46 protein-coding genes and 3 pseudogenes (1 of these 49 only partly in view) are annotated in these 57,671 nt (G+C 46.0%); 33 read left to right on the top strand and 16 right to left on the bottom strand.

Annotated features, from left to right (window positions below):
* Positions 1-15: 15 nt before the first annotated feature.
* The 6 genes and pseudogenes from RID09_RS05120 to psb34 all read left to right on the top strand — a co-directional run bounded on the left by RID09_RS05120 (position 16) and on the right by psb34 (position 5,697).
* The gene (locus RID09_RS05120; protein WP_446334869.1) at positions 16-405 is read left to right on the top strand and encodes a DUF1830 domain-containing protein; all 390 of its coding nucleotides are present in this window, start codon (positions 16-18) and stop codon (positions 403-405) included.
* 485 nt (positions 406-890) lie between these two features.
* Positions 891-2,061 (top strand): annotated as a pseudogene (locus tag RID09_RS05115) (RRXRR domain-containing protein).
* Between the two features lie 116 nt (positions 2,062-2,177).
* Positions 2,178-2,612, top strand: coding sequence for a DUF4079 domain-containing protein (locus RID09_RS05110; RefSeq protein ID WP_446334868.1), 435 nt, complete (start codon positions 2,178-2,180; stop codon positions 2,610-2,612).
* A gap of 301 nt (positions 2,613-2,913) precedes the next feature.
* Positions 2,914-3,261 (top strand): hypothetical protein, encoded by a 348-nt coding sequence (locus tag RID09_RS05105; protein ID WP_446334867.1) that lies wholly within the window; start codon positions 2,914-2,916, stop codon positions 3,259-3,261.
* 57 nt (positions 3,262-3,318) lie between these two features.
* Positions 3,319-5,262 (top strand): glycine oxidase ThiO, encoded by a 1,944-nt coding sequence (gene thiO / locus RID09_RS05100; protein WP_446334866.1) that lies wholly within the window; start codon positions 3,319-3,321, stop codon positions 5,260-5,262.
* Between the two features lie 255 nt (positions 5,263-5,517).
* Entirely contained in the window at positions 5,518-5,697 is a 180-nt protein-coding gene (psb34, locus tag RID09_RS05095) for a photosystem II assembly protein Psb34 (protein WP_446334865.1), read from the top strand.
* A gap of 138 nt (positions 5,698-5,835) precedes the next feature.
* On the opposite strand, the gene RID09_RS05090 is transcribed toward psb34, so the two are convergent.
* A complete protein-coding gene (locus tag RID09_RS05090; RefSeq protein ID WP_446334864.1) occupies positions 5,836-6,633 on the bottom strand; it encodes a tetratricopeptide repeat protein in 798 nt (265 codons plus the stop codon).
* Between the two features lie 196 nt (positions 6,634-6,829).
* Here RID09_RS05090 and psbP point away from each other — a divergent pair, with 196 nt between their 5' ends.
* The 7 genes from psbP to RID09_RS05055 all read left to right on the top strand — a co-directional run bounded on the left by psbP (position 6,830) and on the right by RID09_RS05055 (position 12,662).
* The gene (psbP, locus tag RID09_RS05085) at positions 6,830-7,369 is read left to right on the top strand and encodes a photosystem II reaction center PsbP (RefSeq protein WP_446334863.1); all 540 of its coding nucleotides are present in this window, start codon (positions 6,830-6,832) and stop codon (positions 7,367-7,369) included.
* A 61-nt stretch (positions 7,370-7,430) separates the two neighbouring features.
* Positions 7,431-8,015, top strand: coding sequence for a Maf family protein (locus tag RID09_RS05080; RefSeq protein WP_446334862.1), 585 nt, complete (start codon positions 7,431-7,433; stop codon positions 8,013-8,015).
* 259 nt (positions 8,016-8,274) lie between these two features.
* Entirely contained in the window at positions 8,275-8,700 is a 426-nt protein-coding gene (locus tag RID09_RS05075) for a hypothetical protein (protein WP_446334861.1), read from the top strand.
* A gap of 71 nt (positions 8,701-8,771) precedes the next feature.
* On the top strand, positions 8,772-10,256 hold the full coding sequence (locus RID09_RS05070; RefSeq protein WP_446334860.1) for a hypothetical protein: 1,485 nt from the start codon (positions 8,772-8,774) through the stop codon (positions 10,254-10,256).
* Positions 10,257-10,522: 266 nt separating this feature from the next.
* Entirely contained in the window at positions 10,523-11,323 is an 801-nt protein-coding gene (locus RID09_RS05065) for a hypothetical protein (RefSeq protein WP_446334859.1), read from the top strand.
* Between the two features lie 60 nt (positions 11,324-11,383).
* Positions 11,384-12,136, top strand: a complete 753-nt coding sequence (locus RID09_RS05060; RefSeq protein ID WP_446334858.1) for a hypothetical protein — start codon at positions 11,384-11,386, stop codon at positions 12,134-12,136.
* An 88-nt stretch (positions 12,137-12,224) separates the two neighbouring features.
* Positions 12,225-12,662, top strand: coding sequence for a hypothetical protein (locus RID09_RS05055; protein ID WP_446334857.1), 438 nt, complete (start codon positions 12,225-12,227; stop codon positions 12,660-12,662).
* Positions 12,663-12,965: 303 nt separating this feature from the next.
* Here the strand turns inward: RID09_RS05055 and RID09_RS05050 are convergent, their stop codons facing one another.
* The 5 genes and pseudogenes from RID09_RS05050 to RID09_RS05030 all read right to left on the bottom strand — a co-directional run bounded on the left by RID09_RS05050 (position 12,966) and on the right by RID09_RS05030 (position 20,095).
* Positions 12,966-13,163, bottom strand: a complete 198-nt coding sequence (locus tag RID09_RS05050; protein WP_446334856.1) for a hypothetical protein — start codon at positions 13,161-13,163, stop codon at positions 12,966-12,968.
* A 204-nt stretch (positions 13,164-13,367) separates the two neighbouring features.
* A pseudogene (locus tag RID09_RS05045) lies at positions 13,368-13,622 on the bottom strand (hypothetical protein); the annotation flags it as partial.
* Between the two features lie 320 nt (positions 13,623-13,942).
* A complete protein-coding gene (locus tag RID09_RS05040; RefSeq protein ID WP_446334855.1) occupies positions 13,943-17,695 on the bottom strand; it encodes a tetratricopeptide repeat protein in 3,753 nt (1,250 codons plus the stop codon).
* 94 nt (positions 17,696-17,789) lie between these two features.
* Positions 17,790-19,856, bottom strand: a complete 2,067-nt coding sequence (locus RID09_RS05035) for an AAA family ATPase (RefSeq protein ID WP_446334854.1) — start codon at positions 19,854-19,856, stop codon at positions 17,790-17,792.
* On the bottom strand, positions 19,853-20,095 hold the full coding sequence (locus tag RID09_RS05030) for a hypothetical protein (protein WP_446334853.1): 243 nt from the start codon (positions 20,093-20,095) through the stop codon (positions 19,853-19,855). Before RID09_RS05030 ends, RID09_RS05035 begins: the two co-directional genes overlap by 4 nt.
* A 353-nt stretch (positions 20,096-20,448) precedes the next feature.
* On the opposite strand from RID09_RS05030, the gene RID09_RS05025 reads away from it, so the two are divergent.
* Positions 20,449-21,630: an SGNH/GDSL hydrolase family protein gene (locus tag RID09_RS05025; protein ID WP_446334852.1), complete on the top strand. Its 1,182-nt coding sequence runs from the start codon at positions 20,449-20,451 to the stop codon at positions 21,628-21,630.
* Positions 21,631-21,807: 177 nt separating this feature from the next.
* Here RID09_RS05025 and RID09_RS05020 read toward each other — a convergent pair whose 3' ends face one another.
* Both RID09_RS05020 and RID09_RS05015 read right to left on the bottom strand, forming a co-directional pair.
* Complete coding sequence (locus RID09_RS05020) at positions 21,808-23,184, bottom strand: DNA phosphorothioation system restriction enzyme (RefSeq protein WP_446334927.1); 1,377 nt, start codon at positions 23,182-23,184, stop codon at positions 21,808-21,810.
* Positions 23,185-23,441: 257 nt separating this feature from the next.
* On the bottom strand, positions 23,442-24,389 hold the full coding sequence (locus RID09_RS05015) for a cobalamin-binding protein (protein ID WP_446334851.1): 948 nt from the start codon (positions 24,387-24,389) through the stop codon (positions 23,442-23,444).
* A gap of 255 nt (positions 24,390-24,644) precedes the next feature.
* Between RID09_RS05015 and RID09_RS05010 the strand changes: the two genes are divergently transcribed.
* From RID09_RS05010 to ygfZ, 4 genes are all read left to right on the top strand, one after another.
* Entirely contained in the window at positions 24,645-26,228 is a 1,584-nt protein-coding gene (locus RID09_RS05010; protein ID WP_446334850.1) for a B12-binding domain-containing radical SAM protein, read from the top strand.
* A gap of 353 nt (positions 26,229-26,581) precedes the next feature.
* Positions 26,582-27,877, top strand: coding sequence for an AAA family ATPase (locus RID09_RS05005; RefSeq protein WP_446334849.1), 1,296 nt, complete (start codon positions 26,582-26,584; stop codon positions 27,875-27,877).
* Positions 27,840-28,334 (top strand): RloB family protein, encoded by a 495-nt coding sequence (locus RID09_RS05000; protein ID WP_446334848.1) that lies wholly within the window; start codon positions 27,840-27,842, stop codon positions 28,332-28,334. The genes RID09_RS05005 and RID09_RS05000 overlap by 38 nt, the downstream gene beginning before the upstream one ends.
* A 75-nt stretch (positions 28,335-28,409) precedes the next feature.
* Positions 28,410-29,474, top strand: coding sequence for a CAF17-like 4Fe-4S cluster assembly/insertion protein YgfZ (gene ygfZ, locus RID09_RS04995; RefSeq protein ID WP_446334847.1), 1,065 nt, complete (start codon positions 28,410-28,412; stop codon positions 29,472-29,474).
* A 64-nt stretch (positions 29,475-29,538) separates the two neighbouring features.
* On the opposite strand, the gene RID09_RS04990 is transcribed toward ygfZ, so the two are convergent.
* Positions 29,539-29,838, bottom strand: coding sequence for a (2Fe-2S) ferredoxin domain-containing protein (locus tag RID09_RS04990; protein ID WP_446334846.1), 300 nt, complete (start codon positions 29,836-29,838; stop codon positions 29,539-29,541).
* A 220-nt stretch (positions 29,839-30,058) separates the two neighbouring features.
* Here RID09_RS04990 and chlP point away from each other — a divergent pair, with 220 nt between their 5' ends.
* Positions 30,059-31,282 carry a geranylgeranyl reductase gene (gene chlP / locus RID09_RS04985; protein WP_446334926.1) on the top strand — a complete coding sequence of 408 codons (1,224 nt, stop codon included), beginning with the start codon at positions 30,059-30,061 and terminating at the stop codon, positions 31,280-31,282.
* A 722-nt stretch (positions 31,283-32,004) separates the two neighbouring features.
* Here chlP and RID09_RS04980 read toward each other — a convergent pair.
* Positions 32,005-32,934: an Rpn family recombination-promoting nuclease/putative transposase gene (locus RID09_RS04980; RefSeq protein ID WP_446334845.1), complete on the bottom strand. Its 930-nt coding sequence runs from the start codon at positions 32,932-32,934 to the stop codon at positions 32,005-32,007.
* Between the two features lie 243 nt (positions 32,935-33,177).
* On the opposite strand from RID09_RS04980, the gene RID09_RS04975 reads away from it, so the two are divergent.
* From RID09_RS04975 to RID09_RS04965, 3 genes are all read left to right on the top strand, one after another.
* On the top strand, positions 33,178-33,369 hold the full coding sequence (locus tag RID09_RS04975) for a hypothetical protein (RefSeq protein ID WP_446334844.1): 192 nt from the start codon (positions 33,178-33,180) through the stop codon (positions 33,367-33,369).
* Positions 33,370-33,784: 415 nt separating this feature from the next.
* Positions 33,785-34,651: a ferredoxin:protochlorophyllide reductase (ATP-dependent) iron-sulfur ATP-binding protein gene (gene bchL, locus RID09_RS04970; RefSeq protein WP_446334843.1), complete on the top strand. Its 867-nt coding sequence runs from the start codon at positions 33,785-33,787 to the stop codon at positions 34,649-34,651.
* Positions 34,652-34,866: 215 nt separating this feature from the next.
* Entirely contained in the window at positions 34,867-36,270 is a 1,404-nt protein-coding gene (locus tag RID09_RS04965; RefSeq protein ID WP_446334842.1) for a ferredoxin:protochlorophyllide reductase (ATP-dependent) subunit N, read from the top strand.
* 576 nt (positions 36,271-36,846) lie between these two features.
* On the opposite strand, the pseudogene RID09_RS04960 reads toward RID09_RS04965, so the two are convergent.
* The 3 genes and pseudogenes from RID09_RS04960 to RID09_RS04950 form a co-directional block, all read right to left on the bottom strand.
* Positions 36,847-37,029: pseudogene (locus RID09_RS04960) on the bottom strand (DUF4926 domain-containing protein); the annotation flags it as partial.
* 79 nt (positions 37,030-37,108) lie between these two features.
* Entirely contained in the window at positions 37,109-37,441 is a 333-nt protein-coding gene (locus RID09_RS04955; RefSeq protein WP_446334925.1) for a helix-turn-helix transcriptional regulator, read from the bottom strand.
* 13 nt (positions 37,442-37,454) lie between these two features.
* Positions 37,455-37,811 carry a type II toxin-antitoxin system RelE/ParE family toxin gene (locus tag RID09_RS04950; RefSeq protein ID WP_446334841.1) on the bottom strand — a complete coding sequence of 119 codons (357 nt, stop codon included), beginning with the start codon at positions 37,809-37,811 and terminating at the stop codon, positions 37,455-37,457.
* Between the two features lie 448 nt (positions 37,812-38,259).
* Between RID09_RS04950 and RID09_RS04945 the strand changes: the two genes are divergently transcribed.
* Positions 38,260-40,140, top strand: a complete 1,881-nt coding sequence (locus RID09_RS04945) for a tetratricopeptide repeat protein (RefSeq protein ID WP_446334840.1) — start codon at positions 38,260-38,262, stop codon at positions 40,138-40,140.
* A gap of 224 nt (positions 40,141-40,364) precedes the next feature.
* Here RID09_RS04945 and RID09_RS04940 read toward each other — a convergent pair whose 3' ends face one another.
* The gene (locus RID09_RS04940; RefSeq protein WP_446334839.1) at positions 40,365-40,874 is read right to left on the bottom strand and encodes a DUF4149 domain-containing protein; all 510 of its coding nucleotides are present in this window, start codon (positions 40,872-40,874) and stop codon (positions 40,365-40,367) included.
* Between the two features lie 237 nt (positions 40,875-41,111).
* Between RID09_RS04940 and RID09_RS04935 the strand changes: the two genes are divergently transcribed.
* The 9 genes from RID09_RS04935 to RID09_RS04895 all read left to right on the top strand — a co-directional run bounded on the left by RID09_RS04935 (position 41,112) and on the right by RID09_RS04895 (position 54,551).
* Positions 41,112-44,534 (top strand): DUF4347 domain-containing protein, encoded by a 3,423-nt coding sequence (locus RID09_RS04935; protein WP_446334838.1) that lies wholly within the window; start codon positions 41,112-41,114, stop codon positions 44,532-44,534.
* A 35-nt stretch (positions 44,535-44,569) separates the two neighbouring features.
* Positions 44,570-45,457, top strand: a complete 888-nt coding sequence (gene crtA, locus RID09_RS04930) for a cyanoexosortase A (protein ID WP_446334837.1) — start codon at positions 44,570-44,572, stop codon at positions 45,455-45,457.
* Positions 45,457-45,681 carry a hypothetical protein gene (locus RID09_RS04925; RefSeq protein WP_446334836.1) on the top strand — a complete coding sequence of 75 codons (225 nt, stop codon included), beginning with the start codon at positions 45,457-45,459 and terminating at the stop codon, positions 45,679-45,681. Before crtA ends, RID09_RS04925 begins: the two co-directional genes overlap by 1 nt.
* A gap of 155 nt (positions 45,682-45,836) precedes the next feature.
* Positions 45,837-46,580 carry an HpsJ-like protein, cyanoexosortase A-associated gene (gene hpsJ-A, locus RID09_RS04920; RefSeq protein ID WP_446334835.1) on the top strand — a complete coding sequence of 248 codons (744 nt, stop codon included), beginning with the start codon at positions 45,837-45,839 and terminating at the stop codon, positions 46,578-46,580.
* A gap of 1,308 nt (positions 46,581-47,888) precedes the next feature.
* Complete coding sequence (locus RID09_RS04915) at positions 47,889-48,479, top strand: PEP-CTERM sorting domain-containing protein (RefSeq protein WP_446334834.1); 591 nt, start codon at positions 47,889-47,891, stop codon at positions 48,477-48,479.
* Between the two features lie 691 nt (positions 48,480-49,170).
* Positions 49,171-50,193 carry a sirohydrochlorin chelatase gene (locus tag RID09_RS04910; RefSeq protein WP_446334833.1) on the top strand — a complete coding sequence of 341 codons (1,023 nt, stop codon included), beginning with the start codon at positions 49,171-49,173 and terminating at the stop codon, positions 50,191-50,193.
* A gap of 264 nt (positions 50,194-50,457) precedes the next feature.
* Positions 50,458-50,721 carry a regulatory protein SipA gene (sipA, locus tag RID09_RS04905; RefSeq protein ID WP_446334832.1) on the top strand — a complete coding sequence of 88 codons (264 nt, stop codon included), beginning with the start codon at positions 50,458-50,460 and terminating at the stop codon, positions 50,719-50,721.
* A 598-nt stretch (positions 50,722-51,319) separates the two neighbouring features.
* Positions 51,320-52,399: an MraY family glycosyltransferase gene (locus RID09_RS04900; protein ID WP_446334924.1), complete on the top strand. Its 1,080-nt coding sequence runs from the start codon at positions 51,320-51,322 to the stop codon at positions 52,397-52,399.
* A gap of 634 nt (positions 52,400-53,033) precedes the next feature.
* Positions 53,034-54,551, top strand: coding sequence for a diguanylate cyclase domain-containing protein (locus RID09_RS04895; protein ID WP_446334831.1), 1,518 nt, complete (start codon positions 53,034-53,036; stop codon positions 54,549-54,551).
* A gap of 20 nt (positions 54,552-54,571) precedes the next feature.
* Here the strand turns inward: RID09_RS04895 and RID09_RS04890 are convergent, their stop codons facing one another.
* On the bottom strand, positions 54,572-54,979 hold the full coding sequence (locus RID09_RS04890; RefSeq protein WP_446334830.1) for a hypothetical protein: 408 nt from the start codon (positions 54,977-54,979) through the stop codon (positions 54,572-54,574).
* Positions 54,980-55,112: 133 nt separating this feature from the next.
* Positions 55,113-56,687, bottom strand: a complete 1,575-nt coding sequence (locus tag RID09_RS04885) for a hypothetical protein (protein WP_446334829.1) — start codon at positions 56,685-56,687, stop codon at positions 55,113-55,115.
* A 341-nt stretch (positions 56,688-57,028) separates the two neighbouring features.
* Here RID09_RS04885 and RID09_RS04880 point away from each other — a divergent pair, with 341 nt between their 5' ends.
* Positions 57,029-57,671, top strand: partial view of a glycosyl transferase gene (locus tag RID09_RS04880; RefSeq protein ID WP_446334828.1) — the 5' portion only. It continues 464 nt past the right edge of the window; 643 of the gene's 1,107 nt are visible here — the first part of the coding sequence; it begins with the start codon at positions 57,029-57,031; its stop codon lies beyond the right edge, outside the window.

The raw sequence follows: 57,671 nt of genomic DNA, 5'->3' as shown, positions 1-57,671 counted from the left end.
CCTCACTCAGCAGTTATGACTCAGATACTTGATCCCCTACCTTGTGATAATCAAACTCACATTCTCTGTTGCTACGTAAACGCCACGAGTCAGATTCAAATTGCTCGGATTACAAATATTCCCAATTGGTATTTTGAGCGCGTGGTTTTTCCGGGACAGCGCTTAGTCTTTGAAGCCCTACCGCAGGCGCTACTGGAGATTCACACAGGCATGATGGCAAGTGCGATTCTCTCGGATACCGTACCCTGCACTCGCTTACAGGTCGATCAAGAAGTTAATCCGGCGTCGTCCTCTGACGCTAAAGCCGTTGTACCACCTGCGGATGATAATAAGCTTAGTGAAGAAACAATTCGTCATAATAGCCCCGCAAGCGAAGCACGTTTGGCTGTGGCAACAGCTAGCTGATCCGGCGATAGATTCCCCACGTCTGACCCGACAGGCAGCGTGGGATGAATATTCCCGAGAAAACGCCGGAAGCGTCATCGTAGGATTACGACCCAGGAAGCCTACACCATACAGGACGCAGATAGTGTAAGAGGATGTCACCTAGATAAAAAAGCCATTTAAAAACATCAAAGAGGTTGTTCAGTTCAACAACCCTAAACTAGCTATCGCTTGAGTCTAGGGATTGTCGGACAAACGACAATTTAAACCGTTGAATACCGCATAGAGTTTCGGTTTGGCACAGACTCTCGGATACTTCCCTAGTCCGAGTTATCTCTAAGACTTTTTGTCGGGTCGCTATTTAGTTAGGACATCTTAACCGAGATGGCGGGAAGGGACATAGTGGTCAGTGAACAGTGAACAGTGAACAGTGAACAGTGATCGATGACTGATAACTGATAACTGATAACTGATAACTGATAACTTAACTCGTGAGGATTATCTCCATGTTACGAGTACCAGTTCTATCAAAATCAGGTAAACCTTTAATGCCAACTAAAGCTAGTCGTGCTAGACGTTGGTTAAAAGCAGGCAAAGCCAAGGTGGTGCATAACGATTTAGAATGTTTTGCTATTCAGTTAACTTTTGAAACAGGAGAGGACACTCAGCCGATAGCCATAGGTATAGATCCTGGGAAATTTTACTCAGGAATTGGAGTTCAATCAAGCTTGTCTACTCTGTGGATGGCTCACTTAGTTTTACCATTTAAAACGGTTAAAGAACGAATGCAATTGCGGCGCATTATGCGCCTTTGCAGACGGGGAAAGCGGATCAATCGAAAGTTACCATACTCTGAGCGTTGCCACCGTCAAGCAAGGTTCAATAATCGTAAGCAAGCCAAACTACCTCCCTCAATTCGAGCTAACAAGCAGCTAGAGTTACGGGTAGTTAAAGAGTTGTTTAAGCTGTTTCCCGTTAGCGCCATTCACTATGAGTTGGTTATGGCTGATGTGGATAAAACCAGTGGTCGCAAGTCTGCCCGATCTGGTGTTGGTTTCTCTCCGGTGATGGTGGGAACCACGAAAATGCTTACGTGGCTATCTGAGCTAGCTCCAGTTATAACTCATCAGGGATGGCAAAAAAACGGCAATGGAACTAGCCAGCTTAGACAGTGGTTAGGATTAACCAAAGACAAAAAAAACAAACCTAATCAAACACCAGTAACACACGCCGTTGATGGTGTAACTTTAGCCGCGTTCGAGTTCATACAATCAATGGCGAGAGTGGCATTCTCGCAACGCCAAGCACGGCAACTGGGAAGGTTGGGTTCAGGTTACACCTGCACCGTTTGCGGTAGTCCGTAGACCGCCTGTTAGTCGCAGACAATTACACCTGTGTGTTCCATCCAAGGGCGGCAAACGACGTAAGTATGGCGGTACGGTTACTCGTCATAACTTTAGGAAGGGAGACAAGGTTATAGCCGAAAAAGCTGGAAAGATTTATATAGGCTGGTGTTCTGGAGACACCAAAACTCAAGTTTCAGTTAGTGACGTTAATTGGAAAAGACTAGGGCAATTTACTGCCAGAAAAGTCCAGTTGTTGCAGCAAAGCACGGGGTTAATCGTCGTGCCTTCACCTGGACTGTCAAACCTTACCACTCAATGTGGCACGGTTTGACCTCTATTCCTCCCCACATGGCTTCGCTGAATGTGGGGTCTCACGAGGTTAGCGATGAGCAACCTCTTACGCTAGGATTGGGGACGGTAAATAGGCTGAATTTGAGGCATCAATTTGTGAATCTGCCCGACTTTATCTGGTTGTGGAAAATAGCGGCTTGGTCAATGGGCTTGTCCCTAGCGGCTTATTTGCTGTTGGCGGTGACGGGCAGTGTTCTGTTCTCGAAACGCCACTCTCAACGCCCAAGACCTAAATGGTTGCGACCATTACATTACATCATCGGTTGGCTAATGGTCACTCTGGTCTTGCTGCTCCTGGCAATTGGTTTAGTTGGTACAATTGGTCATTATGGCAATCTGGGGCATTCTGGACACTTGATTGCCGGGTTATCTGTCGTGGCGCTGGTTGCGGTGTCCGCCGGCAGTTCCACCCAAATCAGTCCCCAAAAGCCTTGGGCGCGGGCTGTTCATCTGGGAACCAATATTGCCTTATTCCTAGGATTTGCCTGGGTGTCCTATTCCGGGTGGCAGGTGGTGCAGAAATATTTGTAGGGGACGTTTTGATCCTTGGCAACCCTCGATGAACCTGGTTTTGAGTGATAGCTGCCCCCTTTAGGACAACAGAGGGCTATATAATAATTATGAAGGCGTTAGCTTTTTCAACTACCTCACCGTTTAGACGGCAGGGATTGCTCAGGGCTTGCCTTGATGGGGAACGTTTTCAATGCGTGGCGAAATCAGCATGATTAAGACTTATGGTGATCAAAAAAGTAAGTTAAAAAACTATCTATTATAAGCTCTAGTTATTGCCAAGCCGAGCAAACGCCACATAGATTAGATGGATTGAGAAGAAATGAACAAATTAATTGGATTAATTATCATCGCAGCCGCTCTAGTGGGAGCCGCTTTAGGTTGGCAGGGAGTATCCCTTCCTTTTTTTGGAGAACTCTTTGGGGGAGACAATCCCACGGCTAACCAAATTGAGTCAGATCCAGACACGACAGACAACCAAGCAGCAACACAACAACCAGGCAATCAGCCAACTCAGCCAGTATCCCAAGCTCCCACAACGATTAGAAGCGTCCCGCAAGCTCAAAATAATCAGGGTACAGCCCAAGCTCCTCAAACAACAATGGGTCAAGCGGATACAGGCGCGGGTGAAGCGACTGAGGATTCCGAACCGGTTACGGCTCTCTGGTAAAGTTGTTGACAAAATCTGTATGGACTGGCTAGGGCGCGTCTCAATTTTTATCTTCTAATGAACTTTTGCAGTGATATTTTAATTGTGGGCGGTGGCGTCATTGGTTTAGCACTCGCCCTAGAATTGAAGTGGCGGGGGGCGACAGTCACGGTATTAACCCGCGACTTTAAAGCCGCATCGACTCTAGCCGCCGCTGGTATGTTAGCCCCTGATGCGGAAGCCATTCCTGAGCCTCCAATGCGGGAATTATGTCGGCGATCGCGATCGCTCTACTCTCAATGGTGTACCAAACTCGAACAACTTACTGGTGTGGCGACAGGGTACTTGCCCTGCGGGATTCTCGCCCCAGTCTATGAAGAGATTTCAGCTTCTCACCCTAAAGTTGGCAACTGGTTAGATAAAAATACGATTCATTTATATCAACCCGGTTTAGGGGCAGATGTGATTGGTGGCTGGTGGTATCCCGAAGATGGACAAGTCGATAACCGCTCATTGGCGCAAGCCCTGCGATTAGCGGCTCAAGAATTAGGGATTGACCTGCGCGAAGGGGTAACCGTCGAGGCAATTGAGCAGCACAATCGTCGTGTTTGTGGCGTTAGAACCTCGATCGGGGAATTTCAGGCTGATCATTATGTATTAGCAACGGGGGCTTGGTCAAAGGAACTGCTACCTATACCCGTGTATCCAAAAAAAGGTCAGATGCTGTCGGTACAAATGCCAGCCAATCCCCATCAGCCCTTACCCCTGCAACGGGTGATCTATGGACCGGATACCTACTTAGTTCCGCGTCGGGATGGGCGGTTACTGATTGGTGCAACGAGTGAGGATGTGGGATGGCAACCTGATAATACACCATCGGGAATTCACACCTTGCTCTCACGGGCAATACGGTTATATCCGCCCCTACAGGATTGGTCAATTCAGGAATGCTGGTGGGGATTTCGACCGGCAACTCCAGATGAATGTCCGATTCTGGGAGTTAGCCCTTGTGAAAATTTAACATTAGCGACAGGACATTACCGCAATGGCATTCTCCTCGCCCCGGTGACAGCACAGCTACTGGCAGACTGGATCGAAAGGCAAAGGGTTGATCCGCTCTTAGACCATTTTCGTTACGATCGCTTTTATCATCAATCCTGCTCAAATTTAATGATTAGTTCTCCCATTACTCCCCTATCTCCCCAGAACACCTCAGTTACAGAACCCGCGACATCTGACCCGTTAATTATTGCCGGTCGAACATTTCACTCCCGTCTCATGACCGGTACAGGGAAATATAGCAGCATTGAACAAATGCAGCAGGGTATTATGGCGAGTGGGAGTGAGATTGTCACAGTAGCGGTGCGGCGGGTGCAAACCCAAGCCCCGGGTCATGAAGGATTAGCCGAGGCGCTGGATTGGACGAAAATCTGGATGTTACCCAACACCGCAGGCTGTAAAACCGCAGAGGAAGCCGTGCGAGTGGCGCGGTTAGGTCGGGAAATGGCAAAGTTATTGGGGCAAGAGGATAATAATTTTGTCAAGTTAGAAGTTATTCCAGACGCGAAATATTTATTACCAGACCCGATTGGTACTTTGGAAGCCGCTGAGAAATTGGTGAAAGAGGGGTTTGCCGTTCTGCCTTACATTAATGCCGACCCCATGTTAGCTAAACGATTGGAAGAGGTGGGGTGTGTCACGGTAATGCCCTTGGGTTCCCCCATTGGTTCAGGACAAGGGATTAAAACGGCGGCAAATATCCAAATTATTATCGAAGAGGCGGGAGTTCCTGTGGTCGTGGATGCGGGAATTGGATCACCAAGCGAAGCGGCGCAAGCCATGGAGATGGGGGCAGATGCTTTACTCGTCAATAGTGCGATCGCACTAGCTAAAAATCCCGTGGCGATGGGGAAAGCCATGGGTATGGCGACTCAAGCCGGACGTTTGGCTTATCTGGCGGGGCGGATTCCGATTAAAAGTTATGCTAGTGCGAGTTCACCATTGACGGGGACGATTAATTAAGACTGTCTTATGTCCTTTGTCAGGTTTGAGGATTGCTTCGTGAACCTGTCGGTGGCGACTATACCCACCAATTAACCCTGACGACGGGAGAAATTCACCCGTTGGCATTTCCTGATGTAACGATTTCCGTGCAACGGTTATTAGAGGGCTAGAACCGCTTTTTAGCGACTATAAAAATTTCTTATCCAAACAGGAGAGTATTTATACTGAGAGTTTGTTACAATTCTATAAGATGAGTAAAAAAGGTTATCATTCATGCCCTATACCACAGAAGAAGGCGGACGTTTAAATAACTTTGCCCGTGAACCCAAAGTTTACCAAGCGGAACCCCCAAGCAAAACAGAGCAGCGCAACTATGTATTCTTGGGAATTGCCGCTCTAGTTTTAGTCAGTGGATTGATGTTCGTCGCTGTCTCTGTATCAAGCGTTAGCTAATCTTTACGCTTCCCTCAATCGGGAACACCCCTGTTAATCCAGCGATTTTGGACTAACAATGAAGTGAAATCTGATCAAGGATTGAGCTAAAAATTAGTTCGATTTAGCATAACTTACCAAAATCAGTAGGATCAGGGGTTAGTTTCCCCCTCCCATCACTTGCAGCGCATTCATAACACTTTCATAACTATCTGATCTGCCTTGTTCTTGAAAAAGTTCAGCCGCTTTTTGCAAGTCAGCAGTAGCTGCATCGATATTCTCCAATTTGAATTGAGTCAGCCCCCGATTGTAATAAGCTTCAGCAAAGGTGGGTTGCAGTTCAATCGATTGAGTATAGTCCGCGATCGCGTCTTTATATTGTTCTAAGCGATTGTGCGTTAGCCCCCGATTATAGTAAGTGCGGGCATTTTCGGGGTCGATATCCAGCGCTTTGGCGTAATCGTTGAGAGCTGCTTCAGCATCGCCCAACTCATCATACGCATTCCCGCGACTAATATAGGCGGTGTCATTTTCCGGATCAATTTCAATCGCCTTGGTGAAATCCGCGATCGCTTTCTGGTAGTCCCGGCGCACAAAATGGGTATAACCTCGGTTACTATAAGCTTGACTAAAATCGGGATTTAACTTAATCGCCTGGGTATAGTCATAAATGGCGCCGTCGTAATTACCGAGACTATGATAAGCGTAGCCCCGATTATAATAGGCATCTGCGTCTTCGGGGTTAAGTTGTAAAGCATCGGCGAAGTCAGAAATTGCACCAGCATAATCACCCTTTTCCAGTTTATCAACACCTCGGTTATACAGTTGCACGGCACTCAACTGCTCTGAGGAAGCTTGCACAACCCTGATTGGCTCTTGGGCGCGAACCGCTTCAGAGAAACCCGTCAGGACAGTCACCAGTCCTAAAATGGTCAGTATTCGATAGGTTGGGTTCATGGTGTTTTCGTTTTCCTGCAATCTTAATCAGGTTAGCTTTAGAGTTTTATAGACGCCGACGCAAACCTCCCCAAAGAGGTTCCTTTTAAACGTCAACCCTTCTCAAGCCAACGTGACTTATCTTGATCAAAACTCAATCATAAAGTGTACCCGGAAGATGAGACAATAAAAACGCACCAATTCAAAGGATATAAAGATGCTCAAGACCATTGCCGCCCTTTTGCTGCTAGTATTGAGCTTGGGTCTACATGGCTGCACTGACGGCGTTAGTGGACTTAAAAGCTATGTCGATACGGCTGACGGTTATGAGTTTCTCTATCCGAATGGTTGGGTGCCGATTCAAGTCACTGACGGACCAGATGTCGTATTTCGGGATTTGATCGAGCAAACCGAAAATGTCAGTGTGGTGATTAACCCCGTTCCAGAAAATACAACCCTCACCGATTTAGGAACGCCTGGGGAAGTCGGTTACCAACTCCAACAAAATGTGCTATCGGCGGCGAATTCCAATCGTCAAGTTGAATTAGTTGATGCAAAAGCTCGCGAGACGGAAGGCAAAACCTATTATCTTCTCGAATATAGTGTCAAACTTCCTACTCAAAATCGTCATGACCTAGCCACAGCCGTCATCAGCCGTGGTAAGCTCTACACTCTGAATACTTCAACCACAGAAGAACGTTGGGATAAAGTGCAAGATCTGTTTACCCAAGTCGCTAGTTCGTTTAATGTTTACTAGATTAGGGGTCACTTGTCAAGATAAATGTAACGAATGACGAATGACGAATGACAAATAAGGAATGAAACAATTTGTTTTAGCCTCAGCTTCGCCAGCACGCCGCCGTTTATTAAAAAATGCTGGCATTGAACCCATCGTTTGTCACAGTGATTTTGATGAATCTCAGGTTAAAGTTACTGATCCGGTAGAGTTAGTCAAAACCCTAGCATGGCACAAAGCCAAAACCGTTGTGCCTAAATTTGATGAGGCGCTAGTGTTAGGCTGTGATTCAGTGTTAAGCATTCAGGATGAGATCCACGGGAAACCGGCTAATCCCCAAGAGGCGATCGCACGTTGGCAGATGATGCGGGGTAGAGTGGGCGAACTCTATACGGGTCATGCCTTAATTGATGTATCACAGGATAAGACAATTGTCCGTTGTGGGATAACACGAGTCTACTTTGCCAATGTGAGCGATCGCGCAATTCAAGCCTATGTGGCTACAGGCGAACCTCTAAACTGTGCAGGCTGCTTTGCCCTAGAAGGGCGGGGCGGCTTATTTGTCGAAAAACTAGACGGTTGTCACAGTAATGTCATTGGTCTAAGTTTACCTCTGTTGTATCAGATGCTGACTGAGCTGAGTTATGAAGTGACAGACTTTTGGTAGTCTTATGTCTTATGTCTATGTGATAATTGAACAGTTAGGTCGGGGCGGGTTTAGTTATATCAGGGTGAAAACGAAACGTTAGTGGTAAAACCCGCCCCTACAAAAGATGTTTCATCGGAACTCCCCAGCTCTCTCATCTCCCCCAGCTTCCCATTCCCTGTTCCCTTGTGAGAAAATTTGTTCAGGTGAAGCGGAAGTTTGCTATAGTCAAAGCACTTTGAGTATATTGCTGAGCTAATAGAGCCCCAAAGGAGTTTCGATGACAACCAGCGAAGAATTCAAACAGAAACTAAGGGCGGGCAACATTGGAGATGCCTTCACCCTAGCTTTGTCGGAATCGGTTGAATTGGAAATTACGACTTGGGTGTCTTCCGCCAATTCGCCACAAACAGAGCAGCCTGCGGCTAATTCCTGTATGCGTACCCGGATCAATATTGTAGAAGGCTCCATCGATAATGAGGTAGGATCTCAATTTATCGGCAATGGTCCCTACACGGAACTACGCCAATTTCATACCCAGCAAGTTCAGGAAGGACGCCAGATTATCCAGAATAATCTAGAAAACTTGCAACAACTCTTTACCGTGTTGACTCGTGTATTATACCAACCCCAGCAGTCAACCCAGCAGCAACTTCGGGAGAGTAATCCGGCTCTGTCGCCTTCGAGCCAGGATAATTTACCCTAATCTTGAAGATAGAGGTTGACAAATCTGCCAGTTTCTGTAGTGGTAATCGCCCAAATTCAGGTGAGTGTATTATGGCGTCGAGTGAGGACTTTAGGCAACAACTCAAAGCAGGCAAGGTTCAAGAAGCGTTTGCTGGGGCTTTGGCGGAAGCGGTGCAGTTGAAAATTACAACCTGGGTGGCTTCTGATGCTGAGGATGGCGCCGAAACAGCTGCCAAACCGGGTTATCGCCTGCGGACTCAAATTAATACGATTGAGGGAGCGATCGCGAATGAGATTGGGGAACAGTTTATTGGCAATGGTCCCTATCGAGAACTCCTCCCCTTTCATATAGAACAGGTGGCACAAGGCAATCAGCTGGTTGAGAATAATCTTAAAACTTTGCAAAAGCTATTTGAGATTTTAATCACGCTGCAACACCACAGGACAGGGTTGAGTGAGGTAGAATACCCACCCTTAGCCATCACCCAGGAAGAGACAGCCGCCCACCCGGATGGGGGAGTAGCCGTCGTCGCCGCCGCCGAATTGGCAACCCAGACGCCAGATTTGACGATTCAGGAAGAGGTATCTGCTGAATCGACTCCCTCTAGCGAGACAATGACAACTTGGGAGCAAGAGGAAGAAGATGAAGAAGATGAAGATGACTCGGTGCTAGATTTGCTCGAGTCCTTACCCCCTCCTCCACGCCCACCTCTAGACGATGAAGAGTCCTCTACAACTGAGGATGCGAGAGACGAATTCACTGAAGCAGAACCGCTATCGTCCAACCAAGCGGAGTTAGATGAGCAAGATTGGCAGGTTCTCAACGACGATTGGGGAACATTGGAACTTGATGAGGAGGAGTCGCCCCCCTCGGCGGAACTGGATATCCCACCCCAGACAGACATTGAACCCAAACCCAGGGGATCAGAACCGGCTCAAAAAATGCCCAGTTGGCAATCCTTAGAAGAACTAAACCAGGATACTGACGACGATGCAGACTGGGATGACTGGGTAGTAGACGAACCGGAATTAGGCGATCATTCTTTTGCCCAGATGGATACCGATGAAGACTGGGGTGACTTAGTGGAAGACTTTGATCCCTTTGCGGCACCCCCACCCGTCGAGGAGTCTCCCTCGCCGTTAAATATTCAGGAAGATTGGGATGAATTTGCGGTTGAGGAACTTGAACCCTATTCCGATTTAACTGAGGTTGATAGTGAGATTGAATGGCCAGACTTGAGTGAGAGCCAAGCGTCTGAGTCGGCAAGCTCAACGGCTGATCCTCTAGCTGGGTTAGATGCTTTACCTGAAGACTCTCAGGAAAAAGAAATGGACTCAGAATCATTAAGTGATCCTATAGATTTGTTGGCAGATCAAAACCAATCCGCCGAAAATGTGGATGAGCAGGATTATGGATTCGGGGAACTCTCCTTTGAAGAATTTTCTGTTGATGATTTTGATTCCCTCAGCCATGCAGAGGACGATTGGGAGGAGAAGCCCAAACCAACGAAGCAAGGAGAGCCACCACCGCCTCCACCCCCTAGCCGCTTTCAGGATAAAAACCCAGAACCCTAGTGCAGCGGGCATGGAAATACTTGAGCAGCTTCGTAGATAGGGGGAGCAATGTAGAGACGTAGCATGCTACGTCTGGGAGCAATGTAGAGACGTAGCATGCTACGTCTGGGAGCACAGAGAGACGTAAGGCGTGGAACGTCTGGGTATTTGCAGCCATGCTGCACTAGAGCGATACAATGAAGTGTTAAGCCGCGAATGTTTCCATTTTTGGGAATTTCGGTGGATGATTGGATGAGTGAACAGGTGTTCTAGAGAGGTGTGGGTTGATGACCAATCGAAATCGACAAGATTCACAGGATGTACCCGCCTCTAAAACCCGAGGCAATAGTTCGGGTGTGAATCGAAGCCTAAATCACTTCTTGCAGTCCTTGGGCGACACGCTAATCGACTTCACGGCGCTAGAAGTGAATACGATGGTGGTAGAACATATTAGCGGTCATAAGTTTATTGCTTGGGAAGCGTACCGGGATATTTATCCGATTTCGCCGGAGTATTTAGAACAACAAGGTATCCATGAGTCATTGCGCCATCACTACCTGGAGTTACGCACCAGGCTAGAACGGGAATACCGGGGGCAATTGAGTGATCCAACCTCTGAACTTTATGATCCGACAATCTTCAATGAGGATCACTCCAGTCTCGCTGATGATTTTGATCGCATCCCCACTCGTCTCCCCAATCCCATCGATCTGAAAAGTCCAGACACAATTGTTACCATTCAAAGACTTTTGAGTAATTGTCGTTTTTTACGCGGTTTGCGTAAACTAGCTGAACTCAAAGCCGCCTTGGATGATCGGAATCAAACGGTGCTACGCTTAGTCTCTGTTCAACCCGATCAAGCTGATATAATTCAACGAATGATCACCACAGATACCATCTGCGCTCAAACAGTGATTCAACTCGATGGCGATGTGATTAACCGTTACGATCAATCCCTGTTTCACCATCCCCAGAAAGAGGTCATTCTGCAAATTCACCGAGAAGGGGTAATCGCCAGTGAACGACAATGGCGCGGACTGTTGGAGTTTATTATTGGTCTAATAAAAGCTACACTGCATAAGTCATAAGGTATAGCTTTACACACCGGAGGGCAAAGGGTTTGACTTTTTACGTTTGACGTTTGAAAAATGAATCAGCATCCTCGTTTAGCATCACCCTCTCACCCGCCTTCCCCGCGCCAGAATTTAGCGATCGCGGCTTGTATTCAAATCGAGGTAGAACACATTTCTCGCTCTCAGTTTCTGTTTCATGGGGTTCGCTTCACCTTAGATAAAGAAACTCTACGACACATTCAACAGGCTCAACAGATGGGAGATTCTCTGAAGCTTTCCCGTCAATTGCTCACAGATTTGCGGTATTACGCTCTCATTGATGACGAAAACCGTTGGCAATCAGGATTAACGTTTTGTACCTACTATAAGCGAGGAAGCTCCCAAGAGGCGCTGATGCGAAGTGTTATTGGCTTGGATGGTGATATTATCCATCAAATCCAGCGCAATTGTCTAGAACGTCCCAACTTTTCCCATCAGATTTCAACGGCACATTATTGGTTAATTGAACAAGTAATGCGTCAGTTGCGTTTCGGTAAATATGTTCCCTTAACTGGGCTGATTAATGGGCTGGCTTGGGGATTGGCATTGCTGATTTCTATGCTGCTGGTGATTCCCTTTATCCCAGTTTTCCTGAATAACCCTTGGATGCTGATTGCTGTTTTAATCATGGTGGGATTATTTTACATTGGTTTTCGACACCTATTTCATTTATTGCGTCCAACAGCGCGGCGCTGGATAATGCGGCGAATTGTGGCTGGATTTCTTTCTTCCAAACCCAGATCCAAGCGGTTAGCTAGGCGCCTTTTAAGCGGGTTGTTTTCTTCTTGATGATCTTTAGCGTTACCCTTCCCCATTCCCCACTCTTTATCCTTACCACAAGACTGATTTAGCCAGCCCTTACGATAAAAAGATAACGATGAATACTCAACTCACCACCTCGGAACTGAATTCATATCAAACCATATTACCCAATGATGATCCAGCACAAGACGCGATCGCACTTCTCAAAGAGCATAATGGGGATATTGAGGCGTCGTTTGAGGAACTGTATCGCCAGAAATATGGTACAATCCCGGATTTTCCCGACAAATCCCTGTGGGAGGTGACGCTGAACCAGTTACGTCAGGAGTTGTGTGGTGATGATAGCTTTCGCACCAAGGTACAGGAGTACACCAAGAATCCCGGAAGTACACCCTTGCTGACGGGATTAATCGTGTATTTGGTAGGGTTAGCCGGATTTCCCCTTGATCCCGCGATCGCAACTGTGGTGGTATTGTATATTCTTAAGATTGGGCTAAATATTTTCTGCCAATATACAGAACCCTCCGATTCCAAATCCTTACCGGGTAAGTAGGGGCGCATGGCGTGCGCCCATTCCCGACGTGCGCCCTAGCCATTTGAAGGGTACGATAATGGGGGTGTAGGGGCGGGTTTTACAGATAACATTTTGCACCCAACTGATAACTTGACTAAACCCGCCCTTTAAAAGAACCGGGGGAGCAGCCATTTGAAGGGTACGATGATATCGTTCCCCTACCCATCTGGTATTGGTGCGTCAATTCGATTTCCAGAGAATCTCTTAAGCTGTCATGCATTTAAATTGGGTATTAGTAGCGAGCAAGATGCTCGCACTACAAGGATTTCACCATTATTGACATTAAGGTTTAAATGTCAAGCAGCTTAGGTTGAGCGAAGCACCATGGTAGAGACGTTCCGCCGGAACGTCTCTACCATAATCGGTATCGCAGGGGTGTAGATGCTGATGGTTGAGGCTTGAAGCCTTGCTCTTTGGTTTGTTCGGGTAAACTTTGTCACCTTGAGACTCCTCGACGACGCTTAAAGTGTCATCCGCCACGCTCAGAGTGTCCCCACACCACGCTTAAAGTGTCATCCGCCACGCTCAGAGTGTCCTCCCACCACGCTTAGAGTGTCTCCCGCGAGGCTCAGAGTGTCCCCCCACTACGCTCGGAGTGTCATCCGCCACGCTTAGAGCATCCTCCCAGCACGCTCAGAGTGTCTCCCACCACGCTCAGAGTGTCCCCTCACCACGCTCAGAGCGTCATTCATCACTCTCAGCGTTTGACTCCTCCCCTGATGAACTCCCATTCCCTCTTGTTTTCACCCCTTTAAAGCGTTCTTTTAACTGCTCCGCCACGCTTTTTAATCCCGGTGTGGTTTTCGATGCCATTTTCACGTAGTCATAAACGGTTAGGCTGCTTTTCATGGCTTCACTCCCCACGGCTATCAGGGTATCATCCACCTTTTCTGTCAGTTGCTCGAGTCGGATGAGTAACTCGGAAAGACGCAACGCCACCGGATTTATGGGTTGACATTAACCCCTCTCCCACGCCAGCCCTCACCCCCAGCCCCTCTCCCAACCCCCCTCGTTCCCCCCTACAAGAGGGGGGATGACAGAGGATGCTTCGCTTTTTTTGCACGGGAGAGGGGAGCAAGAGCATCCGATCCCCCTTCTCCCCACGGTGGGAGAAGGGGTTAGGGGATGAGGGGGAAAGGCTTGCCAGCATTGGTTTTTACCTTGGCGCGAATTCATACGATTAGGGTACGGCAATGCCGTACCCCTACGACACCCAGGGAGAATTGATGGGGTAGGGGCACGATATTATCGTGCCCTTCTTAATCTGGGAGTTGTGCTAAGGCTTCCCGTGCAACATCAGCCCAATAGTCATCCTGATACTCTAGATATATCTCTAAGGCTGTCTGTAAATTCACCCTCGCTTCGGCGTAGTTTTCCTGGGCTTCTGCCAGTAATCCTAAACAATGATAGGTTTTAGCTTGATTGTAGCGATCGCGAAATTCAATGTAAATATCCAGAGCCTGCTGATAGTATAGCCTTGCCTGCTCATACTCCCGTAACTCTTCGGCAACCCTTCCTAACTGGTGATAGGTGCCAGCTTGAGAATAGCGATCGCGAAATTCAATCTTAATATCCAGAGCCTGCTGATAGTATAGCTTTGCCTGCTCATACTCCCGTAACTCTTCGGCAACCCTTCCTAACTGGTGATAGGTTGTAGCTATGTAAAGCTGTTTCTGTCTCTCCTCTACCCCGGTAAGCTGTTGGGTTAGTTCCAGCACCTGCTGATAAGTGGCTTTGGCTTGAGTATAATTCTGGGTTTCTAGGTAACAACAGGCTAACCGATCCTGTGCCATGACAATTTCCAGCCCAATTTCACCTGTGTGTAATGATGCCGGATATGCCGCTTGTGCCTGACAGACGAACTCTGAGAGTTTGAGATTACTCTGGATATCATTAATCTGCAAGAAGTATTGAAACAAACAGAAAAAGATATCCACCGTTTCCTGCTTCTCTAAACAGAGTTGCAGCGCATTGTAGAGATTTTCATACTCCAGTTGACAGGCGAAAATCCCCTGTTGCAGTTTTTGCGCCTGCTTCGATTTCATCAATTGCTGATAAACACCCGCCAACACCAAATAATGACGTTTAAACCCCTCCCGCAACGCTTCCCGCATCGCTGCATCCTGTTGATTCAGCTTCATCCGCAAGAAATAAGGGAAAACCGGCTGAATCCTTAACAATCTCTCATTAGCCCCCCTTTCAAAGGGGGGTTGGGGGGATTGAGAGGGGCTGGGGGACAACAATCCCCAATTAATCGCCTCTTGAATCGCCCCATCAAACTCCTCAAACGGATAATCCTGAAACGGTGCTAACTGCTGCAACTTATCAACATAATTCCCAATCCTATCCCCCCGAATAAACCCACTAAATGGCGCTAAACACAACAACAACTGCTGCGCCGCCGCCGACAAATTCCGATGGGAATACTCTACACATTGAACAATACTCTCCGTCTTATCCTCACTCCCCGAATCCAACGCAATATCCGCCTTTTCCAACCCCGCGACAATCTCCGCCGGGGATTGCTGTTTCAGATTCGCCAACACTACCTCCATCGCCAAGGGATACCCCGCCAAGAGTTTCATTAATCGGCTAAACGCTTTATCTTCCCGTATCTGCGGAATCCGCGATTTCGGTAAATACCGTTCTAATATCTTTTGCGCCAACTCTGAACGCGCCTGAACATCTAATCCCTGTAACGGATACACATTATCGCCAAATGTCCCCTGTAACCACTCCTCACCACTGCGGGAACCCAACACCACCCGCGTTTTCCCACCCACTAATCGCGTTAAAAAGTCCTGAATTTCCTCTCGCTTCTTCTTCGATAACGTATGTTTAATCGCCAACCGTTTCCCCGTCACCGATTCCAAGTTATCCAAAATCAGGATATGATTCTCGGTTTTCAGTTTCTCGGCTAATTTCTGCACCTGCGCCGCCGGATTCATCGCCTGAAATCGGCTGAACTCGAACTTGTCATAAACCTGCTTCCCTATCTCCCGCAGGATTTGCTTCAATGTCCAGGCTTTTGTGTCATAACCAAAATAAAAGATAGCTTCAGCAAAGTGAGTGGTTTGCCACCATTCCCGTAAATAATTCAGTAGCGTAGTTTTCCCCGTTCCCCCCATCCCCCGCAACAGGAGAATAGTATGGCGCAGCAATGCCTTTTCTATCTTGAGAATCTCCAAATCGCGCCCGACAAAGCCATAGGTGGGTGGAGTAAACCGATACTGCTGCTGACGTGCGGCATAATAGTCTTCTTCTTCCTGGGGCGTAAATTCCCGTAAATTCAAATTAACGGGCTGATTGGTATAAACCACAGGTAAGAGCCAGTCTTCTAAGTCAATCGTTTGGTTATAATAGGCTTTACGTCCTTTATTATTAAAGAGTTCGCGGCGTCCCAGTCGTAGGGCTTCCCGAATTGTTTTTTCAGCAAAGACTTGGTGATAGACGGTTTCGATTAATAAGGAGGCGGCGGTTACGGTGACGGAATAGCCCATCGCGACGACTGTATGCATCCCCGCCGCCATGAGGCGACTCCCTAAACTGGTTTCGCGAAATGTTGTCGCGTTTGATGTGGGTGTGGGCGAAGCATTCGCGTTTTCATTTGATGAAACAACCGACATATCTGGGCGCGATGTTGGGGATGGGGGATGGAGGATGGGAGATGTTGTCGCGTTTGATGTGGGTGTGGGCGAAGCATTCGCGTTTTCATTTGATCCAACAACCGACATATCTGGGCGCGATGTTGGGGATGGGGGATGGGGGATGGGATATGTTGTCGCGTTTGATGTGGGTGTGGGCGAAGCATTCGCGTTTTCATTTGATCCAACAACCGACATATCTGGGCGCGATGTTGGGGATGGGGGATGGGGGATGGGAGATGTTGTCGCGTTTGATGTGGGTGTGGGCGAAGCATTCGCGTTTTCATTTGATCCAACAACCGACATATCTGGGCGCGAATGCTTCGCCCCTACGGGGTTTACGGGGTTTACCGGGTTTACGGGGTTTACCGGGTTTACCGGGTTTACCGGGTTTACCGGGTTTACCGGGTTTACCGGGTTTACCGGGTTTACGGGTGCGGGGTTTGATGTATCTCCTCGGATTTGTTTGGCGGATTGACAGGCGTTTAAAATACAGACGGGAATTCCTTTTCCGGTTAATAAATTGGCTAATTCTGACGCCTCCACCGGATCAGCTTTTCCCTGACTTTCTCCCTCCAAAAACAGAAACGCCTTCACCCCTTCATACTCAGTAATATCCTCTCGCCCCCACCGCGCCTGAAATGTATACCGCTTCTTTTCTATCCCCTTGTGCACTTGGTCATAACTCATCAATGAGCCATGGGCATCAAAATGAATAATATGATAATATCCCGCCCCTTTCTCCTCTAAATGTTTCGATAACGCCTTGTATGTAGCCGGACGCAATAACTCCACATTCACCCGTAACTTTGCCGTCTCAATCGCTTCAATTAAGGGACGGGAAATGGTACGATAGCCTACATCTCTTTCCTGATCCGGTCGTGCTGTCACCAAGAGTAAATTAATTACCGGAAATGCTGGCATACTTGCGCCAATGGGAACGGGTTTGGTATGCTTCCGCAGCATCAGACAATCCACCGCCAGGGGACGGGGTAAATCCGGATCACGCAGGGCTTCCCAATGTAACGCCTGAAACTCTGGCGTCTGGCTTTCAATCTCTATTTGAATCTGACTTAAATTCCCCCGGATTTGCCGATACTCGCTATAGGCGTCAATATTGGTTCTAAATACCTGCTCAAATAATTGTTCCCCGTAAGCCTTAACCGATTCCTTCGCCTGTTCCGCCTTCACTGTTCCCAATTGGGGAAAAACCAGCCATTGTTCAAAATACCATTCCAGGGTCTGTTCTTGTTTCGGGGTGAAAGGATCAGTAATCGCGATGGGATAATTCACCCGCCCATCAAAACTGAGAGTCGCCGTAAATCCGCTATCCGTTGACTGCTGTTCCCGAATCGTAATAATGGTCATTGGTTATGAGACTATTCAGGCAAATCTATACTAAACCGATAAATATCAAGACATTGAATAACCCTATACTATCCAATCCGGTTCAACACCTTCACTAAAACACATACTCCACTTCCACAATTTCTGTATATTCAAACTCATTCGGACTCGGTTTGACTAAATCATAACGAACCCCTCCTAGTTCCATCCAGTCGCGATCGCACTCCGGTTTGGGTGAATTGTAAACCAGGACATATTCTCGACTGATATAGGGTTCCATCTCTTTCGCCACCTCCCCTCGCCATTGAGTCTTCGTGACTAACACGACTAACTGATTAGCTAAAGTAGGAAGGGTTTGAGCAATTTGGCGACGGTAAATTTCATCTAAACTGCCAAAGGGTGAATCCATAACGATGGGAAATGTGCTACTGTCGGGTCCCATCAGCGCGTGTTCTTGAATCCAATCCCGCACCCGATCAATAATTCCACCAATAAAAGAAAGGCTGAGAATTTGGTTTTCTCCTGTAGACGCCGCCACGATTTCCTCGTTTCCGGTGGTGGTTTCCACTAAAGTTAATTCATAGTTCTCATTCAGCTTAGGGAGATAGGGGGTGAAGGAAATCCCGGCAAAAATTTCCTGGACTCGCTTTTCTAACGACGTGCGAAACTGATTATCTAGTCGGATTCTGACTTCGATTAACCGTTCAATAGCATCCTGAGTTGCAGCAATCCGTCGCTGCGCCAAGGCTTGTTTCGCTTCATTCATTTTATGCTTGGCAATTTGCTTGAGTATGGCTTGGATATCAGTGTTTAACTGTTCAATTTTATGCTGATTTGAACCCTTTTCTAAGGTTAAATCGCGAAAGGTTGTATCGATTTCATCTAAGCGCTTTTGCAGTTGACTAATATCCTCATCTGGAAAAGTGATCAGTTTCTTTCTAATATCATCGAGTTGGGTTTCAATGCGAGAGAGTTCTGCTCGTTCTTGAGATAGAATCATCTGTTGCTGATCAATATCTGTCCAAAATCCGGGGATTTGCCGCTTAATTTCACTAACCTGTACTCCTAAACGAATCGCCGTTTCTTCCACATCAGCTAATCCAGCTTTATCCATCCAAGCCGCAACCTGCTGATAGGCTGAGGTTCCTTCCTGTAATGGGGTACCACAGATACAGCGCTGGCTGTGCAGTAAATCCTGGACAAATTGCTGTTTAATCCCCACCGGAAGTTCGCCGCGCGATCGCAACTCTTCGACAATGGAGTGAAAGTCTGTAATCATCTGCGATAGCAACACGGTATAGCCGCGTGTAGACAGGATACGTTTGAGGCTATCTTTGGCTTGTTTGAGCTGTTCTCGATGTAATATTTGCTGCGCTTCGAGTTCATCCCGTAGCTGTTGCAACTCTGTCGCGCCACCGAGTTCTAATAAGCGACTACTCAAGGTTTGCTTTAATTCATCGTGGTGGGCTAATTCCTGGTCAATTTCGACTTGTCGATTTGCCAGGTTGTGACTTTTTTGTTCGAGTTGCTTTTGTTCTTTGAGCAGTTTTTGGGTTTCTGAATCGCCAATTAAGGATAATTCAGATTCCAAGCTTTTTCTGGCTTCCTTGAGATGCTTGATTGAACGATTTAACACCTCGACGCCGAGCAACGTCTTCGTCGCTTCAGCAATGTCGGCTTTTTTATCAGATCGGACAATTTGCTCGATCCGCTCCCCGTCAAAGAAGAAGTATTGATGTAAACTTGCAGGTAAGATGCGTCCTATGATATCCTCTGGCAGTTGTTGCGGTAGGAGCCAGCGACCATCATCATCGGCAATTTGCAGGTATAGTTCACTTTTACCCTGTTCCACCCCCGCTTCCGTCTTGTAAGCACGGCAGAGTCGCTTTGCCTGATAGCGTTTATTCTGATGCTCAAAACCAATTTCTACCCAACATTCTACCGATTCTTTCAGGGCGGCTTCGTTAATTGCCCGTTTGTTCACCAGTTGTTCTTGAGACGCAAACGCCGCCGTGAATTTCTCGTACAGAACCCAGGTAAAGGCATTTAATAGCGTAGTCTTTCCGGCTCCGTTGTTCCCATGAATCACCGTCGTATTGCGATCGCCAGTTGCCAGAGTGATTTCTGGTGTCTTACCGTAAAACTGGCGAAAGTTGCACAGCCGGATTGACCTCAACTTCATTGTACTTCTTCCTTGACAATTCTCAAGATGTCATCATTAATATAGCGGGGGATCTTCATATAAAGCTTATCTTTTTCGGCTTGTAACACTCTCTCAATAATCCGACGCACCTCTGGCGACGCACTGGTAATCGGTTCTTGTACGTCAAATAACGCCCCCTGTCGATTATAGGCGGAACGCTTTTCCGATAAAATTCTGGAGATTGCTTGAGTGGCTATGTCTGGATATTTAAAAGTCATCACATCGGGGGTTGACGAAACCTTAAATTACGATTATATTCATTCTTTATTTGTATTTCTTTATGAAATCTTTAACTTATGTGTTGTATTTACTCCCAGAGGAAAATAATGTAATGTATACTTAATTTAAGCAGGGTGTTTGTTCATCACCTTTCTACCTTGTTTTGATGTCACTCTCTACTATAACAACCTAAGACCTGATGGTGGGTAGGCTAGGTTAGTTATAACCCCATAAAGATTCATCACAATTCTCTGCATACAAACCTATTGAGGCACAGACGATACCCTGATTTTCCAGGGAGTCTATGCCACAACCTCATTGTCCACATTAGTAATAACTGTGAAGACCTCTCATGAAAAAACCAATCGTCGCTCTAGGATTTACCGTCCTTTCCTTCATGTTGCCCGCAGAGGCTTTAGCGGCTACATTCAGCAAACTGTATGTCTTTGGGGATAGTCTCTCAGATCCCGGTAACATTTACAATGCCACAACTGCCGCTAATATTCTACTGCCTGAACAACTTGAAATACCCGTTGAACCTGTGGTTCCCCCCTACGATGAGGAAGGACGTTTTTCTAATGATTTAGTTTGGAGCGATTATTTAGCACAGGATTTGGGAATAAACCTGATACCTTCTACAGAATTATCCGTGCTGTTTCCCGGTTCTGATATCCGTTCTCCCATCACAATCATTAACGGTCAACCTCAAGTTAGCCCATTCTTTAATGGTGTGACGGCTACCAACAGTGTAAACTTCGCCTTCGGTGCGGCTCAAACGGGTACTCAAGGGGTGGGTGAGCTTGGTGAACTGATACCAGGAATATTAACTCAGGTTGATTGGTTTGAAGATGACCTAGCGGTAGCGGGTCAACAAGCCGATGAGGATGCACTCTATATTGTATGGGGAGGTCCTAATGATTATCAGCTTGTATCTGACCCTAACCCCATGCAAACAGTAGGCAATTTAGCTGAAGCGGTACAAACGCTCTACGATTTAGGGGCGCGTAATTTCCTCGTACCCAATTTGCCAGATTTAGGCAAAACCCCTCGCGTACTGAGCATGGGTAATGACATGTCCATGGCTCTTACCTCATTATCTCAGACCCATAACACTCTATTAGGTGCAAGTCTTGATAACTTGAGTCAATTGGATAACATCAATATCGTACAGCTTGATGCTTTTTCGCTCCTGAATAAAACCATCGCCAATCCAGAAGCAAAGGGTTTCACCAATGTCACCGACTCTTGCATTGAACCCCTCAAGGATGACGGGAAATTAGATGGAACACAAGATTTTAAAGTCTGTGACAATCCAGACGAGTATTTATTCTGGGATGGGATTCACCCAACCACCGTCGCCCATGAACAACTCGCTACCGATGCATTCTTAGCCCTGGAGTCAGAACCGCAGTCGGTTCCTGAACCCGGTTCATCCGCCGCATTGGGATTGTTGGGACTCGGTTGGTTAGCCCACAAGAAATTCAAGAGAGCCCAGCAGAAATCTAAGACAGAAGAGGAGAGTTTAACGACTTAATTATTGGGCTTAGTCGGGGCGGGTTTAGTCACATCTGGGTAAACCAGGAACGATAACAGTAAAACCCGCCCCTACACCTTCGGGTTTAGTCACATCTGGGTAAACCAGGAACGATAACAGTAAAACCCGCCCCAACACCCTACCGATTGGGTTAAATCGGATTTAGGGTGATGAACTTTATAGGTCCAGCAACCCATACCGTTTTTGAAGTTGCAGCAATTTCAGTCGGGCTTCTCCCGCATTATCAGCTAAGTCAGCAAACTCTAAAAACCGTTTTAACTCTTTTTTCAGTAAATTCCGTTCCACATCTAAGGTTTCTCGCCCTAAATCTGGAGGGAGAACAATCATATCAAATAACGTCGCCCGTTCCTTATCAGGATGCGGACGCAAAATCCGCCCCCGTCGTTGAATAAACTGGCGGGGATTCCCACTACTGGCAAGAATAACAGCCGTTTGAATCGCCGGAATATCTACCCCTTCATCAAGACAGCGAATCGCCACCAATCCTTGTAATTTCCCGGTTTCAAATTGATGACGCAATTCCTCTCGTTCCGTTAACGGTGTGTCTGCTGTATAGGTATTAATCCGATATCCCAGTTCAATTCCTAATAACCGGGTTACTGCTGCTAATTGACGAGTGGTTTCCTGACTCACATTCCCTTCAACTGAACCATCTCCACAATAAAATAAGGTGTGATAAGTTTCTAACCGTTGTGCCATTAACTCTCGCAATGCGGTTAACTTATTAGCGGCTGACCCAATTAAACGGGCGCGTTGCATTAAGAGGGCGGTTACAGTATCATTATTCTGGATGTCGCTATCTTGATTATCCATTAGCGCCCAGCCAATGCGTTTAGTAAACTTGGCATAGGCGATTGATTCGGTTTCGGTTAATTCCACTAATATCGGATAATAGAGATAGTTAACTAATGCCCCTTGGCGAATCGCATCGGCTAGAGTTAGTTCAGGTTGCAAGACTGAGCCAAAATAGTTGAATAACCCTTGGGTTCCTTCTTCATCAAAATAGCGTTCTGGTGTAGCCGATAGGGCAAGCCGTAAGCCAATGTTGCGTGGTAAACTTTCTTCCAAGCGTCGAGACCCTAAGTTATGGGCTTCATCACCCACAATTAAGCTTTTTGGGGGAAGGTACTTGAGTTGAGATTGTAACCCCTCTGTGATCAATGTGGCGTTGGTGGTGATAATCGTCAGAAAGGATTGATTACCCGATTGTAAGTTATAAAGGGCACAAGAGAGTTGATTTTGCCAATGGTGTACACTTTCAAACGCCAGAATCGGTTTTAGATTAAACGTCTGACATTCTCGCGCCCATTGGGTAACCAGATGGCGATAGGGACAAACAACGAGTAAGACTTGTAAGCCAATTTGGTGATAGAGTTGGGTTGCGATCGCGAGTGCGGTAATTGTCTTGCCACTCCCTGTCGCCATCTTCAGCGTACCACGTCCCTGATTGCCAAACCAGTTGGTTACCGCTTGTTGCTGATAGGAACGCAGGTGCAGGGATGGGGGTATTTGGGGACAGCCTGGTGATATCATGTATTGAAGGCAGATGGCTTTTTTAAGGCAGAAGGTTCCAATGGAAGACTTACCGTAGGGGCGCACTGACGTGCGCCCAATTAACCGACGTGCGCCCAATTTAACTGTAAAATCTATTCCCCAATTTTAGCTGTGTCACGCCCGTAGAAGGAAATAATAACGTTTTAGATAGATATGATAACCTAGTCGGGGCGGGTTTAGTTACATCGGTTACGAGGTAAGAAATGTTAGTCGTAAAACCCGCCCCTACACAAGATTCAAGACGTAGCATGGCGCGTCTCTACAACGTCCCAACCCGTTCCCCGATAGCCAAAACTAAATAATTCCGGATGCAGAATTTCTGCCAAAATTTCTAAGGAATCAACTAATCGGGGTCCTGGACGATTAAAATAGGCATTCCCATCAGTAATATAGACTCTCTTATTCCGTACCGCCTGTAACTCTGACCATTCTGGACGCTGGCTTAACTGCTGGGTTTCTTTACGGGTGCGCTCTAAATCAAAACCACAGGGCATAATAATCATAACCTGGGGGTCAGTTTTCAACAGGGCATCCCATTCTAAATACGGTGAATGCTTACCCAAAGCGGCAAATAAATGATGACCCCCCGCCATATCAACTAATTCGGGAATCCAGTTTCCACTCGCCATTAACGGATCAGTCCATTCGATCGCGGCGACTGTGGGTTGATCGGCTAGGGATAGGTTCTGTGTCTTTTGCTGAATCGCCTCCACACGAGACTGGAGTTGACTGAGTAAGGGTTGCGAGTCTACCCCTAATGTAGCCGCCACTCGTTCAATATCTGCCCAAACCTCGCTAAGTTGATTCGGTTGCAAGGAAATCACTTTCGGCTGGCTACGGGTGAGTTCAGCAACCGCTTTCTCCACCTCTGGAAAATTTACCGCACAGACATCACATTGATCTTGAGTAACAATATGGGTGGGTTGTAACTGTTCCAGGATATCGATTTTAATTTGGTATATACTCAGGGCATCCTTGACTAAGCGACGCACATCCCGGTCAATTTGGGCGCTGGGTTTTTCTGCATCCAGTCGCGCCTCGGTACAAACGGGGCGATTCTGGATTTCGGGAGGATAGTCGCATTCGTGCGATCGCCCGACAATTGCATCGGTTAAGCCTAAGGCGGCGACTATTTCGGTGGCGCTGGGGAGTAGGGAGACTATTTTTAGGTCAGAGGTTGGCATGATGGAGTGAAGATTATATTTTTTCAACGCAGAGGTACGCAGAGGGGTACGCAGAGGGGCGCAGAGGATTTGAGAGGTTTTGAGGGAAGGTTTTGTAGAATTCGAGAAACGATAAGTTATCTCTTGACAAGTTTGCTTTAGGGGGTAAAGCACTCACTCGAAATTCATGACGTTGGATTTGTTAATCTAACCGGATTTTTGTGTTAAAACTTGTACTATTATCCGATGCCAAAGTTTAGGTGATTTAGTTCTAATATGAAAGCATTACTTGTCTATCCCCTTTTTCCCAAGACATTCTGGTCTTATGAAAAAATATTAGAATTAGTCGATCGCAAAGTTTTACTTCCTCCGTTAGGGTTGGTCACTGTTGCGGCTATTTTACCACAGACGTGGGAGTTTAAACTGGTTGATCGCAATATCCGAGCCGTCACTGAAGCGGAATGGGAATGGGCGGATATTGTGATTCTCTCGGCGATGATTGTGCAAAAAGGGGATTTACTGGCGCAAATCCGGGAAGCTAAACGGCGAGGGAAGCGTGTCGCTTGTGGTGGTCCTTTCCCTACCTCTGTTCCCGATGAGGTGCAGGAGGCGGGGACTGATTATCTGATCTTAGATGAAGGCGAAATTACATTACCTCTGTTTGTTGAGGCGATTCAACGGGGAGATGAGACAGGAATCTTCCGCGCTAATGGGGAAAAGCCGAATGTGACAACCACGCCAATTCCTCGCTTCGATTTATTGGAATTTGACGCCTATGATTCAATGTCGGTGCAATTCTCGCGGGGTTGTCCGTTTCAATGTGAATTTTGCGATATTATCGTCCTCTATGGACGCAAGCCCCGGACGAAAACACCCGCCCAGTTATTGGCAGAATTAGACTATCTCTATGAACTGGGATGGCGGCGGGGTGTGTTTATGGTCGATGATAACTTCATTGGCAATAAACGGAATGTCAAGTTATTGCTGAAAGAATTAAAGGTTTGGCAAGAAGCACACCAGTATCCTTTCCGATTTAATACCGAAGCCTCCATTGATTTGGCGGAAGATCCCGAACTCATGCAATTAATGGTCGAGTGCTATTTTGATGCTGTCTTTCTGGGAATTGAAACACCGGATGAGGATAGTTTACAGTTGACTAAAAAATTCCAAAATACCCGCAGTTCACTGGCGGAATCTGTGGATATTATTACTGAGGCTGGATTGCGGGTGATTGCTGGCTTTATTGTCGGCTTTGATGGCGAGAAATCTGGTGCCGGTTCGCGGATTGTCCGATTTGCGGAACAGACGGGAATTCCAACGACAACCTTTGCCATGTTGCAAGCCTTACCCAATACAGCCTTGTGGCATCGATTGGATAAGGAGGGACGACTCCGGGGGAAAGATGGCAATATTAACCAGACGACTTTAATGAATTTTATCCCCACGCGACCTTTAGAAGAAATTGCTAGGGAATATGTCGAAGCGTTTTGGCAATTATATGAGCCAGAGCAATATTTAGATCGGGTGTATCGGTATTTTCTTAAACTGGGAGAACCGAAGTGTAAACCCCCGTTTAAATTGCCGAGTTGGGTGGATTTAAAGGCAGTGGCGATTGTCTGTTGGCGACAGGGAGTGAAACGGAAAACACGCTGGAAGTTTTGGCATCATTTGTTTAGTATGATTCGGCGGAATCCGGCGGTTTGGGAGCATTATTTAATTGTTTGCGCTCACAACGAGCATTTTATGGAATATCGTCATATTGTCAGGGAGCAGATTGAGGGACAGTTGGCGGAGTTTTTAGCACAGCAGGAAAAGTCGAAAGCCTCTACAGAGAATCGGAAAAATCCGGTGATTGTATAGTAAACAATTACGCATAGCCTCTACTTGTAGCGGCATGACACAGCTAAAATTGTGGAATAGATTTTACTGATTTCTGGGCACACGTCGGTCATGCGTGTCAACTTAAGCCACAACCCTTACCAATTTTCGTTTCCAGCTAAAAGCTGGAAATGCTATTCAGCGGCTCTGCCGCTAGTAGGAAATTACGTATAGCCTCTACTTGTAGTGGCATGACACAGCTAAAATTTTGGAATAGATTTTACTGATTTCTGGGCGCACGTCGGTGCGCCCCTACTCCATCTAATTAGGTGTTCAATAGGGTTTTTGGTGTAATGTTTGAATGAGACTCGATAGTTAATGAAGTGAGATCAGGTATGCTGGTTGAGTTCAGTGTAGAAAATTATCGTTCATTTAAAGAACGGCAAACCTTAAGTATGGTGGCTTCGGAAGATGAAGCGATGCTTAGTAGTAATAGTTTTCCTATGCCAAGAACGAAGGATCTACACTTACTCACCAGTGCTGTAATCTATGGTGCAAATGCATCTGGCAAGAGTAATTTACTGCGAGCCATGCAGATATTACAGAATATTGTAGTTAGTTCAGCCTCTCGAATGCAAAAGGGTGATAAGTTTGATGTTCAACCCTTTTTGCTTGATGCTGAATGTCAAAAGCGACCCACAGACTTGGAAGTCATTTTTATACATGATAAAATTCGTTATGAATACGGAGTGAGTTTAGACGAAAACCGAGTTTATGAAGAATGGCTACTTGCCTATCCCAAAAAACGTGCCCAGACTTGGTTCTCTCGTACTTATAAGCCAGATAATCCAGACTTCCAGGCAGATGATGGCTATGAATGGTCGTTTGGCGCGGGATTAAAAGGAGAAAAAGAACGAATTAAAAATTTTGTGCGTTCCAATTCGTTATTCCTCTCTCATGCTGCACAAAATAACCACCCTCAGTTAACAAAGTTATTTGATTGGTTTGAAGAAAACTTAAATATGATCAGCCCACTAATTAGCCCATATTTTTCTGGGTTATACACTGCTGATAGATGTGAAGAAGACAAAGAGTTTTGCCAAAAAGTTGTTAACCTTCTGATTCAAGCCGATCTTGATATATCAGATATAAAAATAGAGATGCGCCTTTTTCCTTTAGCATCTGAGGGAAAAAAAGCTATAAATAACACCCCATTTCCTTATTGGGAACAATTCAAAGACATGGAAATTCCCGATATTAAAATTATCCATAGAACCATGGATTCTGAACAAATAGTAACACTTAACTTAGAGGACGAATCTGAAGGCACTAAACGTTTATTTGAACTTGCTGAACCTTGGCTGAGCGTTCTTGAAGATGGAGAGATTTTAATGATTGATGAACTGGATAGAAGCCTACATCCAGTTTTATCGACAGAACTAGCTAAAATGTTTAACAATCCAGACATTAATAAAAACCAGGCTCAATTGATATTCACGACTCATGATACGAGTCTTCTCGATGGAGAAATTTTCCGTCCCGATCAGATATGGTTTACAGAAAAAGATAAAAGTATGACCAAGCTCTACTCCTTACATGAATTTAATCCTTGTGAGGATGAATCCCTACAAAAAGGTTATCTAAAAGGTCGATATGGAGCTATTCCATTTGTCGGTGGACTCAATATTTAAACCATGCCAAAGCAGCGAGGAAAGTCTGAACAAGAACTCAAGCGCAAAATATGATGAAGTTTTTTGCCTCTTTGATGGGGATAGACCAGAATATAAGCAAGCTATAATGGATGCTCATCGCTATTCAGTCTACAAAATTAAGCCAATTCTGTCGATTCCCTGTTTTGAGTTCTGGTTTTTACTGCATTACCGCTATACAAGTAGTCCCTTTGAGAATTATAAACAAGTGATCGCTCAGTTAAATAAAGAATTTAATAAAGTCGGTATTGAAGATTATGATAAAAGTAAATCAGGTTACTACGGTTTACTGAAACCACAACTCGATCAAGCTATTGCGAATGCTAAAAAATTAGAGGGTGCTGCTTGTACTAACCCATTAACACAAGTACATGATATAGTCATTTACCTGCAAGCACAAAAAATTTTAGCGGTTAACTTCTTCTCAAATTCTCAATGACTGTTTTCTATGTTCATCTTTTACTCTACAATTTTTATGAACTAAGCCGTATTGGGTTAACAACAGATTTGACGTATGAGCCAAACCTTACAAGAGATGCAGCGTAGTGCAGGAGCAACGTTTGAACCAGTTGCCCAGGTGCAAGTGCCAACCAGTTTCGGTAATGATGCAGCCGCTATACAAGCCGCGCGTCAAGGGGTGGCTTTAGTTGACCTATCCCATTGGGGACTGCTGAAAATCTCCGATGACGATAGACTGCGCTTTTTGCATAATCAAAGTACCAATGATTTCCAGAAACTGAAACCAGGACAAGGTTGTGATACGGTTTTTGTTACCTCAACTGCCCGTACTATTGATCTGGTAACCACTTACGTTACTGAAGATGCGGTATTACTTTTAGTATCTCCCAATCGGCGTCAACAGTTACTAGAATGGCTGGATCGCTATATCTTTCCTATGGATCGGGTAGAATTGGGAGATATCTCGAATGAGACTGCTATTTTTAGCCTAGTTGGACCTGAAAGTGATACCCTTTTGACCAAGCTAGGTGTCCAGTTGCCGATTGGAGAGGGATATGGCAGTCATCAACATCTAAACCTAAATGATATAGATGTGCGAATTGCTAGAGGAAGTGGTTTGGCACTCCCTGGATATACCTTAATTGTCCCCGCCAGCGATGGGGCAAAGCTATGGCAAACCTTAACTACAGCCAATGCTACACCAATGGGCGATCGCGTATGGCAGCAGTTGCGAATTGAACAAGGGCGCCCACTTCCCGATTACGAACTGACAGAGGATTATAATCCCCTAGAAGCTGGGTTGTGGAATACGATTTCCTTTGATAAAGGATGTTATATCGGTCAAGAAACGATCGCGCGGTTAAATACTTACAAGGGTGTCAAGCAGCAATTGTGGGGAGTGCGTTTACCAGCACCTGTGGAACCGGGAACCGTGGTAACCGTGGATGGGGAAAAAGTAGGTAAGTTAACCAGTTGTACTCAAACAGAACAAGGTTACTTAGGTTTAGCCTATATCCGCACCAAAGCTGGAGGCGTTGGTCTTAAGGTTCAGGTGGGAGAGGTTGACGGTGAAGTTTTGGATGTTCCCTTTTTAACCCACGAATACCATGGAAGTCAATAGGGGTGTGGTATCTACCAATAACCTCTCAACAAAACCCACCCTTGTGCCATCTGCCTTTCTTCGGTCAATGGTACTTGCGATAAAGCATCGCCTTCACGGGCTGTCCGTCTTTGATATGCCGTTGTACTACGGCGGGAACTTCATCGGGGTGAACGCGACAATACCAGGTTTCTTCAGGCAGAACCACGACTATCGGACCGTTGCCACATTCTCCTAGACAGCGGCTACCGCTAACTGTAACTCCATTGACAGGTGAGGCTTGAAACGCTGCCAAGACTTTTGCTGCACCTTGTTGGCGGCAAGTACGGTGCTGACATACCAGTATTTGTCTTGTCTGTGTTGGCGACAAGTGCGGTGCTGACATACCAGTATTGGATTGAACAGTTTTCTCAATTGTAACGATGGAGATGCCTGTCTCTTGACAAATGACACAAGACAAAGGACATAAGACAAATATTAAGCTTTGTAAAGGCAAATTGTTAAGCTGTATTTCAAATTGAGCCGCGATCGCACCTAAGTGATGAAATCAGCCAGACGTCCGTGATACCATGCCATCCGTACCTCGAAAACGATTGGGAGAAAACATGCCTGCACTAAGGGTTGCAGTTGTTGGTTCAGGACCTGCTGGCTCGTCTGCCGCAGAGACTCTAGCAAAAGCCGGAATCGAAACCTACTTGTTTGAGCGCAAGCTAGACAATGCTAAACCCTGTGGCGGAGCCATTCCGCTCTGTATGGTTAGTGAATTTGACCTGCCACCTGAGATTATCGATCGGCGAGTCAGAAAGATGAAAATGATCTCGCCATCGAATATAGAGGTGGATATCAACCTGATAAAAGAAGACGAATATATTGGCATGTGCCGCCGCGAAGTCCTAGATGGCTTCATGCGGAACCGCGCTGCCAAGTTGGGTGCAAATTTAATTAATGGCACTGTTCATAAACTCGATATTCCCACAAGTAATACAGAACCCTATACCCTTCACTACGCCGACCATTCCGATGGGAGTCTCAGTGGCGTACAAAAAACCCTGAAAGTAGACCTGGTGATTGGTGCTGATGGCGCTAATTCCCGCGTGGCTAAGGCAATTGACGCCGGGGACTACAATTATGCGATCGCGTTCCAAGAGCGGATTCGCCTACCAGGGGACATGATGAACTACTACGAAGACCTGGCAGAAATGTATGTGGGTAACGACGTTTCTCCTGACTTCTACGCTTGGGTCTTCCCCAAATACGACCACGTTGCCGTTGGCACGGGTACGATGAAGGTTAACCAAGCCAAAATTAAAAAGCTACAGGCGGGGATTCGCGCTCGTGCAGCAAAGAAACTCCTCGGTGGTGAAATTATCAAAGTAGAAGCACACCCGATTCCAGAGCATCCCAGACCTCGGCGAGTTGTTGGTCGGGTGGCGTTAGTTGGAGACGCAGCCGGAACAGTAACGAAATCTTCCGGTGAAGGGATTTACTTTGCGGCAAAATCCGCGCGGATGTGCGCCGAAACCATTGTCGAAACCTCCAATGGTGGAACTCGCATTCCCACGGAAGATGACCTCAAGCTTTATCTCAAGCGTTGGGATAAGAAATACGGCATCACCTATAAGGTGCTGGATATTCTGCAAACCGTATTCTATCGCTCCGATGCGACTCGTGAAGCATTTGTGGAGATGTGTTCGGATCTGGATGTGCAGCGACTCACATTTGACAGTTACTTGTACAAAACGGTTGTACCTGCTAATCCTTTGGTGCAGCTCAAAATTACTGCCAAAACCATTGGTAGTCTGTTGCGCGGAAACGCTTTAGCACCGTAATTATACCAAATCCGGGTTAGCTATCCCCGTTATAACCTAGTCCGCGCAGGCGGACTTTGTTTGTGTAGCAGCGATTTCAATCGCCGTGGCAAAAGGGGTGATAAAGGCGGATTTGGTATCATTCCTTTTGTCATAACCACAAGGGCGGCGGGAACGTGCATTCGCTTTTAGGATGCTCTCCTAGCCGCCCCCATTGTAAATGTCAGATGATCTTAAATATAAAGTTCCGATAAAGCTAATCAAGATATCTATAAAGTTTTTATAAAGTTGACCGATTTTTATTGTCAACCCGCTAATTAAGGGCTTACTATAAAAGTGCTGGTAACTTCAACGAACTTATTCAACCAGCGAATCCTATACAGAAGCACTAACTGAACTCTCTATCTAATCCTAAATCTATTCCTTGGGAGTCCCCTCTTTTCTAGTAAAAGGGGGGATTCTTAGTTGTGGCTTTCTTTATTGACAGAGGGTTAATACCAAGTTGGATTTTAACATGTCATTCTGAGCGAAGCGAAGAATCTGGAGACATCTTGCTAACAAACCATCGGGTGCATTGCTACTGACGTCGCGATCGGTAGATTTATGGGTGATAAACAAACATTATTCTAGGATAGATTTAAGCATTTGCGTGATTACCAAAATCTATTTTGTAGCTTACTGCTACAATTTCCACGCCAGATCCAAGAGAACCCATTGGTGTACCTAGATTCTCGTACACCTGATTAAGACGGCGAATGTTCGTCTAACCAACGTTCCAAATCCTCCAAACGATTTAAATCTAAAATCTCCTCGGTTAAATTTTCTAACTCTTGTAAAGGCAACCTTTCAACCTTCGTACTTATCGCATCTGGCAGTTCTCCAAAACGCTTTTTAAGTAAACGCATAACTAGAGCGATCGCTTCTTGCAAACGTCCTTTCTCTCTTCCTTTTGCTTCCCCTTGTTCTGCCGCATAGGTTATCCGCCCTTTCTCATCTTGCAACATGATCCCCCGCCGCTCCACGACTTCTAACTCTTCTACTGTCATTTTAGCTTGGTTGGCAATATTTAAAGCCAGTTCTATCTCAGACACGTCTCCCAAATTATTAGGAATATTATCAAGACTAGCCGCTTCTTTTAGAAAGTAAATCCACTTATCGCTTAAACTTGTTAACTCTGACAAGGTCTTCTTGAATTTCGGTAGCTCTACAAAGATTAGCTGCAATTCTGGATCAGGATATTTAAAATTTTTGTTTTTTTCCTGAAAAACAAATTGATTTATCACATCTGGGGTATTGTTAAACAGGATGAAATCCGTAATCGTTACGGCGATCACCGGATTGAGAATCAGGTAATTTTCCCCAATTCCTAACTGATTACTATAAGCTTTAGTCAGGTTGTAAACGATCCGTTTGCTAAAAGCTGTCACCCGCGCTATTTGCATTTCAATAATAACAACAGAGCCGTCAGCTAAAACGGCTTTTATGTCTAAATAAGTATCTTTTAAGGTTATTGCCTGACCTGGATTATAAGGATTGGCAATTGTCAAGGATTGAATAATTTTCTCTCCATTATAAATAATGGCATTGAGGAAACTGATTAAAACCTCTTTGCTTTGTTCTGAACCGAATATTTTTTTAAAGGCATAATCGACCTTGGGGCTGATAAATTTCATAGTTTTATCCCTGTTAAGCCTGAAGTTAAAGGAGTGCTAGTAATCTTATTTTAGTAGTAAACAAGCGTCGCGGCTTTTCTATTGGGTTGTGGTTATCCTGATGCTATTTAAAAACAATAGGGAACCTGGCGCGTGCGTAGGGGCGGGTTTCACTATTATCTTTTTGGTTGCACAAGGGATGTGACTAAACCCGCTCCGCCTTTCTCCGGTGAACGATCTCAACACAATTGGTTTTTTGGTTATATGTATATTTATATTGCAACCATAGATTTAAAGCTATGCCAGTGGTTGCCGATCGCGGCGAGTGTAATCACTGCCACAAAAATTAATCTTTATTTACAACCATCTTGCCGAAGGAAAGCCAAACCCGCGATCGCAGGTTCTCTGACTGACGTAAATCTAGGGACTTTGGGGATCAGGGTGTTTCGAGCTTAGGGGATGCGATCGCGCCAAACCCCATCTATATACCCCATTTCCCGTCAGCGTTGAGCTGGAATCAGGTCACTAAAGTGAGCCAGCTTGGTCAGCCTTGAGGTCAATTACCCGTATTTTTTGCTTTTGTTCACATTTATATAAATAAAATACACAAAACTCGAATAATTTGCTTAAATTGGCTTCAGAGTCATTCTGAACCCATAAAAGCTTTTAGGCATTCATAGGCGTCATTAGATGGAGACTTAAACCCCATCCCATTCCAACTCCCCCTTTCCTTTCCAGAGGAGTTATGTCAATAATGCGATTAGCAGGCGGTAAGCAACGGCTGACGACTCAGCCCAAGCCCAGATGCCAGCTCATTTAATAGCTACGACAACATTCCAGTTTTGATCCAAACGATAGGAGACGACGAAGCGTGAAACTCTCAGTTTATGGAAAAGGCGGTATTGGTAAGTCCACAACAAGCTGTAATATCTCCGTAGCTTTAGCCAGACGCGGCAAAAAGGTGTTGCAAATTGGCTGTGATCCGAAACATGACAGCACCTTTACCCTGACAGGCTTTCTCATTCCCACGATTATCGATACGCTTCAGGAAAAGGATTATCACTACGAAGACGTTTGGCCAGAAGACGTGATCTATAAAGGCTATGGTGGCGTTGATTGCGTCGAAGCGGGTGGACCCCCAGCCGGTGCAGGTTGCGGTGGCTATGTTGTCGGTGAGACGGTGAAGCTACTCAAAGAACTCAATGCCTTTGACGAGTACGATGTAATTCTGTTTGATGTTCTCGGTGACGTAGTTTGTGGGGGATTCGCTGCGCCTCTGAACTATTCCGACTACTGCATGATCGTTACCGATAACGGCTTCGACGCTTTATTTGCGGCGAATCGAATTGCGGCTTCCGTGCGTGAAAAAGCCCGTACCCACCCCTTGCGCCTAGCTGGACTCATCGGGAATCGTACCTCGAAGCGGGATCTGATCGATAAGTATATTGAAGCTGTACCCATTCCCGTGTTGGAAATTCTGCCTTTAATTGAAGATATTCGCATCTCTCGGGTTAAGGGAAAAACCATTTTTGAAATGGCAGAAACTGATCCATCTCTGACACCTGTGTGTGATTACTATCTCAATATTGCCGATCAAGTATTGGCACGTCCAGAAGGAGTCATTCCCAACGACTCCCCCGATCGCGAGTTGTTCTCCTTACTGTCTGACTTCTACCTGAATCCCCCACAACCCAAGGTAACGTCAGAGGAAGAAGAACTTGACCTGATGATGGTTTAATTAGTCATTGGTCATTGGTCATTAGTCATTTGTGGTTAGGTTTGTAGGTTTGTAGGGGTGAAGCATTTGGGGGACTATCTGTTGTCACTGTCACATCAATGCTTCTTCCCATATATTCACCCAAACCCGAGAACCAAAAAATAAGGAACAGTTACGAAAGACAACGGACAAATGACAAATGAAAATTTTAATAAACGAAGAGAGGAGAATTAATTATGACAGCGCTTCAAAACCCCCAATCGCTAGAGTTTGAATGCGAAACTGGAAATTACCATACATTTTGCCCGATTAGCTGTGTGGCTTGGCTATATCAGAAGATTGAAGATAGCTTTTTCTTAGTCATTGGGACTAAAACCTGTGGCTATTTCCTGCAAAATGCCATGGGGGTGATGATTTTTGCTGAACCCCGTTATGCGATGGCGGAATTAGAAGAAGGAGATATTTCCGCTCAACTGAATGACTACGAAGAACTGAAGCGGTTATGTTTACAGATTAAGCGCGATCGCAACCCTAGTGTAATTGTCTGGATTGGCACTTGCACCACGGAAATCATTAAGATGGATTTAGAAGGCTTAGCGCCGAAGCTGGAAGCGGAGCTTGGGATTCCCATTGTTACAGCGCGGGCGAATGGGTTGGACTATGCGTTCACTCAAGGGGAAGATACAGTCCTCGCGGCGATGGCTCACAAATGTCCCAGTAAAGCACCAAAAGTAGAAGCGGAAAAAGAAGAACGGAATGCGATTTCCAAACTGCTCAACTTTGGACGCCAGAAAGAAGAGGTAGCGGCTGAAGAATCGGAGTATGTGGATCACCCACCCCTAGTATTATTTGGCTCGTTACCTGACCCCGTGGTGACAAACCTTACCCTAGAACTGAAGAAGCAAGGAATTAAGGTTTCTGGTTGGTTACCCGCGAAGCGATATACGGAACTCCCCGTGATTGAAGAAGGGTATTATGTCTCTGGTGTCAACCCCTTCTTAAGCCGCACCGCGACAACCTTAATGCGTCGCCGCAAGTGTAAACTAATCGGCGCACCGTTCCCCATTGGTCCCGATGGAACTCGCGCCTGGATTGAGAAGATTTGTTCGGTGTTTGGAATTGAACCGAAAGGGTTAGATGAACGGGAAGCGAATATTTGGGAAAACCTGGAAGAATATGTCAAGTTAATACGCGGTAAGTCGGTTTTCTTCATGGGGGATAACTTATTGGAAATCTCCCTGGCTCGTTTCCTGATTCGCTGCGGGATGACTTGTCCAGAAATTGGCATTCCCTATATGGATAAGCGTTATCAAAAGGCGGAATTGGATCTGCTGGAGAAAACCTGTCAGGAGATGGGAGTACCGACACCGAAGATTATCGAGAAACCGGATAACTACAATCAAATTCAGCGAATTTATGAGTTGAAACCGGACTTGGTAATTACGGGAATGGCACATGCGAATCCCTTAGAAGCGCGAGGAATTAATACCAAGTGGTCCGTTGAGTTTACATTTGCTCAGATTCACGGCTTTACCAATGCGCGGGATATTCTGGAGTTAGCAACTCGTCCCCTGCGTCGCAATAACAGCCTCAAGGATTTGGGTTGGGATAAATTGGTGAAAGAAGAAGCGAAGGTTTGATCTCTCCTCCTTTGAGATCTCTCCAACCCTCCGGATTCCGGGGGGTTTATTTGTTTTTGTAATCCCCTTTATGCGATGGCGATTTAAATCGCTGCTACACAAACAAAGTCCGCCTACGCGGACTAACTTATCAAGCGGGTAGTCAACCCGGAGAGGGTGTGATCGTTTGTAGTAGCCACTTTAGTGGCTAAAAAGGTTTATCGATAACTGCGAGGGCGATAAATCAGCCTCATCAACCGCGTTATCCTAAGACATGACTGGATTTCAGAGGCAATTTCAATAGGACGCGATCGCACCGTTTGTAGTAGCCACTTTAGTGGCTGAAAAAGGTTTATCCGCTCCTGAATCTGCTGTAATTGTAGAGGACAGGTTTTAGTCTTGCCTAAAAATACCCGACTGCTCTAAAGTGGAACACTAAGCATTAAGGAAATAAGATAGGGATAAAAGTTAAAAGCCATGTTTCCAGAGCAACCCACAAACAACGATATCGAACTTTGGCAGAAAGTGTTTGACCAATAAACTGCCTATATTCAAGCTCGCCAAGACTTCCTCAACAATTCTCCTGACCGAATCGGATTCATCAAGAGAACGAACGGTGATAATTTCATTATTTTTCAAGGCTTGAACGGCGGAAATCGGCACAGCAATTACATTAATGGATTCACCCACAGCATTAAAAACTTCCAAAATATATCCATCTTCGCCACCGCTAGGGTGAGGCACATCATCAATTAGGGTTAGAACGTCACCTTTTTGCAGATGATGTTCTGGAAGGTTGCGAGATAGAACGACGCGCTGTTAAAGTTCAAGCATTTCCACTGTCACTCCTTATTGGGAATTAGAGTAATAAACTGGAAGAAGAAGAGGCGATCGCTCCTGCCACATCTTCACGAGTTGCTCCCATTGCCAATAACGTCCGCACTATCAAATCAAGAGACACTGATGGATCACTTGTTTCCATCTTTGCTACCCGCGACTGACTCGAATTAATTCTGTTCGCCAAACTCTCCTGAGAGAGCTTCTGGCTCAAACGAAGCTCCCTCAATCGTTTACTCAGAGACAGCTTCATTTCAATAAAAGCTACCTCCTCCGGTGAAAGTCCTAGAAAATCCTCTGCATTGCCAACTCGCCAACCCGCTGCTTCTAAACGTTGACGCTTAACTGCATCCATCATTAGCTCTCCATTATGTCATCCCTGAGATTTCATCATACAATTTTAGCCGTCTCTTACAATTCTCAATCACACGCTTAGGCGTTTTTTGGGTAGTCTTTTGAAAGACTTCTGCTATAACAATGGCATCCGAATCAATCCGGTAAACAATTCGCCACTTTTTATCAGCCTCACTATCATCGATTCGCAACTCATGGCAATGAGTACCAATGCTTGGCATGGTTCGAGAGATAGGCATTGAGAGCATATCGCCCTCTTGCAACCTCCGTAACAACAACCCTGCCTCAATCCTAGCTGATGCTGAAAAGGGCGGAGTCTTTACCTCGCCACTGAGCCAAACAACAACCTTGCTCTCGCTGGGATAATTCATGCTTTAAATACCACATACCTGTTTTCCGTTCCTAATAATTTCATTGATTATGTCAAATCTGACATAATAATACTATAGCACAGGTAGGGTGCTGACTTGATTAAGCTGTTCGGCATTTAAACCTTAATGTCAACAACTGCAAAATTGTGGTAATGCAAGCGTCTTGCTCGCTACCCATTCCCAATTTTAAATGCGTGACAGCTTAACCAGGAGCGATCGCGTCATGGAAAATTTAGTCCGCCTGTCAATAGGAACCAATGATTTTGTCGCCCAAAAAACAGTCTACGCTCTCTTTAGAGATAACTAATTCTTAAACTTCTGCTAAGATATTACGGATTTGTTAATCACAAGTAGTATATAAACAAAGAACTTGATAAAGTTATACATTAATTTAAACTATCAACAGAGTTATTCTCGTTGATGGTATCTTCAGGTCTGAGGAGTCAGTATGTCAAAAATCCCAGTTCAGATAGGCGTAGCCTTAGCTACATTGATAACTGGTGGAATCGCCAGTGCGACGGTGCAAACACCGATTGAACCTCTAAAGTTCGATCGCACCCCCACCACAATGCCGATCGCGCAAGGGCAATTGCTGGATCAATTGTGGCAACAGGTGAGCCAGTTACGGGGTGTGGGTAAATATCGCGAAGCAATAGCCATCCTAGAGCGGATCGTGCAGATTGAGCCAGAGGCGTTCTTGGCGTGGTACTGGCGTGGTGAGATATTTAGTAATTGGGGACAGTACGAAAGCGCGATCGCATCCTACGATGAAGCGATTCGACTTCAACCCAGTTATCTTTTAGCTCAGTATCAGAAAGGACAAGCCTTATACGAACTACAACGCTATCAGGCGGCGGTGACGACATGGCAACAAGCCTTAACCTTGAACGCCGAATCTGAGTATGAACAAAGCTTAATCACCACAGTCATACCCAAGCGAATTGCCCAAGTGCTGGTATCTGAGTTGCGACAGTATAATCAGGCTCTATCTATCTATGACCAACTTCTGCAAATTGATGCTCAGATGGCTTCGGTTTGGGTGGAACGCGCCGCCGCACTCTATCAACTCGAACGCTATCAAGACGCGGTAGCCAGTTGTGACAAAGCCTTAGAACTTGAACCGCGAAACGCCCTCGCCTGGAAACGGCGGGGATTGGCGCTGTATCAATTAGAACGTTTCGACCAAGCGATCGCGTCTTTAGAACGGGCGGCGAGTTTTAACGGCACAGATTTGGAAGTAACGACCTTACTCTCTATTCTTACCACCTCTGGCGAATCTACCACCGAAGTTCGTGGCGCCCAACAGCGACTTGTAGCGCTGCAAGCCGAAATTCGCACCGCCGAAGCCCGATTAGAGACATTGCGGAATGAACGCCAAACCCTAACCGCCCAATTTGAATCCTCTCAATCTCAAGTCAATCAATCGCAACAGCGAGTAGTCGCCCTGCGCGAAGAAATTCAAACCGCCCAAACTCAACTCCAATCCTTCCAAGTCGAAATCCGGGAATCTCGACAACAATTAATCGCCATTCGAGAAGAAATTGACACCGCCCAAACCCAACTCCAATCCTCTCAAGCGGCGGTGCGACAATCTCAACAACGGTTAGTTGAAGTGCGACAGGAAATTACCAGCGCCCAAGCCAGAGTTGAGTCTCTACAAAGTGAACGCCAAAGCTTAGAAGCTCAACTGGTGGCGGTACGGGAGGAAATTGAAACCGCTCAAGAACGCCTGGAAGCCTCCCAAACGTCTGTGCGACAATCTCAACAACGGTTAGTTGAAGTGCGAGAAGAAATTAACACCGCCCAAGTCGAATTGACATCACTCCAAAGTGAACGCCAAAGTCGAGAGGCGAGGCTGGTGGCGATACAGGAGGAAATTGAAACATCTCAAGAACGCCTCGAATCCTCTCAAGCCTCTGTACGTCAATCTCAACAACGGTTAGTTGAAGTGCGACAAGAGGTTAGCAGCGCCCAAGCCAGAGTTGAGTCTCTACAGAGTGAACGCCAAAGCCTAGAAGCCCAATTGGTGGCGGTACGTGGGGAAATCGAAACCGATCAAGAACGCCTGGAAGTCTCTCGCCGCGAACTCCGCACCGTACAACAACGCCTAAGTACACTGCAAGGGGAAATCCAAACCACGGAACAAAGAATAGCGACGGCTCGAACTGAACTGCGTCAGTTAGAAGAGCGCAAGACAGTGGAAGCTGAGACATTACAGACTCTACAAGTTCAGTATTGCGGTTTGCAAGAAGATTTAAGTGAACTAGAAGTCGCTATCCGTCGAATTCGGGGAGATTCCGCTGCAGCGGTTCAACGTTGTCAATTTTGACATCCTCACTGCCCTACAAGGACGGCGATTCCTCACCACGCCGTAGGGGTTTGGTCACGGCGATTGAAATCGCTGCTAAACCAACGTAGGCGAAGCCTTCCCGAAGGGTAGTCCGCCTCAGCAGACTGAATCATAACGGGGGTGGAAAACCCGGATTTAGTATCAAACCAGTAGGGGCACGACATGTCGTGCCCCTACTGATGGTGGTTCAATGGTAAAACCTGTTAAGCGATTTCTCGCGAATCGTGATAACACCAAGCCAATACAGTCGCACCGACAATTAACTTAATCGCCTCTAAAAACCAATAGCCTTCATGCATCTGAACCATTCCACTTGCCATACCCGTTGCTGGCTCAAACATATTCAGTTGCATCGCTAGAGCGCTCATCTGGGGCGTCATGATGTAGGTATTAATGAGAGCAATTGCTAACAGAAGCCCAGATAATAAGATCGACCAGCGTCTGACATGATGATATAGATTAGATGTACCACGCAATGCCAAGATGCTAGTTAACACTAAAGCGGCACAGAGTAACTCGATACGATTAAATATCCAGAAAACCGAATAACCAGCACTGGCAAAACTGGCGTCGCTCAACATACCAGCCGTTCCCAGTGTGGGCATGATCACGAAATCTAGAATGAAGCTACTACTTAACCACAGACCCAAGACAAACAGAGCAATCGTTTGCCAGGTGGGTCGCTTAGCGCTAGTCCCAAAAACAGCATTCATAATTTTTTTCCCTTGAATTCCTCTGTTATTTTCAGCTTAACCAAGATCAGAGCAAAAAAATGTAAAATATTCTTACGAAGCACTCTCGATAATGTTGCGTTTTTTTAAGTTTTCATTCGTCATTGGTGATTAGACAGGGAACTTCTGAATCGTCTCTATACTCTCAACACTCTTTGATTCCCGGATTTATAAGGCTAGATTGGAGTGGCAATGGCGATGAAGGGTTGTTAGGTATAGATGGAACTGATCAAACCAAGAACAGAATTGGGAGTATCCGCTGAGGCGGACATTTTATCTGGGTACTCAGAGGAACTCGCGTCCAATCCAATCGGTGGAGTCAATGGCTTACCAAACCGCGATCGCAACCCCATTGGTGAGGCGTATATCCCAGAGTGGCAGGTATTTCCAGACATTCCGGTTATTGACATTGAAGAGGCAGTTCCGTTCCTAGAACGCCGCTTATCTAGGCGAGAAGTCTCAGAGACATTAAACGCTGAATCAAAAGAATCAACGGGGCGAGATGTCCTCACTGGGCTGGATCTGGGGAACGAAGGTGGTACTTTAGTATTCGTGGACGCAGGGATTGCCGATGCCGAAACCTTAGTGGCTGGGGTTGTACCTGGGGCTGAGGTGGTTATGCTGACACCGGATCAAGATGGGGTTAGCCAAATTACCCAGGTATTGGCAAAACGCCAAGAACTATCCAGTGTTCATATTATTTCCCATGGTATGTCGGCAGGTTTGCAATTAGGCACAGGACAATTGAATCTTGACACCCTGAATACTTATGCCAGTCAGTTGCAAACTTGGGCAGGGGCGTTAACACCGGATGCTGATATTTTATTCTATGCCTGTAGTTTGGTAGCAACCGCATCAGGAAAGCAGTTCATCGAACAGGTGAGTCAGTTGACAGGGGCAGATGTAGCCGCCTCTAGCGATCGCACGGGTAGTGCAGCCCTGGGCGGTGACTGGGATTTGGAGGTATCTCAGGGAACTATTGAATCAGACTTGGCGTTGCATAAGTGGGCGCAGTCGGCGTATCAGGCGGTACTGGATGCGGTGGATAATAATCTAACAGTCAGGAGTGCCAGTTTTTTGGGGGGAAGTGGTGATGACAGTGGCAATGCGGTGGAAATTGCCCCAGATCGAACGATTGTGATTGGGGGGAATTTTGATCTAACACCAACTCAGAGTTTAGCACCAGGGCAGGGGGCAGTTATCCGTGTAGATTCCACGGGACAAACCGTGCTATCGGTGACTCAGGTGGGTACTGATGTGGATGACTTGGATCTCAATCGCAACAATGGCACAATTACAGTGGTCGGTGATTTTGGCGTTAAAACCCTTAACAGTGACGCCAGCCAAGTTCTCTGGAGTGCGAATCCAGGTAGCGCCCAACGAGTCGCCGTGGCGGGGCAGGGTCAAGTTGCTGTCCTCGCAGATAAGCAGGTGACGGTTTATAATCCACAGGGGACTCCCATCGGTAATTTTACTGTCTCAGGAACCCAGATTGCAGATGTGGCAATTGACAGTAATACTTCATCGGTCTTTGTCACCGGATATCGACAGGTGGGTGCTAATCTACAGCTTCCCCTACTCCGCAGCTATAGTTACACAGGTCAGATTAACTGGGAAAATTACGATTTTTCTGCCAATGAAGCCACAACAGAAAATCTAGGTGCAGATACTCGTGGGTTACGAGTAGCGATTGGACAGGATAATCAGCTTTACTTGGCAGGTAGCTTGGACGGCGGGAATAGTGTTTTTCAACGCGATCCCAAAAATATCACCACTACGGCTGGTAATGTTAATATCGACAACTACACGAACACCTCAAACAGTGGTGGCGGGAAATTTGCCTATTTTGCCCGATTGAATCCGGCGACAGGAACTCTGGATAAGGGTCAGATTTTCCTCACCCGCCGTTCCTCCGATAATGCAGGAAATTCATTTGCAGTTAATGCGATTACGGCAGATGCCAAGGGCAGAGTTTATATTGGGGGTCAAGCTGGTGCTTTTTTACCCGATCGTTCCCAGTTGCAAATCAATGGGACTCCTGTAGGAGACTACAGTGGCTTTGAAGGAGCAGTAATTGCTGTCAGCGAGGATTTTCAAGCGAGGGAACTGGTGGGACTTTGGTCGGGAGGTAATCCATCGGGTTCCGAGGTGAATGGAGTGGCGGTGTTTGGAGATATCCGGGCAATGGTGTCCACGAACACGGGTACGAATATGATTACGGTTAATCCGCTTCAGGGTACTTCGGGTGGGAATCGGGATGCCTTTTTCTCAGTTTGGCAAAGTCCAGCGACTCCCGTTGGCAATCCGCCTACAGCCATTGGTTTAGATAATCGAACTGTCGCCGAAAATACGTCACCGGGGACGGTTGTGGGTATGCTTTCGACGAATGACCCGGATGTGGGCGATAGCCATACTTACAGGTTAATTGATGATGCGGGAGGACGGTTTGCGATCGCGCAAAATAAATTGCAAGTTGCAGATGGTTCTCAGCTAGACTTTGAGACAAACAAGAGTCATCAGATTACAGTTCGCAGTACCGATGCCGATGGCTTCTCTTTTGAAGAGGACTTTGAGATTGCGATCGCGGATGTTGATGAAGGTGATGATAACCCTACACCTACACCGACTCTACCCGTTGGTTTAGTGGATTTGGCACAAATTGGTTCAACCCAGGGAGTTTTCCAAGTTGGCGGAACTCCAAAAGAGGCGGTGCGCTTACAGTTCGACTGGACGTTCCGAGAAGCCAAGTTTAAAAATGAAGTGGGTGTCTTGCGGGTAGATGATGCGATGGGGACTGTGAATGGGGTGCGCCCTGGTGATCCCGGATATGCCCAGCAAGCCTTAACCCGTGCCGAACGCCAGGTATTATTTGCCCGAAGTGAAAATGTGGGTAAGGGTGTGGATTTGACCCTAGAGGCGGGAGACTATTGGGTGTTTTATCTAATTCAGGATAGTACCACAGCAGACTGGCTGGCGCAGAATCCCGAAAATCGTCTAGATGGGGAAACTATTGCCTTTTTCTCCGTAACGGCGGCAAATCCTGACCAGTTTAACCATGTTCAACGCACCGACTTGGGGGATGGTATGGTGCAATTAGCTTGGGAAGATCTCACCGGGGGAGGCGATCAAGATTTTAATGATATTATCTTCAATGTGAGTAACGCTGATTGGACGGTGCCAGGGGATTTGGAGGAAATCAGACCCCTGATTTTAAACTGGATGGCACAAGATAGTCTGATCAATCATGAACTGGGTTTATTTTTGTTTGATCACCCCAATGGACGAATCGGAAATTTATTCCCCGGTGATCCAGGATATGCTGCGGCTGCCCTTTCTCAGCCGAATCGCCAGGTTATCGTTGCACCGGGAGAGACGGGGAATGGACAAAGGACACTGAATGTGGAGAGCGATCGCGCTTTGGGATGGTATTTGATCCCAAATGGCACAACCGAACAGTTTTTACAGGAAAACCCCGACAATTTACTGGGGAATTCGCCTTTAGCCTTTTTCTCATTAATTGCCGCTAACCCCAATGGGAGCGATACTTTCTGGCGACTGTCCCCCAATGAATTTGCCTGGACAGACCTGACAAACGATAATGATCTCGACTTTAATGTAAGGATAAGGCTTCAGTTTGGTTAATCTTTATCCCTAATCGTTTCTACCCAAAAATCCCTATGAAAGCCACCTCCCTCACACCCCTGCAACGATTAAAAATCCCCCCCTACTGGCTTCTTGCCATAGCCGCTGGCTTAGTTGCCATTTACATGACACTCGGTTGGAAAGCCGGAGACGAAGCCCAACTCGGCATGAGCGTTTTGTTTTGGCTAGCTGTCGGTTCCCTGCTGTGGGGCAAACGCCATGAGTTAAACCTGGAAAGTGGAGTCCTCCCTAGCATCGCTGGGGCGCTCGTTATCGCCTTTGTCCTGTGGGATAGTGCCAGGATGAGTACGTTGACACTGAATAATGGTGTGCAAAGGCTGGCACCCTTACTACGCCTGCTACCGTTTATTTCTGCCATCGGTGTCGGTTTACTTGCCTCTGGGTTTAAAGGATTAAAACAATACTGGCAAGAGTTAACTATCCTGTTTTTTCTCGGTGGACCGAGTGTAATTGCCTCATTTATACCGGATATTTCGCCGATCACGGCTAAATTTTCGGCGTTCATGCTTTGGTATATGGGCTTTCAGGTCTATCTGTACGATAAGGTCTTTATTAACCTTCCTGATGGTGGCGTTAAGGTGTATCATGGCTGTTCCGGCATGGAAGCCATGACCTATGTGCTGGGACTATCTGTGATTTGCCTAATCATGTTTCCCATCGCTGGGCGCAAGCAGTATTTTGTGCCAATCATGGCGTTGATTGTCGGATTTGTGGTTAATAGCTTCCGGGTGGCTTTGATGGCGGTGCTGGCAAATGCCCAAAATATGGAAGCGTTTAAATACTGGCATGAAGGCGAAGGATCTCTAGTTTTCGGGATGATTTCCGTGATGGTTTTCGGCGTGTTTTACTGGTTGCTGCTGCGGATGGAGGATGCAAGTTCTCCGGAGACTGAGGAGGCATAATGTCCTGGAAACAGGTGCGGGTTTTTGTGTTAGCGCTGATTTTTGGTGCCGTTCTCGTCGTGTTGCTGAAAGTCATTCTGGCAACTCTGGCTGAGAAGGGGAAAGGACAGTCAGCGGCTAGGCTTCCCAGGCTTGAGTCGTTGGCATTGCAGCCGTCGGTAGAGACGCCCCATGGCAGAGACGCGCCATGGAACGTCTCTACATTTGTCGCCATCATAAATTAAAATCGGTTTCCAGAGGTACGGCAAAAGAGGATGAGTTTTACACAGCAGATAATCTATTGAACGTCAAACGTCATTTAGTCTGCTAGTAAATCGTTGTGATCACGATACCGGACATAAGACATAAGACATAAGACATAAGACTGATAATTAAAACCATGACGCAATCAGAAGAAAAAGATAAATTTGTTCCAGCTATCGACCAACTGTGGAAGTTTAGTGCCGGTCTATCCAAGTCAATTGCAGTAGCGCGGTGGATCGGCTATGGTTTATTGATTTTGGCATTCTTCGATGTCGTAGAGATATTTGTACCTCCCCTTTTTATGAATCCCGCTTGGGAATTTCAGACGCTTGGGCAATTGGTGGAACGGGTGCCTGTACCGTTGCTGGGATTGGCGCTGGTGTTTTTAGGAGAACGGGATCAACGCACCCGATTAGAACCTCTGATTCTGAGTATTTTGTCCTGGTTGGCTTTGCTAGTGGGGATTTTGTTCTTTTTACTGGTTCCCTTGGGTGTTGTGAACACAATCCGACTCGAAGCGCGGAACACGGAGCAAATTGACCAGCAGGTTGAACAGCGACAGGCGCAGATTAAACAGGTAGAAGTTGCCATAGAACAAGCGACGACTGTCGAACAGATGCAGCTTCTGATTAGTCAATTTAGTCAAGGGCGCACACCACAGATTCAAAATACTCAGCAGTTAGCTGAGGTGAAGCAGCAACTTTCGACATTTCTGGAACAAGGGGAAACTCAACTGCAGGAGCAAGCTCAATCCCAGAAGAAGTCTCAGCGCTGGGGATTGCTAGAGGATTCAGTGAAGTGGAATATGGGCGCGTTGGTTTCTGCGGCGTTGTTTATCAGTATCTGGCGCTTAACCGGCTGGGCGAGACGTAGGGATTGATAGAAGCTGTTATCGGGACACGATATATCCTACTCTGACTTCCATTCAGCGACCATCCCTAAAAGGTGGCGTGGTAAGGAAGCTCATCGCCTCATCAGACTCGTTCCCAGGCTCTGCCTGGGAATGTGCTTAGGGAGGCTCTGCCTCTTTGAGCCGACTCAAACAGTCTTAATTACTTATAATATCTGGTGTTCAGCCGGAATAATGTAGCCATTTTTACCGGATTTCTACAGAAATCTCCGGTATCTTCATCAAAACTTTAAATATTAGTCAGGGAATTTCCGGATATCTTCATCGAACCTTTACAGACAAGTATCATAGTTTAGTTTATCTTTAACGATAGAGCGAATTCAATAAAGCTCAAGCCAGACATGGCAAGGGATTCAAAGAGTTTGCTCACCTCTTGAAATTATTTAGTCTCGAATTGAGTTAACTAGTCCTAAAAAAGACTGACATGACGATATCTGCTCTTGTTCCCTCGGTTATAGCGGCTACTGGCGCAGCCCTCGCCATGTCTAGAAGTAATAAATTATAAGCCTATTGTAGGGGCGGGTTTAGCTGACTTTTCACGTTATGTGGCGCAACTAAGCGTCTTAAGTGTGTAGGGGCGGGTTTCACTACTATCTTTTTGGTTACACAAGGGATGTGACTAAACCCGCCCCGACTCAGGTTTCTAGACTTCCCGTGAAAAGTTAGGCGGGTTTAGGGACTCAAGCTAGCTTGCCACTAGTAACTGAGCAACAAAACTCGCCCTTATTCATCAGTCATACGTTATAAGAACAAGCCTTCTAACCTGTATTCTCTGTCTTTTGCTTTGTTGAGCAATTACGGTAGGTTTGGTTGATGTACGAGACTCAACAAGAATCTGTTGAGTTTCATTTTGTTCAAGCCACCTGACAAAAAATTAAACAAGTATAGCAACCGCCATAGCGGTTAGGACACATCTTATGGTTCCAGACGTTGCATGCAACGTCTCTACTTAGCCAATATCATAAAAAGCTTGACCCTCAATATTTGGGCGGCGTCAAAAAAACATACTGGGGGTCTTATTTGTCGTGATGTTTCCTCAAGATGGCAGAAACTTAGAGAATTGCCTCAAACTCTCAAACCTTTACCCAATATAGTTTATAGCCTTATGATGATTAATCTTCATAGAAAGTTTACACAATTCCACTGATTCTTTATTCCTACTTTACCCAACACCTAAGTGAAGTCTCTTATAGTGTGAATATAGAAAAGCAAACAAGCCGAAGCAAATAAGTCCAAACGCTTCAGCAAATGAGTTAACTAGTCCTAAAGAGTACCAACATGAAACTTTCTTCTCTCGTTCCCTCTGTTTTAGCCGCTGCTGGTGTCGCCGTTGCATCCTCAGCTTTCTCTCCTGCTCAAGCCGCCTTAACATCTTTATCAAATTCGTGTAGCACTTCAAACCTAAGTGGCTCTGTAGCTTGTGAAGGTACTTTTGCTGGTAATGATGCTAATCAAGACCTAGGTGGTCTATTTGGTGTCGATGCATGGTCACAACTATTTAAAGTAGATAGTGATAGTGGCACTAATGGTGGCTTGAATGTTACTGGTGGCGGTACATCAGGAGGCTGGAGTCTTACAAACATCGATTTCAACACATCTAATATAATGGTTGTTCTCAAGGGCGGTAACAGCTTCAGTTCCTATTTACTGGATGGTGTTACCAGTGGCTCATGGAATACTAATGGGGTTGTAAAAGGTAACGGTCGTCCCGGTCCTGATTTATCTCACTTCACCGTGTATCAAGCACCCAAACCTGTTACAGATCCTGAAGCTGTTCCCGAACCCCTCACCATCTTAGGTTCCGCTACTGCTCTAGGAATCGGCGGTTTGCTCAAGCGCCAACAATCCAAAAAGAACAACAAGGCTTAATTGAGCCTCAAATAATTCCTTCCGAGTTTGCGTAGAAGCCCAGTAAACTCCTTCTGTAGAGTCAGAAGGAGTTATTTTTTGTCATTTGTCCCTTGTCATTTGTCATCAGTCTCGTAGTGGCGTGGCACAGCTTATTTAGTGAATTAGAATGGGAGCCCGGAAACCGTAGGGGCGCATGGCGTGCGCCCGATTCAATGGTAAAATCTATTGCACCATTTTAGCTGTGCCACGCCGCCATCGTGGGTTAGGCGGGAGTTTAATCAAGACAATAACCTTTCAATGAAGTATCCGCCGTAACCCACCGATGTTAAGCGACAGTCGAAATCCACCAAAGCCTTGAGCAATGGTGCGTTACGCTTCACTAACGCACCCTACTACTGCCAGATCTCAGTTCAGGTTAGCGAGAAAAACCCCCTACCCTGGATTTTGACTCGTTGCCTAATCGGATAAGATATCAAAGCACAAATAAATGGCAACCGCTTGGGGAAACTCCGGTGTAAGTCCGGGGCTGTGCGGCAACTGTCAAGGATGAAATGGCACACTCTTTCAGGGTTTGTCGTCGGTGCTTGGGTGTTTATGGCGCTTGCATCGCAACTACGAACCCAGGTGACGTTCCACCTAAGCCAGAATACCTAGCTGTTGCTTATCCACTCTATATTCCCGCCTTGCACGGGAAGGGAGCTTAATTTTAATGCCGACTGTAGAACTTACTCATTTCACTCCAGATTCACTCTCCTTACCCCCACTCCCCCTTAACCGCCCCCTGTTAATGATTGGTCACGGTAGCCGAGATATGGACGGGCGTCAGGGGTTTTTGGACTTTGCCCACGCCTATCAAGGGTTAGACTCCTCTCGCCCAGTTGTACCTTGTTTTCTGGAATTAACCACTCCCAGTATTCAGGAAGGCGTAGACCAATGTGTGGCACAAGGGTATACAGAATTCTCTGTCCTGCCGATTTTGCTGTTTGCCGCACGACATAATAAATTTGATGTCACCAATGAGTTAGACCGCGCTAAAGCCAGACATCCCCAAATCCAATTCCATTATGGGCGTCATTTTGGCATTACCCCGGCAATCCTAGAATTATGGCACCGGCGACTGGCTAAATTGGATCAACCATCAGGGGATAGTTCAACGGTTTCGTCAATTAACAGAAGCGACACTGTTTTACTCATCGTCGGTCGCGGTTCTAGTGATCCCGATGCCAATAGTGATGTTTACAAATTAGCGCGTCTGCTCTGGGAAGGCAGTGGCTACAAGACGGTTGAAATCTGCTTTATTGGGATTACTCATCCCCGTTTAGAGGAAGGCTTCCATCGCGCTCGACTTTTCCAGCCTAAGCGGATTATCGTTCTGCCTTACTTCCTATTTACTGGGGTACTGGTGAAAAAGATATTTGATATCACCGCGCAGCAGCAAGAGCAATATCCGGACATTTCTATGACCTGTTTACCGGAAATGGGTATTCAACCTGAACTGCTTTCAGTATTGCGGGAACGAGAAATCGAAACCCAACTGGGACAGGTGAAAATGAATTGTGAACTGTGTAAGTTCCGGTTAGCGGCAGTGGGGGATAATACGGGTCACACTCATGATCATGATCACACTCATGACCATCATCACCACCACCACAACCACAATCACTCGGAGCATCCCCCTGATCCTTACGCTGATCCCGAAGCTTACCATCAGCGCATTTGGCAAGTTCCTTAAATTGGTCTTATGTCTTATGTCTTATGTCATTGGTTTTTGCTAATGATTCATGATCGGTCATGTTTTGACCCAACGGTTGAGGAAAGGGCGACCCGATTTCATTGAGTAGATACAGTTGTTGATTTGTGGAGGCGGGTCGCCCCTACATAAGAATGACGGAGGTTTGTTTAATTGATCAGGGGCGCGATCGCGATCCTGGGAGGGTAACTTGAGATTGATTACCATAAGCTAAGAACTGATCAGCAGTTACCCATACCGAGTAATATGTCCAAAGAATTTAAAGTAGGCGATCGCGTTCGTCTAATTGCTCTACCCCGCTATGTTAAAACAGCAGAACCCATGCCCATGCTGCGACCCCCTGATGTGGTTCGTATTGGCGAAGAAGGCGTGATTCTGGATAGACGTCCAGGCGGATTTTGGGGAGTTCGCTTTTCTAAGGGCGCCTTTTTAATGGATAGTCAATACATTGAGGCAGTAGAGAGTCATCACCCTGGTGATCCCCATCCGTCCTCATCTTCTCCAGAATAACCCGCTCAAATAAAACAAATAGGGTCTGCTGAATAAGTATTGTGGTGGGGGTAGGAAGCAGGGGGAGCAGGGGGAGCAGGGGAGCAGGGGGAGCAGGGGAAGCAGGGGAAGCAGGGGAAGCAATGGTACATTTTTCCTGATAGCGGTGCAAGGGTATGAAAGGGTTTCACCCTTTTTCCTTGAAGAGGAGCCAATATCAATACTACTCAAAGCATTGATAGCTAAGGGTTTTGGACTTGTGCAGCAAGCCCCAAATAAGTTACTGGAATAGTCAGCAGGGTGTCGGGTGCAGAGTGTCGAGTGTGAGGAACAATTGAGATGATCGGATGGAAAACAGGCTGTCCTGATGAATCATTTGTGGCAACATTACAGCAAAACAATCTTCTTCCTTGCCGTTACAATGAGTTGAGCGTACCATGTTAACCCAACTGCCCTGATGATGACTATGCCTCAGCAATCCGGATCGATAGAATGGTTTTCAGTAAGTACTACTACTGAATACTGGAGCCAATCTCCAAAATCGCTGTAGCGCTTTGACGAATTGATTCCGGTAAAGTTGAGATTAATAATAATTGGCAGTCTGAGCGTAAAATGGGAGATAGATTTGTACAGCTTCCTAGAGTCTCTCGGCATTGCCAACCCCAATGGCAGTGGCTGGTTAGCAGTTATATTCACCTTCGGGTTAGCTTGGGGGGTAACGTGGTGTTTGATTCCAGCAGTACGCGCGTTTGCCCTACAAGTGGGTTGGGCTGACCAACCTAATGCTCGACGACTCAACCAAGAACCCCTACCTAACGCCGGTGGGTTGGCAATTTATGCGGGTGTCATAGCGGCGCTAGTCTTGGCTACTCTATTAAGACCGATTGTGATTGAAGGCGTCTTAGCCCAAGTGCTGACGATTTTGCTCGGTGGTTCAATCCTTGTCCTCGTGGGCTTTATCGATGACCAATTTGGTCTACCTGCGTATGTGCGCCTCTTTAGTCAAACGCTTACCGCACTATTGCTGATTGCCAGCGATATCCGTATCGAGACCCCATTTGGGACTCCCATTGATCCGATATTCTCAATTGTGTTGACTTGGTTGTGGGTGGTAGGAATTACCAATGCCATTAATTTAATGGATGGAATGGATGGTTTAGCGGGTGGGATCAGTTTTATCACAGCCATGAGTTTGTTGGCAGTTTCGGCGCAGTTTGAAACTAGAGCAGCCGCCACCTTACTTTTAGCCGCGTTGGGAGGTGCAGCGCTAGGATTTTTGCGGCACAACTTTCATCCTTCACGGATCATTATGGGAGATGCGGGTGCTTACTTTTTTGGCTATGTACTAGCTGCTACTAGTATTTTAGGTAACCTAAAAGTGACGACGGTATTTGCTCTGGTGCCGCCCGCTTTCTTTTTATTATTGCCTGTACTGGATACAACTCAGGTATTTGTCCGACGACTCCTAGCCGGAAAAAACCCCCTGAAAACTCCGGGTAAAGATCATCTACATCACCGCTTATTAGCTTGGGGTTTTTCCCAACGTCATGCTGCTTTGACCCTTTGGGGTGTTACGTTGGCATCCAACGGACTAGCGATGAAACTCCAAGGTATGACATCAACGGTGATTGTTATTACTAGTGGTAGTATAGTTTTTCTTCTGGGCTTTACCCTTTGGCAAAGACTACAGACGAAATAGACGGGACTAGACCTTCACGACACTTCCCATACGTTCTCTTTGACAGTTCTCTCCGGGGCGGGTTTTACCGATAATGTTTTGGGGAGCTATTGGAAGCAATGATATTACTGAACTGGCACGCTTACTGGTGTTCTCATCTGATCATCCACCTAAAGGTCAGGAACTTAACTTAACTAATTCAACCCAAAGATAGGAGAAAATTCTCACAGTCATTCACTAAGCTGTTGGGTATTCAAACTGTCGATCATGATTGTAGCAAAGAGAACAGGGAATAGGGAACAAAGAATACGTAATTTAAATCCGTCTTAGCTTCTACCAAATTTCTATCTTAAGTTAGTAACAATTTATACAACTCAGATGTTAGTCTGACATTTGAGGAGCTGGGGTTTAGTGAAGCTCCAACTTTTATCTCTCAAGTTTTAATTTGATTAGTCTGAAAGATATGAATATTAGCTAAATTATTTAATTATATCTTAAGTTGCTTGATGTGCCTATACAGCCGCTTTGATTTAGCTAATAGCTAGAAGAAATAAATTCTTTTAAGACGACTCAATGAGCAATTAAAGAAAAATATACTATCAACCTAATTCTTAAGCTAAAATTTAAACTTCAGTAATTAATTAGGAACACAATCATGAATGAATTAAAATGCAGTTCAGGTATTTTACGAGATAATCAAATCATAAAAATACTTTTAGTTGAGGATAATGTTGTTGAAGCCGAATTGCTAAAAGAATTGTTTTTACAGATCAAGACAACTCAATTTGTTCTAACTCACGCTCAGCGCTTAAGCCATGGTTTAAAATATTTGATAGAGTTTACCTTTGACATTATTTTATTAGATTTGTCTCTGCCGGATAGTCAAGGATTGAATACTGTTGTTCAAGTCAAAGCACAAGCGCCAACTACTCCTATTGTTGTGTTAACCTCTCTCAACGATCAAAAGATGGCGATTGAGGTCGTTCGTAAAGGCGCTCAAGATTATTTAGTTAAGGGACAGTTTGCTGGGGAAGGCTTGGTGCGTTCCATACGCTACGCTATTGAACGTGAGCGCGATCGCGAGGCAATTCGACAGCAGGCTAAACGAGAGCGGATCTTAGAGCGCATGGTTGAGCAGATCCGACGCTCATTGGATCTCGAAGAAATTTTGCATACCACTGTAACCCAAGTCCGTCAATTCCTGAAAACAGATCGTGTTCTCATCTATCGCTATCAGGCAGAAAAATCCAAAACTTTGCTTTTAGAAGCGGCTGATTATAGTGATGGTTATCCCGATATTGCGGCAATTAATGAACTTCTGAATTTACCAAAAAAAATGTCTATAAATGAAAATTTTATTCAATTAAACAATAATAGGGGAGAGTCTAACCTAGAGCCAAAATCACTCACTTTTCATGATCAATCTGTTCTTGCTATACCAATTAGAAACAGTGAGTCTGATATGAAAAATCCCCAATCTATTTACCATCGATTATGGGGTGTAATAATCGCTCATCATTGCACCCAGTCTCGTCAATGGGCAACTTGGGAAATTGATTGTTTAAACCAGTTAGTAAAACAGGTGGCTATTGCCATTCAACAGTCAGAACTTTATCAAAAGGTAAAAACAGATAATCAACACCTACAGCAACTCGTCAAAATAGATAGTTTAACCCAAATTGCCAATCGCCGTAGATTCGATCAAGTCTTAGCCGACGAATTACTCAATTCTCGACGTAACTTAAATCCGCTATCCTTGATCTTGTGTGATATTGACTTTTTTAAAGCCTACAACGATACCTATGGTCATTTAGTGGGGGATGATTGTTTAAAGCAAGTTGCTCAAGCGATATGCCAAGGGGCTCAACGACCGACTGATTTAGTTGCTCGCTATGGCGGTGAAGAATTTGCCGTGATTCTCGCCAATACAGATACTGCAGGCGCTTTTGTCGTTGCTCAAAAAATCCGTTACCAAATGGATAAACTCAAGCGTCCCCATGCCAAATCTCCCATTCATCCTTGGGTAACGCTCAGTTTAGGAATCGCCACGACGACTTCATCGGGTCAACTATCACCCACTGAGTTAGTCGAAAAAGCCGATCGCGCTCTCTACAAAGCCAAAGCCTTAGGACGCGATCGCATTTTCTCAGCTAACTCTGACCCTGATTGGTGATTGGGGATTGGTGCGTAAATTTACCAAAGACGGTTGCGACTCGCGTTGACTCCCTCTACCTGAGTGCGATTGACTTCATCCAAAAATATCTCGGTTTCCTCAACCAAACGATTCAACTCCAGACAATCTGCACAAGCTGGATTAGGATTTCCGGGTTCTCTAGCAAATCGACGCGGACGTACTGGAGCAACTGCATCACAGCAACGCTCTGAAGCCTCTTCTAAGGCTTGATCAAGACGACGGGCATTCTCTAATATAGCTGGATCTAATTTTCCATCCTGATCAAAAATGGGTGCAGTATTGTTCCAGATGTTTGTTCCGGTAATATCTGACTGGTTGGGTGGTTGAGCATTAGCAGACATTGCTATCAAACCACTACCCATTAATACAGTAGTTATAGTCCAACCCATCCATTGCCTTACTTTCATCACATTTACTCCACATTTCAATTCATGCAAAACTTAGTCTGGGCGGGCGCGAGTTACATCTGTTGTGAAAAGGAAATGATAGTAGCAAAACCCGCCCCTACACAGGCGTCGTTCCCGTAAGCCTAGCGTTGGGTCAAAATTCAAACGCGAAACCTGCACCCAAGACAAACCGCGCACCATCTCCAGCCCCCGTAATGTCTCGTAATGCTGGGGTAATCACCAAAGGGATATTTTTAAAGGGAGCAATGGACACACCCACGCCCAAGTCTTGTCCAGTCCATTCAGCAATTAAACTCACAGGTTCAGCCACTCGCACCGCAACATTACCAAACAGATTAATCGTTCCATTATCATCCTCTACCGCCTCCTCCGTGCGAAACTGTCCATTGCCGATTCCAGCCGTTATTGCCATACGACTAAAGGGTTGATTAATATCCTCTCGCGTCCGAATAATCTTACTCACCACGCCATAAACCGAATGCTCAAAGTCATTGTCATCACCCAGGTTAATTAAGCCATTCCACCCCGCCGCAACAGCCCAACCTTGGGGTAAGCGGCGATGAACTTTGGCATTAAAACCGCCACTGCCAAAATCCCGATTAGAACCGAAACTGGCAAGTGTGTATGAAAGTTCTACCCCCACAGACTTTTCAGCATCGCCCAAACCAATGCCAATACCTAAAGCCCCATCATCAATATCACTATAGCGGGTGCGTTCTTGATAAGTGGCGCTGACAAAGCCTGTATTGCGATGAGCGCCATAAGCTGTGGGAATGACAATACTCAGGGCTGGGGATGCGCGTAATTGAGCTTGAGTGTCTATATCTTCTAGCGATCGCAACTCCTCTTGCAAGCGGTTGACCTCCCGACAGGGTGAGGGTTGTGTCGGTTGATTTGGTGCTTGTGCCAACATCGTCTGTTGAGTCGCATTACAGGGCTTTTTCGGATTAATGGCAACAGATTGTATTTTTTCCTGGTCTCCCTTGTTTTCCCTATCTACGGCAAAACTCTTGACATGAGGATCATCTCGTGTATCTATGCTCACTCTAGGTTGGCGATTTTCCTCTATCTGTCTATCACTCACCCCTATTGGCACAACTAGGTGAGGACTGTCCAATTCGGGCGATGCCATCTCCAACTCAGAAGCCTCTTGGGTTGGCAAGGTTAATTCTGATTCCCCGGAAAACTCCAGCCTGACCCTATCTTCCTCAATTGGTGATTGGTGATCAGGGATTAGTGACTCCTTCCATTCTGCTTTCAGAGAACCTTCTGCCCTCGCGCTGAAGCCTTCTGTCTTCAATAAGCCGTCTGCCGTCTGCCGTCTACCGTCTGCCTTCTGCAGGGATTCTGGCGTAAATTCCTGGACAATAATAGATTCTGGTGAGGCAACAGCTTGAGCCTTAGTTGCTGATGTTGCGGATGTTCCTACCTGAGTTTCACTCGGTTTAATCGAAGTCAGGACAACACTATCAGGCTGATAGGTTGTCTGCACTGAGGACTTTGCCCAAGCGGGATGGGAAAAACCTGGAGCAGCAATTGCCGCTACGCTATAGAGGGCAAGGCTGGACACATTCTGTAAAGATGTATTCAGGTAACTATCGCCTTTTTTATCTAACGTTTGCGGAACAGGTTGATATTCCCTTGTGTAAAATTTATTAGCAGGATGTAAATTTTGATGACGAGCATTCAAGCTACGTTTAGCTGTCACAGTCTTAAATCCTTCCAAGGGTTTTGTCTTGTTCTACAGAAACTTCCTTCTGAATCAGGATAAAACTAGCCACCCCGGACAGGTCGCGGAAACAGGGTTATTTTATTTTCTTGAGAGATTACCCTGCTTTGTGGTGAAGTACGGTAATTGAATCAGATGCTCATCTGAATTCAACGGGATTCCTAAGAGGATTATATAGGATTATAGGAATCTGTGAAGTCGTTTTATAAGTTAACTGAAAAAAACAGAATAAAAAACATCCATAAAATAAATAACGAGATTAATTAAGCGAAGACTTATCTAATTACCTATTCCCTGTTCCCCGTTTTAAACACCTGAATATGTCTCGACCTACTGTATACATTGCGATAACCAACCATGGCTTTGGTCATGCGGTTCGTGCGGCTTGTGTCGCCGCCGCCATCCAAAATCTTTGTCCAGACATCTTACTGATGCTGGTAACCACAGCCCCACATTGGTTGTTGGACTCTTATATTCCCGGAGATTTTATTCATCGCCCCCGCGCCTTTGATATTGGCGTGATTCAGTCCGATAGCTTGACCATGGATAAAGCGGCGACATTGGCAAAACTCAAGCAAATTCGGGCATCCGAAAATTCAATAATTGCCAGTGAAGTTAATTTTATCAAAACCAATCGTGTAGAACTTGTGCTAGCTGATATTCCACCCTTAGCTGCGAAAATAGCCCAAACGGCGGGGATTCCCGGTTGGATGCTGAGTAACTTCGGCTGGGACTTTATTTACCGGGCGTGGGGTGGAGAATTTGTGGAGATTGCGGATTGGATTGGCGAGTGTTATGGCTTATGCGATCGCTTGTTTCGTCTCCCCTTACACGAACCGATGACAGCATTTCCCAATATTACTGATGTGGGACTCACAGGTGGGACACCCGGTTATCCAGCCAGCCAGTTGCGGGAAAGGTTCAGTTTAACCTCACCTCCAGACAAAACGGTATTACTCAGCT

Origin of the sequence: Coleofasciculus sp. G1-WW12-02 (genome assembly GCF_040219735.1) — a bacterium.
Classification (GTDB): domain Bacteria; phylum Cyanobacteriota; class Cyanobacteriia; order Cyanobacteriales; family Coleofasciculaceae; genus Coleofasciculus.
The sequence above is the reverse complement of the archived record's forward strand: the minus strand, read 5'-3'. Positions and strand labels throughout refer to the sequence as shown.

Coding starts and splice junctions, on each gene's coding strand:
- RID09_RS05120 (WP_446334869.1), top strand. CDS start 16: ATGACTCAGATACTTGATCCCCTACCTTGTGATAATCAAACTCACATT.
- RID09_RS05105 (WP_446334867.1), top strand. CDS start 2,914: ATGAACAAATTAATTGGATTAATTATCATCGCAGCCGCTCTAGTGGGA.
- thiO (WP_446334866.1), top strand. CDS start 3,319: ATGAACTTTTGCAGTGATATTTTAATTGTGGGCGGTGGCGTCATTGGT.
- psb34 (WP_446334865.1), top strand. CDS start 5,518: ATGCCCTATACCACAGAAGAAGGCGGACGTTTAAATAACTTTGCCCGT.
- RID09_RS05090 (WP_446334864.1), bottom strand. CDS start 6,633: ATGAACCCAACCTATCGAATACTGACCATTTTAGGACTGGTGACTGTC.
- psbP (WP_446334863.1), top strand. CDS start 6,830: ATGCTCAAGACCATTGCCGCCCTTTTGCTGCTAGTATTGAGCTTGGGT.
- RID09_RS05080 (WP_446334862.1), top strand. CDS start 7,431: ATGAAACAATTTGTTTTAGCCTCAGCTTCGCCAGCACGCCGCCGTTTA.
- RID09_RS05075 (WP_446334861.1), top strand. CDS start 8,275: ATGACAACCAGCGAAGAATTCAAACAGAAACTAAGGGCGGGCAACATT.
- RID09_RS05070 (WP_446334860.1), top strand. CDS start 8,772: ATGGCGTCGAGTGAGGACTTTAGGCAACAACTCAAAGCAGGCAAGGTT.
- RID09_RS05065 (WP_446334859.1), top strand. CDS start 10,523: ATGACCAATCGAAATCGACAAGATTCACAGGATGTACCCGCCTCTAAA.
- RID09_RS05060 (WP_446334858.1), top strand. CDS start 11,384: ATGAATCAGCATCCTCGTTTAGCATCACCCTCTCACCCGCCTTCCCCG.
- RID09_RS05055 (WP_446334857.1), top strand. CDS start 12,225: ATGAATACTCAACTCACCACCTCGGAACTGAATTCATATCAAACCATA.
- RID09_RS05040 (WP_446334855.1), bottom strand. CDS start 17,695: ATGACCATTATTACGATTCGGGAACAGCAGTCAACGGATAGCGGATTT.
- RID09_RS05035 (WP_446334854.1), bottom strand. CDS start 19,856: ATGAAGTTGAGGTCAATCCGGCTGTGCAACTTTCGCCAGTTTTACGGT.
- RID09_RS05030 (WP_446334853.1), bottom strand. CDS start 20,095: ATGACTTTTAAATATCCAGACATAGCCACTCAAGCAATCTCCAGAATT.
- RID09_RS05025 (WP_446334852.1), top strand. CDS start 20,449: ATGAAAAAACCAATCGTCGCTCTAGGATTTACCGTCCTTTCCTTCATG.
- RID09_RS05020 (WP_446334927.1), bottom strand. CDS start 23,184: ATGATATCACCAGGCTGTCCCCAAATACCCCCATCCCTGCACCTGCGT.
- RID09_RS05015 (WP_446334851.1), bottom strand. CDS start 24,389: ATGCCAACCTCTGACCTAAAAATAGTCTCCCTACTCCCCAGCGCCACC.
- RID09_RS05010 (WP_446334850.1), top strand. CDS start 24,645: ATGAAAGCATTACTTGTCTATCCCCTTTTTCCCAAGACATTCTGGTCT.
- RID09_RS05005 (WP_446334849.1), top strand. CDS start 26,582: ATGCTGGTTGAGTTCAGTGTAGAAAATTATCGTTCATTTAAAGAACGG.
- RID09_RS05000 (WP_446334848.1), top strand. CDS start 27,840: ATGGAGCTATTCCATTTGTCGGTGGACTCAATATTTAAACCATGCCAA.
- ygfZ (WP_446334847.1), top strand. CDS start 28,410: ATGAGCCAAACCTTACAAGAGATGCAGCGTAGTGCAGGAGCAACGTTT.
- RID09_RS04990 (WP_446334846.1), bottom strand. CDS start 29,838: ATGTCAGCACCGCACTTGTCGCCAACACAGACAAGACAAATACTGGTA.
- chlP (WP_446334926.1), top strand. CDS start 30,059: ATGCCTGCACTAAGGGTTGCAGTTGTTGGTTCAGGACCTGCTGGCTCG.
- RID09_RS04980 (WP_446334845.1), bottom strand. CDS start 32,934: ATGAAATTTATCAGCCCCAAGGTCGATTATGCCTTTAAAAAAATATTC.
- RID09_RS04975 (WP_446334844.1), top strand. CDS start 33,178: ATGTATATTTATATTGCAACCATAGATTTAAAGCTATGCCAGTGGTTG.
- RID09_RS04965 (WP_446334842.1), top strand. CDS start 34,867: ATGACAGCGCTTCAAAACCCCCAATCGCTAGAGTTTGAATGCGAAACT.
- RID09_RS04955 (WP_446334925.1), bottom strand. CDS start 37,441: ATGGATGCAGTTAAGCGTCAACGTTTAGAAGCAGCGGGTTGGCGAGTT.
- RID09_RS04950 (WP_446334841.1), bottom strand. CDS start 37,811: ATGAATTATCCCAGCGAGAGCAAGGTTGTTGTTTGGCTCAGTGGCGAG.
- RID09_RS04945 (WP_446334840.1), top strand. CDS start 38,260: ATGTCAAAAATCCCAGTTCAGATAGGCGTAGCCTTAGCTACATTGATA.
- RID09_RS04940 (WP_446334839.1), bottom strand. CDS start 40,874: ATGAATGCTGTTTTTGGGACTAGCGCTAAGCGACCCACCTGGCAAACG.
- RID09_RS04935 (WP_446334838.1), top strand. CDS start 41,112: ATGGAACTGATCAAACCAAGAACAGAATTGGGAGTATCCGCTGAGGCG.
- crtA (WP_446334837.1), top strand. CDS start 44,570: ATGAAAGCCACCTCCCTCACACCCCTGCAACGATTAAAAATCCCCCCC.
- RID09_RS04925 (WP_446334836.1), top strand. CDS start 45,457: ATGTCCTGGAAACAGGTGCGGGTTTTTGTGTTAGCGCTGATTTTTGGT.
- hpsJ-A (WP_446334835.1), top strand. CDS start 45,837: ATGACGCAATCAGAAGAAAAAGATAAATTTGTTCCAGCTATCGACCAA.
- RID09_RS04915 (WP_446334834.1), top strand. CDS start 47,889: ATGAAACTTTCTTCTCTCGTTCCCTCTGTTTTAGCCGCTGCTGGTGTC.
- RID09_RS04910 (WP_446334833.1), top strand. CDS start 49,171: ATGCCGACTGTAGAACTTACTCATTTCACTCCAGATTCACTCTCCTTA.
- sipA (WP_446334832.1), top strand. CDS start 50,458: ATGTCCAAAGAATTTAAAGTAGGCGATCGCGTTCGTCTAATTGCTCTA.
- RID09_RS04895 (WP_446334831.1), top strand. CDS start 53,034: ATGAATGAATTAAAATGCAGTTCAGGTATTTTACGAGATAATCAAATC.
- RID09_RS04890 (WP_446334830.1), bottom strand. CDS start 54,979: ATGAAAGTAAGGCAATGGATGGGTTGGACTATAACTACTGTATTAATG.